At 55.2% G+C, this 55,195-nt stretch carries 72 protein-coding genes and 1 other annotated feature (1 of these 73 cut by a window edge); of the genes, 69 read left to right on the top strand and 3 right to left on the bottom strand.

What is annotated here, in order from left to right:
* The 3 genes from radA to pssA form a co-directional block, all read left to right on the top strand.
* Positions 1-1,058 carry the 3' portion of a DNA repair protein RadA gene (gene radA, locus ABEV74_RS07245; protein WP_062490443.1) on the top strand. Its footprint begins 307 nt before the window's first position, so the window shows 1,058 of its 1,365 coding nt (coding positions 308-1,365); the start codon falls outside the window, past its left edge; it ends in the stop codon at positions 1,056-1,058.
* 10 nt (positions 1,059-1,068) lie between these two features.
* Complete coding sequence (gene disA / locus ABEV74_RS07240) at positions 1,069-2,145, top strand: DNA integrity scanning diadenylate cyclase DisA (RefSeq protein ID WP_062496483.1); 1,077 nt, start codon at positions 1,069-1,071, stop codon at positions 2,143-2,145.
* Positions 2,146-2,262: 117 nt separating this feature from the next.
* Positions 2,263-3,009 carry a CDP-diacylglycerol--serine O-phosphatidyltransferase gene (gene pssA, locus ABEV74_RS07235; RefSeq protein ID WP_062490445.1) on the top strand — a complete coding sequence of 249 codons (747 nt, stop codon included), beginning with the start codon at positions 2,263-2,265 and terminating at the stop codon, positions 3,007-3,009.
* An 88-nt stretch (positions 3,010-3,097) separates the two neighbouring features.
* Here the strand turns inward: pssA and ABEV74_RS07230 are convergent, their stop codons facing one another.
* A complete protein-coding gene (locus ABEV74_RS07230; protein WP_062490447.1) occupies positions 3,098-3,493 on the bottom strand; it encodes a nucleoside triphosphate pyrophosphohydrolase family protein in 396 nt (131 codons plus the stop codon).
* A gap of 147 nt (positions 3,494-3,640) precedes the next feature.
* Between ABEV74_RS07230 and ABEV74_RS07225 the strand changes: the two genes are divergently transcribed.
* From ABEV74_RS07225 to ABEV74_RS06915, 63 genes are all read left to right on the top strand, one after another.
* Positions 3,641-4,738, top strand: a complete 1,098-nt coding sequence (locus ABEV74_RS07225) for a PIN/TRAM domain-containing protein (RefSeq protein WP_430144710.1) — start codon at positions 3,641-3,643, stop codon at positions 4,736-4,738.
* A gap of 51 nt (positions 4,739-4,789) precedes the next feature.
* Positions 4,790-5,494, top strand: a complete 705-nt coding sequence (gene ispD / locus ABEV74_RS07220) for a 2-C-methyl-D-erythritol 4-phosphate cytidylyltransferase (RefSeq protein WP_062490451.1) — start codon at positions 4,790-4,792, stop codon at positions 5,492-5,494.
* On the top strand, positions 5,491-5,973 hold the full coding sequence (gene ispF, locus ABEV74_RS07215; RefSeq protein WP_430144707.1) for a 2-C-methyl-D-erythritol 2,4-cyclodiphosphate synthase: 483 nt from the start codon (positions 5,491-5,493) through the stop codon (positions 5,971-5,973). The genes ispD and ispF overlap by 4 nt, the downstream gene beginning before the upstream one ends.
* A 44-nt stretch (positions 5,974-6,017) precedes the next feature.
* Entirely contained in the window at positions 6,018-7,484 is a 1,467-nt protein-coding gene (gltX, locus tag ABEV74_RS07210) for a glutamate--tRNA ligase (RefSeq protein ID WP_430144704.1), read from the top strand.
* A 543-nt stretch (positions 7,485-8,027) separates the two neighbouring features.
* Positions 8,028-8,684, top strand: coding sequence for a serine O-acetyltransferase (gene cysE, locus ABEV74_RS07205; RefSeq protein ID WP_430144701.1), 657 nt, complete (start codon positions 8,028-8,030; stop codon positions 8,682-8,684).
* Position 8,685: 1 nt separating this feature from the next.
* Positions 8,686-10,131 (top strand): cysteine--tRNA ligase, encoded by a 1,446-nt coding sequence (gene cysS / locus ABEV74_RS07200; RefSeq protein WP_430144698.1) that lies wholly within the window; start codon positions 8,686-8,688, stop codon positions 10,129-10,131.
* Entirely contained in the window at positions 10,128-10,658 is a 531-nt protein-coding gene (locus ABEV74_RS07195; protein ID WP_430144695.1) for a Mini-ribonuclease 3, read from the top strand. Before cysS ends, ABEV74_RS07195 begins: the two co-directional genes overlap by 4 nt.
* Positions 10,645-11,403, top strand: a complete 759-nt coding sequence (gene rlmB, locus ABEV74_RS07190; RefSeq protein WP_430144693.1) for a 23S rRNA (guanosine(2251)-2'-O)-methyltransferase RlmB — start codon at positions 10,645-10,647, stop codon at positions 11,401-11,403. Before ABEV74_RS07195 ends, rlmB begins: the two co-directional genes overlap by 14 nt.
* Positions 11,404-11,405: 2 nt before the next feature.
* On the top strand, positions 11,406-11,969 hold the full coding sequence (locus tag ABEV74_RS07185) for an NYN domain-containing protein (RefSeq protein ID WP_430144691.1): 564 nt from the start codon (positions 11,406-11,408) through the stop codon (positions 11,967-11,969).
* A 93-nt stretch (positions 11,970-12,062) separates the two neighbouring features.
* Positions 12,063-12,713, top strand: a complete 651-nt coding sequence (gene sigH / locus ABEV74_RS07180; protein WP_062490463.1) for an RNA polymerase sporulation sigma factor SigH — start codon at positions 12,063-12,065, stop codon at positions 12,711-12,713.
* 350 nt (positions 12,714-13,063) lie between these two features.
* Positions 13,064-13,213, top strand: coding sequence for a 50S ribosomal protein L33 (rpmG, locus tag ABEV74_RS07175; protein ID WP_062490465.1), 150 nt, complete (start codon positions 13,064-13,066; stop codon positions 13,211-13,213).
* Positions 13,214-13,227: 14 nt separating this feature from the next.
* The gene (gene secE, locus ABEV74_RS07170; protein WP_062490467.1) at positions 13,228-13,437 is read left to right on the top strand and encodes a preprotein translocase subunit SecE; all 210 of its coding nucleotides are present in this window, start codon (positions 13,228-13,230) and stop codon (positions 13,435-13,437) included.
* Positions 13,438-13,460: 23 nt separating this feature from the next.
* The gene (gene nusG / locus ABEV74_RS07165; RefSeq protein ID WP_062490469.1) at positions 13,461-13,994 is read left to right on the top strand and encodes a transcription termination/antitermination protein NusG; all 534 of its coding nucleotides are present in this window, start codon (positions 13,461-13,463) and stop codon (positions 13,992-13,994) included.
* 97 nt (positions 13,995-14,091) lie between these two features.
* Positions 14,092-14,517: a 50S ribosomal protein L11 gene (rplK, locus tag ABEV74_RS07160; protein ID WP_062490471.1), complete on the top strand. Its 426-nt coding sequence runs from the start codon at positions 14,092-14,094 to the stop codon at positions 14,515-14,517.
* A 130-nt stretch (positions 14,518-14,647) separates the two neighbouring features.
* Positions 14,648-15,340 (top strand): 50S ribosomal protein L1, encoded by a 693-nt coding sequence (gene rplA, locus ABEV74_RS07155; RefSeq protein ID WP_062490476.1) that lies wholly within the window; start codon positions 14,648-14,650, stop codon positions 15,338-15,340.
* A 15-nt stretch (positions 15,341-15,355) separates the two neighbouring features.
* Positions 15,356-15,526: a sequence feature (ribosomal protein L10 leader region), on the top strand.
* Between the two features lie 61 nt (positions 15,527-15,587).
* Complete coding sequence (rplJ, locus tag ABEV74_RS07150) at positions 15,588-16,085, top strand: 50S ribosomal protein L10 (protein WP_062490477.1); 498 nt, start codon at positions 15,588-15,590, stop codon at positions 16,083-16,085.
* Positions 16,086-16,155: 70 nt separating this feature from the next.
* Entirely contained in the window at positions 16,156-16,521 is a 366-nt protein-coding gene (gene rplL / locus ABEV74_RS07145; RefSeq protein WP_062490479.1) for a 50S ribosomal protein L7/L12, read from the top strand.
* Positions 16,522-16,704: 183 nt separating this feature from the next.
* A complete protein-coding gene (locus ABEV74_RS07140; protein ID WP_430144686.1) occupies positions 16,705-17,304 on the top strand; it encodes a class I SAM-dependent methyltransferase in 600 nt (199 codons plus the stop codon).
* Between the two features lie 514 nt (positions 17,305-17,818).
* Complete coding sequence (rpoB, locus tag ABEV74_RS07135) at positions 17,819-21,382, top strand: DNA-directed RNA polymerase subunit beta (protein WP_201024068.1); 3,564 nt, start codon at positions 17,819-17,821, stop codon at positions 21,380-21,382.
* Positions 21,383-21,457: 75 nt separating this feature from the next.
* Positions 21,458-25,084, top strand: a complete 3,627-nt coding sequence (gene rpoC, locus ABEV74_RS07130) for a DNA-directed RNA polymerase subunit beta' (RefSeq protein ID WP_430144685.1) — start codon at positions 21,458-21,460, stop codon at positions 25,082-25,084.
* A gap of 153 nt (positions 25,085-25,237) precedes the next feature.
* Complete coding sequence (locus ABEV74_RS07125; protein ID WP_430144684.1) at positions 25,238-25,468, top strand: ribosomal L7Ae/L30e/S12e/Gadd45 family protein; 231 nt, start codon at positions 25,238-25,240, stop codon at positions 25,466-25,468.
* 149 nt (positions 25,469-25,617) lie between these two features.
* A complete protein-coding gene (gene rpsL / locus ABEV74_RS07120) occupies positions 25,618-26,037 on the top strand; it encodes a 30S ribosomal protein S12 (RefSeq protein ID WP_062490489.1) in 420 nt (139 codons plus the stop codon).
* Between the two features lie 73 nt (positions 26,038-26,110).
* Positions 26,111-26,581, top strand: a complete 471-nt coding sequence (gene rpsG / locus ABEV74_RS07115) for a 30S ribosomal protein S7 (RefSeq protein WP_062490492.1) — start codon at positions 26,111-26,113, stop codon at positions 26,579-26,581.
* A 28-nt stretch (positions 26,582-26,609) separates the two neighbouring features.
* The gene (fusA, locus tag ABEV74_RS07110) at positions 26,610-28,685 is read left to right on the top strand and encodes an elongation factor G (RefSeq protein WP_430144680.1); all 2,076 of its coding nucleotides are present in this window, start codon (positions 26,610-26,612) and stop codon (positions 28,683-28,685) included.
* A gap of 109 nt (positions 28,686-28,794) precedes the next feature.
* Positions 28,795-29,985 (top strand): elongation factor Tu, encoded by a 1,191-nt coding sequence (gene tuf, locus ABEV74_RS07105; protein ID WP_062490496.1) that lies wholly within the window; start codon positions 28,795-28,797, stop codon positions 29,983-29,985.
* A 255-nt stretch (positions 29,986-30,240) separates the two neighbouring features.
* Positions 30,241-30,549, top strand: a complete 309-nt coding sequence (rpsJ, locus tag ABEV74_RS07100; RefSeq protein ID WP_005544556.1) for a 30S ribosomal protein S10 — start codon at positions 30,241-30,243, stop codon at positions 30,547-30,549.
* Positions 30,550-30,606: 57 nt separating this feature from the next.
* On the top strand, positions 30,607-31,230 hold the full coding sequence (rplC, locus tag ABEV74_RS07095; protein ID WP_062490498.1) for a 50S ribosomal protein L3: 624 nt from the start codon (positions 30,607-30,609) through the stop codon (positions 31,228-31,230).
* Between the two features lie 25 nt (positions 31,231-31,255).
* The gene (gene rplD, locus ABEV74_RS07090) at positions 31,256-31,879 is read left to right on the top strand and encodes a 50S ribosomal protein L4 (protein WP_062490500.1); all 624 of its coding nucleotides are present in this window, start codon (positions 31,256-31,258) and stop codon (positions 31,877-31,879) included.
* Positions 31,879-32,169, top strand: coding sequence for a 50S ribosomal protein L23 (gene rplW / locus ABEV74_RS07085; RefSeq protein ID WP_062490501.1), 291 nt, complete (start codon positions 31,879-31,881; stop codon positions 32,167-32,169). The genes rplD and rplW overlap by 1 nt, the downstream gene beginning before the upstream one ends.
* Before the next feature lie 31 nt (positions 32,170-32,200).
* Entirely contained in the window at positions 32,201-33,031 is an 831-nt protein-coding gene (gene rplB, locus ABEV74_RS07080; protein WP_430144677.1) for a 50S ribosomal protein L2, read from the top strand.
* 66 nt (positions 33,032-33,097) lie between these two features.
* The gene (gene rpsS / locus ABEV74_RS07075; RefSeq protein ID WP_062490505.1) at positions 33,098-33,379 is read left to right on the top strand and encodes a 30S ribosomal protein S19; all 282 of its coding nucleotides are present in this window, start codon (positions 33,098-33,100) and stop codon (positions 33,377-33,379) included.
* A gap of 45 nt (positions 33,380-33,424) precedes the next feature.
* Positions 33,425-33,760: a 50S ribosomal protein L22 gene (rplV, locus tag ABEV74_RS07070; RefSeq protein ID WP_062490507.1), complete on the top strand. Its 336-nt coding sequence runs from the start codon at positions 33,425-33,427 to the stop codon at positions 33,758-33,760.
* A 13-nt stretch (positions 33,761-33,773) separates the two neighbouring features.
* Positions 33,774-34,436 carry a 30S ribosomal protein S3 gene (rpsC, locus tag ABEV74_RS07065; protein ID WP_062490509.1) on the top strand — a complete coding sequence of 221 codons (663 nt, stop codon included), beginning with the start codon at positions 33,774-33,776 and terminating at the stop codon, positions 34,434-34,436.
* Positions 34,437-34,438: 2 nt separating this feature from the next.
* Entirely contained in the window at positions 34,439-34,873 is a 435-nt protein-coding gene (gene rplP, locus ABEV74_RS07060) for a 50S ribosomal protein L16 (protein WP_062490511.1), read from the top strand.
* Positions 34,863-35,063 carry a 50S ribosomal protein L29 gene (gene rpmC / locus ABEV74_RS07055; protein WP_062490513.1) on the top strand — a complete coding sequence of 67 codons (201 nt, stop codon included), beginning with the start codon at positions 34,863-34,865 and terminating at the stop codon, positions 35,061-35,063. The genes rplP and rpmC overlap by 11 nt, the downstream gene beginning before the upstream one ends.
* Before the next feature lie 56 nt (positions 35,064-35,119).
* Positions 35,120-35,383, top strand: a complete 264-nt coding sequence (gene rpsQ / locus ABEV74_RS07050) for a 30S ribosomal protein S17 (protein WP_062490515.1) — start codon at positions 35,120-35,122, stop codon at positions 35,381-35,383.
* Between the two features lie 43 nt (positions 35,384-35,426).
* On the top strand, positions 35,427-35,795 hold the full coding sequence (gene rplN / locus ABEV74_RS07045; RefSeq protein WP_062490517.1) for a 50S ribosomal protein L14: 369 nt from the start codon (positions 35,427-35,429) through the stop codon (positions 35,793-35,795).
* Between the two features lie 56 nt (positions 35,796-35,851).
* A complete protein-coding gene (gene rplX, locus ABEV74_RS07040; protein WP_082655037.1) occupies positions 35,852-36,205 on the top strand; it encodes a 50S ribosomal protein L24 in 354 nt (117 codons plus the stop codon).
* A 29-nt stretch (positions 36,206-36,234) separates the two neighbouring features.
* Complete coding sequence (gene rplE / locus ABEV74_RS07035) at positions 36,235-36,777, top strand: 50S ribosomal protein L5 (protein WP_430144671.1); 543 nt, start codon at positions 36,235-36,237, stop codon at positions 36,775-36,777.
* 26 nt (positions 36,778-36,803) lie between these two features.
* Entirely contained in the window at positions 36,804-36,989 is a 186-nt protein-coding gene (locus ABEV74_RS07030; RefSeq protein ID WP_062490520.1) for a type Z 30S ribosomal protein S14, read from the top strand.
* 30 nt (positions 36,990-37,019) lie between these two features.
* Positions 37,020-37,418 (top strand): 30S ribosomal protein S8, encoded by a 399-nt coding sequence (rpsH, locus tag ABEV74_RS07025; RefSeq protein WP_062490521.1) that lies wholly within the window; start codon positions 37,020-37,022, stop codon positions 37,416-37,418.
* Positions 37,419-37,450: 32 nt separating this feature from the next.
* Positions 37,451-37,993 (top strand): 50S ribosomal protein L6, encoded by a 543-nt coding sequence (gene rplF, locus ABEV74_RS07020; RefSeq protein WP_062490523.1) that lies wholly within the window; start codon positions 37,451-37,453, stop codon positions 37,991-37,993.
* Between the two features lie 48 nt (positions 37,994-38,041).
* Entirely contained in the window at positions 38,042-38,410 is a 369-nt protein-coding gene (gene rplR, locus ABEV74_RS07015) for a 50S ribosomal protein L18 (protein ID WP_062490525.1), read from the top strand.
* 30 nt (positions 38,411-38,440) lie between these two features.
* Complete coding sequence (gene rpsE, locus ABEV74_RS07010) at positions 38,441-38,938, top strand: 30S ribosomal protein S5 (RefSeq protein WP_062490527.1); 498 nt, start codon at positions 38,441-38,443, stop codon at positions 38,936-38,938.
* Between the two features lie 13 nt (positions 38,939-38,951).
* The gene (rpmD, locus tag ABEV74_RS07005) at positions 38,952-39,131 is read left to right on the top strand and encodes a 50S ribosomal protein L30 (RefSeq protein WP_062490528.1); all 180 of its coding nucleotides are present in this window, start codon (positions 38,952-38,954) and stop codon (positions 39,129-39,131) included.
* A 52-nt stretch (positions 39,132-39,183) separates the two neighbouring features.
* Positions 39,184-39,624: a 50S ribosomal protein L15 gene (rplO, locus tag ABEV74_RS07000; protein ID WP_062490530.1), complete on the top strand. Its 441-nt coding sequence runs from the start codon at positions 39,184-39,186 to the stop codon at positions 39,622-39,624.
* Positions 39,624-40,925 carry a preprotein translocase subunit SecY gene (gene secY / locus ABEV74_RS06995; RefSeq protein WP_062490532.1) on the top strand — a complete coding sequence of 434 codons (1,302 nt, stop codon included), beginning with the start codon at positions 39,624-39,626 and terminating at the stop codon, positions 40,923-40,925. The genes rplO and secY overlap by 1 nt, the downstream gene beginning before the upstream one ends.
* Before the next feature lie 183 nt (positions 40,926-41,108).
* Complete coding sequence (locus tag ABEV74_RS06990) at positions 41,109-41,759, top strand: adenylate kinase (protein ID WP_062490534.1); 651 nt, start codon at positions 41,109-41,111, stop codon at positions 41,757-41,759.
* A complete protein-coding gene (gene map, locus ABEV74_RS06985; protein WP_062490536.1) occupies positions 41,759-42,511 on the top strand; it encodes a type I methionyl aminopeptidase in 753 nt (250 codons plus the stop codon). The genes ABEV74_RS06990 and map overlap by 1 nt, the downstream gene beginning before the upstream one ends.
* A 14-nt stretch (positions 42,512-42,525) precedes the next feature.
* Entirely contained in the window at positions 42,526-42,807 is a 282-nt protein-coding gene (locus ABEV74_RS06980) for a KOW domain-containing RNA-binding protein (RefSeq protein ID WP_062490538.1), read from the top strand.
* Between the two features lie 2 nt (positions 42,808-42,809).
* On the top strand, positions 42,810-43,025 hold the full coding sequence (gene infA, locus ABEV74_RS06975) for a translation initiation factor IF-1 (protein ID WP_062490539.1): 216 nt from the start codon (positions 42,810-42,812) through the stop codon (positions 43,023-43,025).
* Positions 43,026-43,070: 45 nt separating this feature from the next.
* A complete protein-coding gene (rpmJ, locus tag ABEV74_RS06970; RefSeq protein WP_003333770.1) occupies positions 43,071-43,184 on the top strand; it encodes a 50S ribosomal protein L36 in 114 nt (37 codons plus the stop codon).
* Between the two features lie 17 nt (positions 43,185-43,201).
* Positions 43,202-43,570, top strand: coding sequence for a 30S ribosomal protein S13 (rpsM, locus tag ABEV74_RS06965; protein WP_062490542.1), 369 nt, complete (start codon positions 43,202-43,204; stop codon positions 43,568-43,570).
* Between the two features lie 19 nt (positions 43,571-43,589).
* Complete coding sequence (gene rpsK / locus ABEV74_RS06960; RefSeq protein WP_062490544.1) at positions 43,590-43,985, top strand: 30S ribosomal protein S11; 396 nt, start codon at positions 43,590-43,592, stop codon at positions 43,983-43,985.
* A gap of 117 nt (positions 43,986-44,102) precedes the next feature.
* Positions 44,103-45,047: a DNA-directed RNA polymerase subunit alpha gene (locus tag ABEV74_RS06955; RefSeq protein ID WP_062490547.1), complete on the top strand. Its 945-nt coding sequence runs from the start codon at positions 44,103-44,105 to the stop codon at positions 45,045-45,047.
* 105 nt (positions 45,048-45,152) lie between these two features.
* On the top strand, positions 45,153-45,518 hold the full coding sequence (gene rplQ / locus ABEV74_RS06950; protein WP_062490548.1) for a 50S ribosomal protein L17: 366 nt from the start codon (positions 45,153-45,155) through the stop codon (positions 45,516-45,518).
* 134 nt (positions 45,519-45,652) lie between these two features.
* Positions 45,653-46,408 carry a tRNA pseudouridine(38-40) synthase TruA gene (gene truA / locus ABEV74_RS06945; RefSeq protein ID WP_430144663.1) on the top strand — a complete coding sequence of 252 codons (756 nt, stop codon included), beginning with the start codon at positions 45,653-45,655 and terminating at the stop codon, positions 46,406-46,408.
* A gap of 239 nt (positions 46,409-46,647) precedes the next feature.
* On the top strand, positions 46,648-47,085 hold the full coding sequence (gene rplM / locus ABEV74_RS06940) for a 50S ribosomal protein L13 (protein WP_062490552.1): 438 nt from the start codon (positions 46,648-46,650) through the stop codon (positions 47,083-47,085).
* Positions 47,086-47,103: 18 nt separating this feature from the next.
* On the top strand, positions 47,104-47,496 hold the full coding sequence (gene rpsI, locus ABEV74_RS06935; RefSeq protein ID WP_062490553.1) for a 30S ribosomal protein S9: 393 nt from the start codon (positions 47,104-47,106) through the stop codon (positions 47,494-47,496).
* A 173-nt stretch (positions 47,497-47,669) separates the two neighbouring features.
* Positions 47,670-48,365, top strand: a complete 696-nt coding sequence (locus tag ABEV74_RS06930; protein ID WP_430144660.1) for a phosphoadenylyl-sulfate reductase — start codon at positions 47,670-47,672, stop codon at positions 48,363-48,365.
* A gap of 14 nt (positions 48,366-48,379) precedes the next feature.
* Positions 48,380-49,546 carry a sulfate adenylyltransferase gene (sat, locus tag ABEV74_RS06925; protein WP_062490557.1) on the top strand — a complete coding sequence of 389 codons (1,167 nt, stop codon included), beginning with the start codon at positions 48,380-48,382 and terminating at the stop codon, positions 49,544-49,546.
* Between the two features lie 157 nt (positions 49,547-49,703).
* Positions 49,704-50,477 carry an N-acetylmuramoyl-L-alanine amidase CwlD gene (gene cwlD, locus ABEV74_RS06920; protein WP_430144658.1) on the top strand — a complete coding sequence of 258 codons (774 nt, stop codon included), beginning with the start codon at positions 49,704-49,706 and terminating at the stop codon, positions 50,475-50,477.
* A gap of 112 nt (positions 50,478-50,589) precedes the next feature.
* Positions 50,590-51,675 (top strand): Mrp/NBP35 family ATP-binding protein, encoded by a 1,086-nt coding sequence (locus ABEV74_RS06915; protein WP_430144656.1) that lies wholly within the window; start codon positions 50,590-50,592, stop codon positions 51,673-51,675.
* A gap of 52 nt (positions 51,676-51,727) precedes the next feature.
* Here ABEV74_RS06915 and gerD read toward each other — a convergent pair whose 3' ends face one another.
* Complete coding sequence (gene gerD, locus ABEV74_RS06910; RefSeq protein WP_430144653.1) at positions 51,728-52,408, bottom strand: spore germination lipoprotein GerD; 681 nt, start codon at positions 52,406-52,408, stop codon at positions 51,728-51,730.
* Between the two features lie 161 nt (positions 52,409-52,569).
* Here gerD and ABEV74_RS06905 point away from each other — a divergent pair, with 161 nt between their 5' ends.
* Positions 52,570-53,196, top strand: coding sequence for a KinB-signaling pathway activation protein (locus tag ABEV74_RS06905; protein WP_430144651.1), 627 nt, complete (start codon positions 52,570-52,572; stop codon positions 53,194-53,196).
* 11 nt (positions 53,197-53,207) lie between these two features.
* Here the strand turns inward: ABEV74_RS06905 and pdaB are convergent, their stop codons facing one another.
* Complete coding sequence (pdaB, locus tag ABEV74_RS06900) at positions 53,208-54,002, bottom strand: polysaccharide deacetylase family sporulation protein PdaB (protein ID WP_430144648.1); 795 nt, start codon at positions 54,000-54,002, stop codon at positions 53,208-53,210.
* A 102-nt stretch (positions 54,003-54,104) separates the two neighbouring features.
* Between pdaB and ABEV74_RS06895 the strand changes: the two genes are divergently transcribed.
* Both ABEV74_RS06895 and ABEV74_RS06890 read left to right on the top strand, forming a co-directional pair.
* Complete coding sequence (locus ABEV74_RS06895) at positions 54,105-54,725, top strand: stage II sporulation protein M (RefSeq protein ID WP_430144645.1); 621 nt, start codon at positions 54,105-54,107, stop codon at positions 54,723-54,725.
* Positions 54,726-54,834: 109 nt separating this feature from the next.
* The gene (locus ABEV74_RS06890; RefSeq protein ID WP_213529118.1) at positions 54,835-55,056 is read left to right on the top strand and encodes a hypothetical protein; all 222 of its coding nucleotides are present in this window, start codon (positions 54,835-54,837) and stop codon (positions 55,054-55,056) included.
* The last annotated feature ends 139 nt before the right edge of the window (positions 55,057-55,195 follow it).

Genomic DNA, 55,195 nt, shown 5'->3' with positions numbered 1-55,195 from the left:
CGCTATTGTTGCAAACGTCGAACGCGCTTGCTTCCAAGAAGCTGACCGTGCTTTATATTTCCGGCGAGGAATCGGTCCGGCAAACGAAGCTGCGGGCCGACCGGCTTGGCGCCCTGTCGGCATCGCTGTTGGTGTTGTGCGAGACGAACGTCGAGCGGATTCACGAAGCGATCGATTCGGTCAAACCGGACTTTCTCGTCATCGATTCGATTCAGACGGTCTTCGATCCGAACGTGCCGTCGGCGCCGGGAAGCGTCGCCCAGGTGCGGGAGTGCACCGCCCATTTTATGCGGGTGGCCAAAGGCCAGGGCATCGCCACGGTGCTTGTCGGCCATGTGACGAAAGAAGGGGCGATCGCCGGTCCCCGGCTGTTGGAGCATATGGTCGATTGCGTGCTCTACTTTGAGGGCGAGCGGCACCATTCGTACCGTCTTTTGCGGGCGGTCAAAAACCGGTTCGGTTCGACGAACGAAATCGGCATATTCGAAATGGGCGAGACAGGACTTTCGGAAGTCAGCAATCCGTCCGAATTGTTTCTGTCCGAAAGGCCGCTCGGCGTAGCGGGCTCGACGGTCGTTGCCAGCATGGAGGGAACGCGTCCCGTGCTGGTCGAGCTGCAGGCGCTGGTGGCGCCGACCCATTTTCCTTCGCCCCGCCGCATGTCGACGGGCATTGACCATCATCGGATGGCGCTCATTATCGCCGTGCTCGAGAAGCGGAACGGCATGTTCCTGCAGACGCAGGATGCGTACCTGAACGTAGCGGGCGGCGTAAGGCTGGATGAGCCTGCGGTCGATCTGGCAGCGGCGGTCAGTCTGGCGTCGAGCTTCCGCGATGTCCCTACTCGCCCCTATGACGTCATATTCGGCGAGATCGGACTTACGGGTGAGGTGCGCGCCGTCTCGCGCAGCGAGCAGCGGGTAAGGGAGGCTCATAAGCTAGGCTTCAAACGGGTTATTATGCCCGAAAACAGTTTGAAAGGGTGGAATCCTCCGCCGGGCATCGAGATCATCGGTGTCGGAACGGTGGCGGAGGCGCTCAGCGCAGCGCTCGAATAGGGGGCAAATGATGAAAGAGCAGAATCAACAGGAAATTATGAATCAATTGCTGCAGCTTGTCGCGCCGGGCACCGCTTTTCGCGAAGGACTGGAAAACGTACTCCGGGCCAAAACCGGGGCATTGATCGTTGTCGGATATAGTCCTGAAGTGATGGAAGTGGTTGACGGCGGCTTTTCGATCAACTGCGATTTTACGCCCAGTTATCTATATGAGCTTGCCAAGATGGACGGAGCCATCATCTTGAGCGAGGATTTGCGCCGTATTCTGTACGCCAACACGCAGTTGATCCCGAACAGCTCGATTCCGTCGTCGGAGACGGGAATCCGTCACCGGACGGCGGAGCGGGTCGCCAAGCAGACCGGCAAGCTCGTCGTATCGATTTCGCAGCGGCGCAACGTCATTACGCTGTATCAGGGCAACTTGCGATATGCCTTGAAAGAAATTGGCGTCATTCTGACAAAAGCGAATCAGGCGATACAGACGCTTGAGAAATACAAGGCGGTGCTCAATCAGGCATTCACCAACTTGTCGGCTCTCGAATTTGAGGAGCTGGTCACACTTCAGGAAGTCGCGCATGTCATTCAGCGCGTGGAAATGGTGCTTCGCATCAAGATGGAAATCAAACGCTATATCAACGAGCTCGGCACCGAAGGCCGGCTTATCAGCATGCAGATGGATGAGCTTGTTGGCGGTGTGGAAGAGGATGCCTGGTTTTTGTTGAAAGACTACGCCAAAGACAACTCGGACGAACGGCTCAGGGAAATTAAAAACGGGCTCAAAAAGCTCGGTTCGGAAGAACTGCTCGACGCGCCGCATATTATCCGGCTTATCGGATACGCTAACCCCGGGGCGATGGCCGACGAAGCGGTATCGCCGCGCGGTTACCGTCTGCTGAACAAAATCCCTCGCCTGCCGCTCGTCGTGATGCATAATCTGGTGGAGCGTTTCGGTCATTTGTCCAACATCGTGACGGCAAGCAGCGAGGAGCTGGACGAGGTGGACGGCATCGGGGAAGCCCGGGCAAGAGCGATCAAGGAAGGGCTTAAACGGATTCAGGAACAAATGTTTATTGACAGACAGATTTAAGTCCAGTAGAATAGGAAGAATGCGGAGATGTCGAGGTCAGACCGCATAACTGCATGCCGTGGTCCGTCTGCGCGAATGCGCAATTCGGATACCTCGAGTAGAAAATGAGGTGAACGGATGATCACGAAGTCGATACCGAGTCTTTTTACGATAGGGAATCTTTTTCTGGGGATCATCGCGATAATACTTGTATTTAACGAAAAGCCGGATTATGCCGCCATGATGGTTATTATCGCCATGCTGCTCGACGGCGTCGATGGCCGCGTTGCCCGGGCGCTAAACGCCCAAAGCGATTTCGGCAAAGAACTGGACTCCTTGTCGGACGTCATTTCCTTCGGTGTCGCTCCGGCATTTATTATGTACGTGGTGGCGTTTCAGGATGTCAACGAAGCGGCGGCCTGGATTATAACCGCAATCTTCCCGATTTGCGGGGCGCTCAGGCTGGCCCGCTTTAATGTTATAGCCGGCGTCCCCGGTTATTTTGTCGGCTTGCCGATTCCCGCCGCAGGCGGCGTTCTCGCCACGCTGGCTCTATTCGCGAAAGACATTCCGGTAGCGGTGATGATGGGCAGCACGCTGCTGCTGTCCTATTTGATGGTCAGCCGGATCAAATATCCGAATTTCAAGAAAGTCGGCATTCCGCGCGGAGCGATCTGGGTCATTCCGATTGTCGTTGCCGTCGCCGTCGTACTCGGCATTTTGCTGCCGCAGCATCTGTCCAAAATTATTTTGATCCCGCTGCTGCTGTATGCCTTGTACGGGATAAAAAAAAACGTTGATCGCCGGTTGTCCGGCAAAAGCCGAAAACAGAAGCTTGGCAAGCGCATGAACGGCGAAACGCCGAAATCGGAGCATTCCGCCTGAGGTTCAATCAAAATAAAGATCGCGCATCGGCGCCTTTCGTCAAGGCGGGCGATGCGCGATTTTTTACGTTGACGCCGGTGTGCGGGCGTCAAGTCAAATTGAATAGGCCGAGCGTGGAACACTTGTCCCGTTCGGAGGCAACGACTTCTTCGAGCTGAATGTCGAGCAGATTGCACAAGGCGGACATATAAAACAGGTTTCGACCGAGCTCTGCCTTCAACACGTCGCGGCACGTTTCGCATAATTGACCGGACATATGATTCTCCAGCGTTTCCTTCGCTTTCTCCAGATCGATTTCTTCCGGAAACCGCTGCTTGCGCGCATTCAATTCGATGCAGCCGCATTCCGTTACCGCCTTGGCGACGGCCCGATTGACGGACGCGCCGGATTGACTCAATTTGGACATGATGTCAAGCAAGCTGCGATGCCGAAGGACCAATTCCGAGACTTGCTGTTGAAACATTTCTAGCGTCGGGGCGTTCATTCGGTTCCACCTCTTTCTCATTTGCTTTTATATCCAACATTATAATCCTCTGCCGGCCGCATTTCAAAAGCTGTTTGAAAATCGATGCCGCCATCCGCGATTAACCTATCCGGAATTGGAACATACTAGTAACGGAGGTGGATGGCATTGGTTAAAAAAATAATTCAGTTTCTTGGCATCCTGGCCGGCGGTATGGCTGGTGCGGAAGTATACGACAACTTGAATCCCGGACAAATCTGGACCGAGCAGGCGTTTGGCATCCTGCAGCGTTCCTTGGGGTATTACGGCCATGTCGCGGCCGGCGCCGTTCTGGGCCTGCTTCTGGCTGCGGCCATGGCAGGGCGGATTGTGCTGTGGCTGGAACGCAGCGCCGAACGGACGGCCGGTATGCCGGCCGAAGAGCTTGCGGCGGGGACGGCCGGCGCGGCGGCGGGATTGCTGCTGGCGGCTCTTCTGTATCCCGCGATGGCCAAATTCGACGGCGTGTGGACTCTTGCGCCGGCTGCGGCGGCGCTGATGTTCGGCTACGTCGGCATGAGGCTCGGCCTTAGCAAGCGCGCCGAACTTGCGGCAGGCTGGCAAGCGCTTGTCGAGTCGCGAAAACCCGTAGTGCCCCAGGAAGAGGTTGATGGCTTCGAAGAGCATAAAATATTGGACACAAGCGTCATTATCGACGGACGTATTGCGGACATTTGCAAGACCGGATTTATTGAAGGAACCCTTGTTATTCCCGAATTCGTGCTTGAGGAGCTTCAACATATCGCCGATTCGTCCGATTTGCTCAAGCGCAACCGCGGACGGCGCGGCCTTGATATTTTGAACAAAATCCAGAAAGAACTCGACGTCAAGGTGTTAATCTACGAGGGCGACTTCGAGGAGATCGGCGAAGTGGACAGCAAGCTGGTCAAGCTGGCCAAGGCGCTGCGGGGAAAAGTCGTCACGAACGACTTCAACCTGAACAAAGTGTGCGAGCTGCAGGGCGTGTCGGTGCTGAATATCAACGATCTGGCGAATGCCGTCAAGCCGGTCGTGCTGCCAGGGGAAGAAATTGTCGTGCAGGTTATCAAGGATGGCAAGGAGCACGGTCAAGGCGTCGCCTATCTGGATGACGGCACGATGATCGTCGTGGAAGGCGGACGCGATTATATCGGCACGACGATGGAGGTGCTGGTCACCAGCGTGCTGCAGACATCGGCAGGCCGAATGATATTCGCCAAACCGAAGCTGTTGGAAAAAGCGCTGTAACAGGTTATCATTAAACTGTTGCACACTACTGACAGCAAGGCAGGTTGAGCGATGGGAAACGAATGGGGCGCCGTCGTCGTGGCGGCCGGCAGGGGAACCCGGATGGGCACGGCGGAAAGCAAGCAATATTTATTGCTGCGGGACAAGCCGATTCTCGTCCATACGCTGGAGACGTTCCAGTCGATGGCGGAAATTGCCGAAATCGCGCTTGTCGTCGGCAAGGACGACATCGGGCGGTGCTCGGAATGGACGAGCCGATACGGTTTGACGAAGGTTCGCGCGATTGTCGAAGGCGGCCGCGAGCGGCAGCATTCGGTCATGCGGGGCCTGGCAGCCCTCGGAACGGATTGGGCGATGGTGCATGACGGGGTGCGCCCGTTCGTCCGCGCGTCGTCGATCCGCGCTTGCTGCGCGGCGGCGGAGCGTGTCGGGGCGGCGGTGCTGGCCGTGCCGGTCAAGGATACGATCAAGCAGGTTGGCCCGGACGGGCTGATTGCCTCGACGCCGGATCGACGAAGCTTGTGGGCGATACAGACGCCGCAAGCTTTTCGCCGTTCGTTGCTGCAGGAGGCGCTGGAGCGGGCCGCTGCGGAAGGCTTCCTCGGCACCGACGACGCGATGGCGGTGGAGCGGACGGGCGCGCCGGTCGCGGTTGTCGAAGGCGATTATACCAATATAAAAATTACGACGCCCGACGATCTGGCATGGGCGGAGTTTCTGCTGAACAGACGGGATGGAGAGGGGAACGGAGCATGATCAGAGTGGGACAAGGCTTCGACGTGCATCAATTGGCCGAAGGCCGCGATTGCATCATTGGCGGGGTGAAAATTCCGTACGAGAAAGGACTGCTCGGCCATTCGGACGCCGACGTGCTGCTGCACGCGGTTGCCGATGCCGTACTGGGCGCGCTGGGACTTGGCGACATCGGGCGGCATTTTCCCGATACCGATCCGGCGTACAAGGACGCCGACAGCCTGCAGCTGCTCAAGCGGGTGTGGGAGATGGCCAGGGAGCGGGGATATCGGCTCGGCAACGCCGACGCCACCATCATCGCGCAGCGACCGAAGATGGCGCCTTATATCCCGCAGATGGCGGAGACGATCGCGAAGGCGCTGGATGCGGACACGTCGCAGGTGAACGTGAAGGCGACGACGACCGAGCATCTCGGTTTTACGGGCAGAGGGGAAGGAATTGCGGCCCAATCTGTTGTCTGTCTGGTCAAGGATATGCTATGATTACGAAATAAATTTCGGGAGTGCGAGAGAAGGGGTTGTCAGGGATGACGCAGGAAATCCGGGTCCGGTATGCGCCGTCGCCGACGGGACATCTGCATATCGGCAACGCAAGAACGGCCTTGTTCAATTATTTGTTTGCCCGCAAGCAGGGCGGAAAATTGATCGTTCGCATCGAAGATACCGACGTCAAGCGCAATGTCGCCGGCGGCGAAGAGAATCAGCTGAAATATTTGAAATGGCTCGGCATCGATTGGGACGAAAGCGTCGATATCGGCGGCGGATACGGTCCTTATCGCCAGACGGAACGGCTCGATATTTATCGCCGGTATTGGCAGGAGCTGATCGACAAAGGGCTTGCTTATCCGTGCTACTGCACGGAAGAGGAGCTGGAGCGGGAACGCGAGGAGCAGATTGCGCGCGGCGAAACGCCGCGCTATTCCGGCAAGCACCGCAATTTGACGGAGGAGCAGCGCCGCGCTTACGAGGCCGAAGGGCGCCGTCCCAGCATCCGGTTCCGCGTGCCGGAAGGCAAGACCTACAAGTTCCACGATATGGTGAAGGGCGAGATTTCCTTCGAATCCGACGGCATCGGCGATTTCGTCATTGTGAAGAAGGACGGCATCCCCACCTATAATTTCGCCGTCGTCGTCGATGACCATGAAATGCGAATCAGCCATGTGCTGCGCGGGGAAGACCATATCTCCAACACGCCCCGCCAACTGATGATCTACGAGGCGTTCGGCTGGGAGCCCCCTCAGTTCGGCCATATGACGCTGATCGTGAACGAAGCGAGGAAGAAGCTTAGCAAGCGCGACGAATCGATCATCCAGTTCATCGAGCAATATGACGAGCTTGGCTATGTGCCGGAAGCATTGTTCAATTTCATCGCGCTGCTCGGCTGGTCTCCGGCCGGGGAACAGGAAATCTTCAGCCGCCAGGAACTGATCGAACAGTTCGACGCCGCGCGGCTGAGCAAAAGTCCGGCCGTATTCGACACGAGCAAGCTGCGCTGGATGAACAACGAATATTTGAAACGGCTCGAACCGGAGCGGCTTGTCGACATGTGTCTGCCTCATCTGCAGCGGGCAGGGCGGGTTCCTGCCGAGCTTGACGCAGCGGCGCGGGAGTGGGTCCGGAATCTGGTCGAGCTGTACCGGGATAAGCTGGATTTCGCTGCCGAAATTGTGCCTAAGACCGAGCTGTTCTTCCGCGAATCGACAGAAGACGAGCCGGAAGCGGCGGAAGTGCTGGCAGAGGAGCATGTTCCCGCCGTGCTGGAGGCGCTGCTGGAGCGAATGGAAGCGGGAGCCGGGGAGCCGTTCGATGCGGACGGCGTAAAGGCGATCGTGAAAGCCGTTCAGCAAGCGACCGGATTCAAGGGCAAGCAGCTGTTCATGCCGATTCGCGCGGCGTTGACCGGGCAAACGCACGGACCCGATCTGAACCAGACGATCGCGCTGCTTGGACGGGAGCGCGTCGTCGCCAGGCTGCGGGCGAGGCTGGGGCGCTGACCGATCGGCGCGGCCCGGGCGGCCGGCCGCAAGCGAGGCAATTTGCGGCACGACCGGAAGATATCGCTTGCAGAGCGGGTATTGTCACATAAACGTCGATGACGTATACTGAAGTATGAATTGTATATGGATACGTTTGAAAGGCATTGAACAGGAGAAGTACGCCGAAGACGGGTTCGCAGAGAGGACGATCAAGGGCCGTTCGGGCTATTAAGCTCCGAAGGTCCGGGGCTGGAAGTCGTCTGTTCCCGGTCGGCGGAAGATGCGCCTGGGAGCCTTGCTCCGAGCCGCGCCAATGCGCTTCGGGATCCGGCCGAACGGCCGATCGTTCCGGCGTTGAGCGCGGGGTAGGCGGCAACGCGTGCCCGCGTTATCGGGCGACAGAGATGGGGAATTTCTCCCCAAGCAGAGTGGAACCGCGAATTGAACGCCTCTGCAGCTTCGGGCTGCGGAGGCGTTCGCTTTTGGCATGCGGCTCCGATTTTACCGCGAAAGAAAGCTTCGCCGGGCAAATGGCGAAGTCGTAGAAGAAGGGGATCGGTTATGTTCGACAATATACGTTCGGACATCCAGGCCGTTTTCGACAACGACCCGGCTGCCCGCAGCAAATTTGAAGTCATATTTACGTATTCGGGTCTTCATGCCATATGGATGCATCGGATTGCGCATGCTTTATACAAACGGGGCTGGTTCACGATTGCCCGGATCATCTCCCAGTTCAGCCGGTTCATGACGGGCATCGAAATTCATCCCGGCGCCAAAATCGGCCGCCGGCTGTTTATCGACCACGGCATGGGCGTCGTGATCGGCGAGACATGCGAAATCGGCGACGATGTCGTCATTTACCAGGGCGTTACGCTGGGCGGAACGGGCAAAGAGAAAGGCAAACGGCACCCGACGATCGGCAACAACGTCGTCATCGCTTCGGGAGCCAAAGTGCTCGGATCGTTCCGGGTCGGCGACAACAGCAATATCGGCGCCAACTCGGTCGTGCTGCGGGAGGTGCCGCCGAACAGCACGGTCGTCGGCATCCCCGGACGCATCGTCAAGCGCAACGGCGAGCGGGTTGGCGACCGGCTCGACCATACGCGTCTGCCCGACCCCGTTATCGATCTGTGCCGCAATATGCAGAACGAGATCGACAGCCTGAAAGCCGAGTTGCAGCGGCTTCGGGAGGAGAGAGCGAAGGAGAAGGTCTAACATGAGTTTGAAAGTTTACAATACGCTAACCCGCGAGAAGGAAACGTTCGAACCGCTCGTACCGGGCAAGGTCAAGATGTATGTTTGCGGCCCGACCGTATACGATTATATTCATATCGGCAACGCGCGGCCGGCTATTCTGTTCGACGTTGTCCGCCGTTATCTGGAAGCGTCGGGCTACGAGGTCACTTATATCGTCAACTTTACCGATGTGGACGACAAGCTGATTCGCAAAGCCGAACAGCTCGGGTCGACGGTGCCGGAGGTGGCGGACCGGTTCATCGCGGCATTCGAAGAGGATATTGCCGCGCTCGGTGTCCGCCGGGCAACCCGAAACCCGCGGGTGACGAGACATATCGACGATATCGTGGCTTTTATTAAAGGGCTCGAGGACAAAGGCTTCGCATACGCGAGCGGCGGCGACGTCTATTTCCGCACCGGCAAGTTCGGGGAGTACGGCAAGCTGTCGCACCAGAATCTGGAGGAGCTGCAGTTCGGCATCCGCATCGAAGTCGACGAGCGCAAGGAAAATCCGGAAGATTTCGTGCTGTGGAAAGGGGCCAAACCTGGGGAAATATCGTGGGATAGCCCTTGGGGGCCGGGCCGCCCGGGTTGGCATATCGAATGCTCGGCCATGGCGCGCCATTATCTCGGCGACACGCTGGACATTCACGGCGGCGGCCATGACCTGCAGTTTCCGCATCACGAATGCGAGGTGGCGCAATCGGAGGCGCTGACCGGCAAGCCGCTGGCGCGCTACTGGATGCATAACGGGTACATCCACATTAACAATGAAAAAATGTCGAAATCGCTCGGTAACGGCATAACGGTCCGCGAACTGCTGAAGCGGACGAAGCCGGAAGCGGTGCGGTACTTCATGCTTGCCACCCATTACAGAAGCCCGCTCAATTTCAGCGACAGCACGATTCGTCAGGCGGAGAACAGCGTTTTGCGGATCGCCAACTGCAACAGCAATTTGCACCACCGGATGGCGGCGATCGGAGCGGAGCCGGTTACGGAGGTTCGCAAGCTGAACGAGCCGCCGCTTCCTTCCGGAGATGAAGCGCTGGACGAACGGCTGCGGGAAATTCTGGACCGGTTCCGGGCCAAGATGGACGACGATTTCAATACGCCGGATGCGATAACGGCCGTGTTCGATCTCGTGGCGGAGGCGAACCAGTACATGCAGCGCGACGTTGCCACGGCGTCCGGCCTTCGGGCGCTCGCCGATCTGCTGCTGCGCATGGACGACGTGCTCGGCCTGTTGCCTTCGCCGGAGGAGGCGAACGGGCTGCTTGACGAGGAAGTCGAGCGCTTGATCGCGGAGCGGGCCGAAGCGCGGAAAGCCAAAAATTGGGCGCGCGCAGACGAAATTCGCGATTTGCTCGCCGCGCAGGGCATCGTGCTGGAAGATACCCCGCAAGGGCTTCGATGGCGGCGCAAATGAGCGGGCCTTCGGAAGGCGGCCCGGGCTTTGCCAAGGCTGGCGGCGCGGAAGGCGCGGAACTTCGTGCCGCGACCGCGGCCGGGGAATCCCGGGCGGCGGACGAGCCGGACTGGCTGTATTTCGAGCCGGATAAGCCGGCGCATTTGTTGAATCCTGCCGTCCTCGCCTATATCGGGGATGCCGTGTTCGAGCTTATGATCCGGCAGCGGCTTGTCGCCATGACGAACCATAAGCCGCATCACCTGCACCGGGAAGCGACCGGATGGGTATCGGCCAAGGCGCAGCGCCGCATTCTGGAGCGGTGGGAGCCGCTCTTGACGGAAGAAGAGGCGGATATCGTCCGGCGCGGTCGCAATGCGAAGTCCGGCGCGCCGCCGAAAAATGCGGATGTGGCCGATTACCGCCAGGCGACGGCGCTCGAGTGTCTGGTCGGCTATTTATATTATGAACGGCGGGGAGAACGGCTGCGCGAGCTGTTCGATTATGTCATCCGCTTGGGAGGACCTGGTCACGATGGAACGAAATAAGCAACAAGACCCGAATGAGTGGATTGCCGGCAAGCACCCCGTGCTCGAAGCGCTGCGCGCCGGCAGAGAAATCAACAAAATCTGGGTGGCCGAAGGCTCGCAGAAAGGATTGTCGCACATTGTCGGCGAAGCGCGAAAGGCCGGCATCGTCGTTCAAGCCGTCGACCGGCGCAAGCTTGACCAGATGGTGCCGGGAGCGGCGCATCAAGGCGTAATCGCGCAAGCGGCGCCATACCGGTACGCCGAGGTCGAAGAACTGCTCGATCTGGCGCGCGCCCGGGGAGAGTCGCCCTTCTTGCTCATACTGGATGAAATCGAGGACCCGCATAACCTCGGATCGATTCTGCGGACGGCGGAATGCACGGGGGTGCACGGGGTTATCATTCCGAAGCGGCGGTCGGTCGGTCTGACGGCCACCGTCTCCAAAACGTCCGCGGGCGCGGCCGAATATGTTCCGGTCGCCCGGGTGACCAATTTGGCTCAGACGATGGAGCGCCTGAAAGAAGCCGGCATCTGGATTGCGGGTACGGATGTCGCCGCCGGGCAGGATGTGTACCGGGCCGATTTCAATGTGCCGCTCGCCGTCGTCATCGGCAACGAAAATAAAGGCATCGGCCGGCTGGTCAAACAGAAATGCGACTTTCTCGTACGGCTGCCGATGTTCGGACGGCTCAATTCCCTGAACGCATCGGTGGCGGCCGGTGTGCTGATGTACGAGGTTGTCCGCCAGCGGCGGGGCGGCTGAACGTGCAAAAGCGTGAGGATGTGCTTCTGGTCGACGGCTACAATATGATCGGCGCCTGGCCGGAGCTGGAGAAGCTGAAGGATACGGACATGGAAGGCGCCCGCGACCGGCTGCTCGATTTGCTGGCGGACTATCAGGGGTTCACGGGCATGCGCATTTACGTCGTCTTCGACGCCCATCAGGTTCCGGGGCTCGGGGCGAAATATCGGCAGCACAAGCTGACGGTGCTCTTTACCAAAGAAAAGGAGACGGCGGACGAGTGCATTGAGCGGCTGGTCATCGACCTGCAGCGCAGAGGGCGCAATATTTATGTGGCCACTTCCGATCTGGTGGAACAACATGTCGCTTTCGGCAAGGGAGCCTTGCGCGTATCGGCGCGCGAACTGCGGCTCGATATCGAGCATTGCCGCAACCGGATCGAGCAGACGCTGCGGGAGGAACGTCCCGAGATGCGCATGACGCTGGACGGGAAGCTGAGCCTGGATGTCCGCATGCAGTTGGAGCGTATGAGGCGCGGAACCGTATCGGACAGCGAAGGGGGTAGTGGCAAAAAGGGCCGCGGTTGACGGTGTCAGACGCGATCATGTATACTGTGTCTATATTTGCTAGTGCGGAGTCTGGCATAATACTGCACGCCATGCAGGCCGGAGGGATAGTTCGTGAGCATCGACCTCAAAGAATGGAGTACGAAGGATTACGACTGCAGAACGGACGAGGATGTCGTGGATGCGGTCCGCGATGGCGACAGCGAGGCGCTGGAGTATCTGATCAACAAATATAAAAATTTTGTCCGGGCCAAGGCTCGCTCCTATTTTCTGATCGGCGCCGACCGGGAAGATATCGTTCAGGAAGGCATGATTGGCTTGTACAAGTCGATCCGCGATTTCAAGGGTGACAAGCTGTCCTCCTTCAAAGCTTTTGCCGAACTGTGCATTACCCGCCAGATTATCACCGCGATCAAAACGGCCACCCGCCAGAAACACATTCCACTCAATTCCTACGTTTCGCTGGACAAGCCGATCTACGATGAAGATTCCGACCGCACCCTGCTGGACGTCATCTGCGGCACCCGGGTTTCAGATCCCGAAGAGCTGATTATCAATCAGGAAGAATTTGTCGGGCTGGAGGATAAAATGTCCGAGATTTTGAGCGACCTGGAACGGAAGGTGCTGATGCTGTACCTGGACGGCCGCTCTTATCAGGAGATCGCGGTTGATCTCGACCGGCACGTCAAGTCGATCGACAACGCATTGCAGCGGGTAAAGCGAAAGCTGGAACGGTATTTGGAAGTTCGCAACGTAGGGGGCTAAAGCCGGCGAAGCGTTCGGACGACATAGCCTTCGGCGAGAGAGCGCACGGGGACACCGTGCGTTTTTGCATGTTTGCCGATGGAAAATTCGGGACATACTGGTACGGGATTCCGAAATCGAAGCCTGAACGCGCCGTCCTTGCCGACCGCTTTCCGCCCCGGGCGCAGTACGAAGCCAATCTTTTCGTTGACACTCCCTGACCCATATGATAAATTGTTTTAGGTAGCCTTAAGTGCGAGGTTTTTTTTCTATTGGCTCCGTATTGCTCAGATGCAGATGTTATCGTTTAACATAACGCGACATCGTGTTCTTGATTTTACAGTAAGCAGCTCGGGAGGTGTACTTTCAACATGCGGGTTATTATTACGCTTGCTTGCACGAATTGCAAACAGAGAAACTACACGACGACCAAAAACAAGCGCAACCACCCCGACCGCATCGAGATGAAGAAGTTTTGCAAGTTTTGCAACGAGCATACTCCTCATCGCGAGACGAGATAATAGGAGGTGTCGACGTGGCATTTTTGGGCAAGCTGAAGCAGGGCTTCGGGACGACGTTCGGTTTCTTTGCCGACAGCTGGGCGGAGCTTAAGAAAGTCCGCTGGCCAAATCGTAAAGAGTTGACAAGCTATACGATTGTCGTCCTTGTGACGATCGTCCTTGTGACCATTTACTTTTGGCTTCTTGACATCGGGATCTCTGAATTGGTCGGACTGATTGTTTAAGAAGATTCCAAAGGTGGATTATGATGGAGAAAAGATGGTATGTCGTCCATACTTACTCGGGGTATGAGAACAAAGTAAAAGCCAACCTGGAACGCCGGGTAAGCTCGATGGGCATGGAAGATAAAATTTTCCGTGTTCTCGTGCCGATGGAAGAGGAACTTGTGAACAAAGACGGGAAGAAAAAAACCGTCATGCGCAAAGTTTATCCCGGCTACGTCCTTGTGGAGATGATCCAGACGGACGATTCCTGGTATGTTGTTCGCAATACGCCCGGCGTGACGGGATTTGTCGGTTCGACCGGCTCCGGCTCGAAGCCGATTCCGCTAATGCCCGACGAAGTGGAGCAAATTTTGCGCCATATGGGTATCGAGGAACCGAAGCCGAAGATTGAATTCGAGCTGAAAGAGACTGTTCGCGTAAAAGTAGGTCCTTTCGCCGATTTTGTCGGTACGGTGGAAGAAATCATCCCCGACAAAAGCAAGCTGAAGGTGCATGTCAACATGTTTGGCAGGGAAACCCCGCTTGAGCTGGACTACACTCAAGTGGAAAAGATATAAATTTTTAAATATCCGGTTTCCGGATTCGTCGGTTCCCTCCGGCGAAGGCGGGATGAATGGCCCGCTTCATGCAGAATGAGGCAAGGAGGTGTGCAACATGGCAAAGAAGGTCATCAAAGTGGTCAAACTGCAGGTTCCCGCAGGCAAAGCCAACCCGGCTCCGCCAATCGGTCCCGCACTCGGTCAGGCCGGCGTCAACATTATGGCGTTTTGTAAAGAGTTCAACGCCCGTACCGCCGATCAGTCCGGATTGATCATTCCGGTCGTCATTACCGTTTTCGAAGACCGCTCGTTCACGTTTGAAACGAAGACGCCTCCGGCAGCTGTTCTGCTTCGCGTCGCGGCGGGAATCGAAAAAGGTTCCGGCGAGCCGAACAAGAAGAAGGTCGCTACCGTGAAACGCGCTAAAATCCGCGAAATCGCGGAGCAGAAGATGCCCGATCTCAACGCGGCTTCGGTCGAAGCGGCAATGCGTATGGTGGAAGGCACCGCGCGCAGTATGGGCGTCGTGATCGAGGACTGATATCGCCGCGTCCGATCAGGATCCGGCGGCCCGCGCAAGCGGGATCGCATGCGGAGCGCCAGGCGCTTCGCGGCGTGGGAGGAACGTCCGGCAAGGACGTCCGCTATAACCACAGGAGGAGGAAATTCAAATGGCCAAACACGGCAAGAAGTATCTTGAAGCCGCCAAGCTGATTGACAGCGAAGCGACTTATGAGCCGCTCGAAGCAATCGAGCTCGTAAAGAAAGGCGCATCGGCCAAATTCGACGAGTCAGTCGAGGTTGCCGTCCGTCTGGGCGTAGACCCGCGGAAGCAAGACCAGGCGGTGCGCGGCGTTGTCGTTCTGCCGCACGGTACGGGCAAAACGAAGCGCGTGCTTGTATTCGCCAAAGGCGAAAAAGCGAAGGAAGCCGAAGCTGCCGGCGCCGATTATGTCGGCGATTCGGATATGATCAACAAAATCCAACAAGGCTGGTTCGAGTTCGACGTCTGCGTTGCAACGCCGGACATGATGGCCGAAGTTGGTAAGCTTGGACGGATTCTGGGCGGCAAAGGCCTTATGCCGAACCCGAAAGCCGGTACGGTTACGTTCGACGTGGCGAAAGCCGTACAGGAAATCAAGGCGGGTAAAATCGAATACCGTCTCGACCGAGCAGGTCAAATCCATGCCCCGATCGGTAAAGTGTCGTTCGACGCCGAGAAGCTGGCCGAGAATCTGCAAACGCTGATCGAAGCGCTGAACCGTGCAAAACCGGCTGCGGCCAAAGGGGTTTACCTGAAAAACATTTCCGTTTCTTCGACGATGGGCCCTGGCGTCCGCGTGAACACGGCGGCATTCCGCTGAGAATAAAACGGAACCGACATTCGAATATGCATACCGTAGACAGTAGGTGCCCAAGGGCTTAATTTCCTACCGAGGTGTTATGATAAATCGTTTTGGCGATAGCGGGTTTCCGAGTTACGGAAGCCGTATCGCGGAACGGACCGTCATGGCCTTCGCCGTCTGCGGAGGCCATTTATTATGGCCTTCGCCAAAAGACGGGTGCCGGGCGCAATGAATGTCTACCATGAACCAACGGGAGGTGTACAGTTTGGCAAACGCAAGAATCATTCAGGAGAAGCAGCAAGCGGTCGAGGAAATTTCCACGAAGCTGCGCGAGAGTTCTTGCACGGTAGTCGCAGATTACCGGGGCTTGAACGTCGCTCAAGTGACGGAGCTGCGCAAACAGCTGCGTGAAGCCGGCGTTGAATTTTCGGTGCTGAAAAATTCGCTTGTTCGCCGTGCGACGGAATCGGCGGAGTTGTCGGAACTGAACGAGGTGCTGACGGGACCGACGGCGATCGCTTTCAGCAAGGACGACGTTGTAGCGCCGGCGAAGATTTTGAACGAATTCGCGAAAAAGAACGAAGCGCTGAAGCTGAAAGGCGGCGTGCTCGAAGGGCAAGTCGTCGGAGTCGAGCAGCTCAAAGCGCTCGCGGACCTGCCTTCCCGCGAAGGTCTGTTGTCCATGCTGCTTAGTGTACTGCAAGCGCCGATCCGCAACTTCGCGCTCGCGGTCAAGGCTGTCGCGGAGAAGCAAGAGGCTTGATTTCTTTAATGGCGGGCATGTCCCGGCCAAACTTGCAACGATATAAAATCAAAATTATGGAGGTTTAACCATGAGTAAAGAGCAAATTCTGGAAGCCATTAAAGGCATGAACGTTCTCGAACTGAACGAGCTGGTTAAAGCGATCGAAGAAGAATTCGGCGTAACGGCTGCTGCACCGGTAGCGGTTGTTGCAGGCGGCGGCGCTGCTGCAGAAGCTGCGGAGCAAACGGAATTCGAAGTCGTTCTCGCAAACGCTGGCGCATCCAAAATCAACGTTATCAAAGTCGTTCGCGAAATTACGGGTCTCGGCCTGAAAGAAGCGAAAGACCTTGTCGACAGCGCGCCGAAGACGCTCAAAGAGAACGTCAGCAAAGAAGAAGCGGAAGCCATCAAGGCGAAACTGGAAGAAGCCGGCGCTTCCGTAGAATTGAAATAAGCTTGATCTGCTTAAGGCGAACCCCTTGCAGCACTCTCGCTGCAGGGGGTTCGCTCGCTAAGCCGTAGTCTTACTTCGCATCGGTTAAGCGGAAGCCTGCGAAACAGCCTTTTCTCCCAGAAGGATAAGCGGATGCTTCCAATAGTCGTCTTTGCTGCGCAAAGGTATCAGGAGGTTATCGACATGTCCGACCATTACTATTCGAGAACGCCCGGAGTCGCGCACGACCGCCATATTCGGCAAGCGACGCTGCGAGGGTTAGCGTTTCGGTTTGTAACGGACGCCGGCGTCTTCTCCAAATCGAATGTCGATTTCGGCAGCCGTCTGCTGATCGAAACGATGGACGTGCCGCTCGACGCCGAGGTGCTTGACGTCGGATGCGGGTACGGGCCGATCGGGCTTGCCGCGGCCAGGCTCGCCCCGAAGGGTCGGGTGACGATGATCGATATTAATGAGCGGGCTGTCGAATTGGCGAAGGAAAATGCGGCGCTGAACGGCATTTCCAATGTGGATATCCGTCAGAGCGATCTGTTCGAAGCGGTGCGCGGCCGATCGTTCGATGTCGTGCTGACGAATCCTCCGATCCGGGCAGGGAAATCGATCGTTCACCGCATTTTTGAGGAAGGCTGGACGCTGCTCGTTCCGGGCGGGGCGATGTGGGTCGTTATCCAGAAGAAGCAAGGCGCGCCATCCGCGCAAGCGAAGCTGACAGAGGTATTTGGCAATGCGGACCTGATCGCGAGAGACAAAGGGTACTGGATATTGAAAGCAGTCAAGAGATAGACGAATAGACGCAGACGGCGACGAAGCAGCATCCTGTTAAGGAAGTTCTTTGTTGACTTGACTTTTTCAATATGGTATCATTATTAAATGTCAGCATGAGAATGGGGTCAATATCTTTAGTGTACTAAAATGTCAAGAGTTTTTTGCCGCGAAGCTGGCCCGTATAATTGCGGTACGGTATGAGCCGGCATCGTTATCGAATAAAATAATTAGCGCGGCATGCATAAAAAATTGACATTTGACGTATAATGTTTACATTTTGGGCTAAATTACTAGATATGGAACCGTACGCGCCCGCGCCGCGAATCGGTTTGGTTGCTGGAAAGATGCTCTTTTTTCGAACCTATTTCGATAAGGGCTTTTCTTTATTTATGATTCTGAAAGAAAAGGGTTTCCTTTTCCCGTTTCTTAAAAATCCAGGGAAGTATAAGATCCGCTTCTGTACTTTGCTTGGATTTTATCGCGAAACGGAAGCTTCGTCGGCTGCATGCCGGGCGAGGCCGTTTACGCTTGCATGAGGGGTGAGGTTAAGTTGGCAGGACATCTTGTTCAGTATGGTCGACGCACGCGGAGAAGTTACGCCCGTATCAAAGAAGTGCTCGAAGTTCCGAACCTGATTGAAATCCAACAGAAATCGTACGAGAAGTTTCTCGAGCAGGACCTGCTGGAACTGTTTCAGGACATCTCTCCGATTCAGGATTTTACGGGTAACCTGTCGCTGGAATTTATCGATTACAGCCTGGGCGAACCGAAATATTCAGTAGATGAATCGAAGGAACGCGACGTCACGTATGCCGCACCGCTGCGCGTAAAAGTGCGGCTGATCAACAAGGAAACGGGCGAAGTGAAAGAGCAGGAAGTGTTTATGGGCGATTTCCCGCTGATGACGGACACCGGTACGTTCATCATTAACGGGGCCGAACGGGTTATTGTCAGTCAATTGGTACGCTCCCCCAGCGTCTATTTTAGCACGAAAATAGACAAGAACGGGAAAAAGACGTACACGGCGACCGTCATTCCGAATCGGGGCGCATGGCTGGAGCTGGAGACCGACACGAAGGACATTATTTATGTTCGCATCGACCGCACCCGGAAAATCCCGGTTACGGTGCTCCTTCGCGCGCTCGGCTTTGGCACGGATGCCGAAATTTTGGATTTGCTCGGTCATGACGAATATATACGCAACACGCTGGACAAGGACAATACGGACTCGACGGAGAAAGCGCTGATCGAAATTTACGAACGCCTTCGTCCCGGCGAGCCGCCGACGCTGGAAAACGCGAAAAGCCTGCTCATTGCGCGCTTTTTCGATCCGAAACGGTACGACCTCGCCAACGTCGGACGTTACAAAATCAACAAAAAGCTTCACATCAAAAACCGTCTGTTCAACCAACGTCTGGCGGAAACGCTTGTCGATCCGACGACCGGCGAAATTATCGCCGAAGCGGGCCAAATGATCGACCGTCGTCTTTTGGACGAGATCATGCCTCATCTGGAGAACAACGTCGGTTTTAAAACTTATCATGTCTCGAATGGCATTCTTGATGCGGATAGTATTCCGCTTCAAGCTATCAGTGTATTCTCGCCTTTGGACGAAAACCAGGTTATCAAGGTCATCTCCAACGGCAATATCGACAAGTCCGTCAAACATATTACGCCGGCGGACATTATCGCGTCGATCAACTACTTCATTAACCTGCTGCACGGTGTGGGCAGCACGGACGATATCGACCACCTCGGCAACCGCCGGCTTCGTTCCGTCGGGGAACTGCTGCAGAACCAGTTCCGCATCGGTCTTTCGCGGATGGAGCGCGTCGTGCGCGAACGGATGTCCATTCAGGACGCCAATGCGATTACGCCGCAGGCGCTGATCAACATCCGTCCGGTTATCGCGTCGATCAAAGAATTTTTCGGTTCTTCGCAGCTGTCCCAATTTATGGACCAGACGAACCCGCTTGCCGAGTTGACGCATAAGCGGCGCCTGTCCGCGCTCGGACCGGGCGGCTTGACGCGGGAACGCGCAGGCATGGAAGTGCGCGACGTTCACCATTCCCATTACGGCCGGATGTGTCCGATCGAGACGCCGGAAGGACCGAACATCGGTCTGATCAACTCGTTGTCCACGTACGCCCGGATTAACGAATACGGATTTATCGAAACGCCGTATCGCTGGGTCGATCCGAAGACAAATCGCGTAACGGACCAGATCGCGTATTTGACGGCGGACGAAGAAGACAACTACGTCATCGCCCAGGCGAACGCGGAATTGACGGAAGACAACAGATTCAAAGACGACATGGTCATCGTCCGTTACAACAAGCAGGCGGACAATATTTTGACGATGCCGAGCGACCGCGTCGATTATATGGACGTTTCGCCGAAGCAGGTCGTCTCGGTTGCGACCGCGCTTATTCCGTTCCTCGAGAACGACGACTCTAACCGCGCGCTCATGGGCTCGAACATGCAGCGGCAAGCCGTTCCGCTTCTCGTTCCGAAAGCGCCGCTCGTCGGTACGGGCATGGAGCACAAGGCTGCCAAAGACTCGGGCGTATGCGTCGTGTCGCAGCATGACGGCATCGTGGAACGCGTAACGGCCAACGAAATTTGGGTTCGCCGCGTCGAGAACGTAGACGGCAAAATGGTGACGGGCGATCTGGTGAAGCACAAGCTGTACAAGTTTATGCGTTCGAACCAGGGAACGTGCATCAATCAGCGGCCGATCGTCCGCAAGGGCGACCAGGTGAAAAAAGGCGACATTTTGGCGGACGGTCCGTCCACAGAGCAAGGCGAATTGGCGCTTGGTCGCAACGTCGTCGTCGCGTTTATGACATGGGAAGGCTACAACTACGAGGATGCCATCCTGCTCAGCGAGAAACTGGTGAAAGAGGATGTTTATACGTCCATTCACATTGAGGAATATGAATCCGAAGCCCGGGATACGAAGCTCGGTCCGGAAGAAATCACGCGCGATATCCCGAACGTCGGGGAAGAAGCGCTCAAAAATCTCGACGAGCGCGGCATTATCCGGGTCGGCGCCGAGATCAGCGCGAACGATATTCTCGTTGGCAAAGTGACGCCGAAAGGCGTGACGGAGCTGACGGCGGAAGAGCGTCTGCTGCATGCGATCTTTGGCGAGAAGGCCCGGGAAGTAAGGGACACGTCTCTGCGCGTGCCTCACGGCACCGACGGCATCGTCGTCGACGTCAAAGTATTCACCCGCGAGAACGGCGACGAGCTGCCGCCCGGCGTCAATCAGCTGGTGCGCGTCTACATCGCGCAGAAGCGGAAAATTTCCGAAGGCGACAAGATGGCGGGCCGCCACGGCAACAAAGGCGTCATCGCCAGAATTATGCCGGAGGAAGACATGCCTTTCCTTCCGGACGGCACACCTGTAGAGGTTGTTCTCAACCCGCTGGGCGTCCCTTCCCGGATGAATATCGGCCAGGTGCTGGAGGTTCACCTCGGCATGGCCTGCAAACGGCTCGGCATTTATGCCGCCACGCCCGTATTCGACGGCGCAACCGAGCATGACGTGTTCGACTCGATGGAAGAGGCCGGCATGCAGCGCAACGGCAAGACGCTGCTGTACGACGGACGAACGGGGGAACCGTTCGAACGCGAGGTTACGGTCGGCGTCATGTACATGATCAAGCTTGCGCACATGGTCGACGACAAGATTCACGCTCGTTCCACCGGTCCGTACTCGCTCGTTACGCAGCAGCCGCTCGGCGGCAAGGCGCAGTTCGGCGGCCAGCGTTTCGGCGAGATGGAAGTCTGGGCGCTTGAAGCGTACGGAGCGGCGTATACGCTGCAGGAGATTTTGACCGTCAAGTCCGATGATGTCGTCGGCCGGGTCAAAACGTACGAATCGATCGTCAAAGGCGAGAACGTGCCGGAACCGGGCGTTCCGGAGTCGTTCAAAGTTTTGATCAAGGAGCTTCAGAGCCTCGGCATGGATGTGAAAATATTGACCGAGAACGAAGAAGAGATCGAAATGAAAGAGATCGACGACGAAGAAGAGACAGGCGGCGACAAGCTGAACCTGAATCTGGAAGGCGCCGAGGTTGGCGTAGAATAACGACATGTGGCGGATGACGTCCCCTGGCGGACGTCATCCGGGGTTTCGGTAACCAAGACGAAGGAGGGTTGCTCCTTGTTGGACGTGAACAACTTCGAGTACATGAAGATCGGGCTGGCTTCGCCGGACAAAATCCGTTCGTGGTCGCGCGGAGAAGTCAAAAAGCCGGAAACGATCAACTACAGGACGCTCAAACCGGAAAAAGAAGGTTTGTTCTGCGAGAAGATTTTCGGACCGACGAAGGACTGGGAATGTCATTGCGGCAAATATAAACGGGTGCGTTATAAAGGCGTCGTTTGCGACCGCTGTGGCGTTGAAGTGACCCGGGCGAAAGTTCGGCGGGAACGGATGGGACATATCGAGTTGGCCGCTCCCGTTTCGCATATCTGGTATTTCAAAGGCATTCCGAGCCGAATGGGGCTTGCGCTCGACATGTCGCCCCGTTCGCTGGAAGAGATCATCTATTTTGCATCGTATGTCGTAACCGATCCGGGCGATACGCCGCTCGAGAAGAAACAGCTGCTTTCCGAGAAGGAGTACCGGAGCTACCGGGAAAAATACGGTTACGGTTTTCAGGCGGGCATGGGCGCTGAAGCCGTCAAGAAGCTTCTGCAAGATATCGACATCGACAAAGAAGTGGAGACGCTGAAGGAAGAGCTGCGGACCGCTCAGGGCCAACGCCGCAACCGTGCGATCAAGCGGCTGGAAGTGATCGAAGCGTTCCGCAATTCGGGCAATCGTCCGGAATGGATGATTCTCGACGTGCTGCCCGTCATTCCGCCGGAGCTCCGGCCGATGGTGCAGCTTGACGGCGGACGTTTCGCCACTTCCGACCTGAACGATCTGTACCGCCGCGTCATTAACCGGAACAACCGTCTGAAGCGACTTCTGGATCTCGGCGCGCCGGACATTATCGTGCAGAACGAAAAACGGATGCTGCAGGAAGCGGTCGACGCGCTGATCGACAACGGCCGCCGCGGACGTCCCGTTACCGGTCCAGGCAACCGGCCGCTGAAATCGCTCAGCCATATGCTGAAAGGGAAGCAAGGCCGCTTCCGTCAGAACCTGCTGGGCAAACGGGTTGACTATTCCGGCCGTTCCGTTATCGTTGTCGGGCCGAGCCTGAAAATGTATCAGTGCGGGCTTCCGAAAGAGATGGCGCTCGAGCTGTTCAAGCCGTTCGTCATGAAGGAGCTTGTAAACAAAGGACTTGCCCATAACATCAAGAGCGCCAAGCGGAAGGTCGAGCGCGTAAGCCCGGAAGTCTGGGACGTGCTCGAAGAAGTGATCAAGGAGCATCCGGTGCTGCTCAACCGCGCTCCCACGCTGCACCGTCTCGGCATTCAGGCGTTCGAGCCGATTCTGGTGGAAGGCCGGGCTATCCGTCTGCATCCGCTCGTATGTACCGCGTACAACGCGGACTTTGACGGCGACCAGATGGCCGTTCACGTTCCGTTGTCGGCCGAGGCGCAAGCCGAGGCGCGGCTCTTGATGCTCGCTTCGGGCAACATTCTGAACCCGAAGGACGGCAAGCCGGTCGTTACGCCTTCCCAGGACATGGTGCTCGGCAGCTACTATTTGACGATGGACAACGTGGAGGCCAAAGGCAGCGGATCGGTGTTCGCAAGCGTGAACGAAGCGGTTTCCGCTTATCAGCGGGGAGTCGTATCGTTGCATGCGCGCGTCTTCATTCCGGCCAAGGCGCTGAAGAAAAAATCGTTTACCGAAGAGCAGCAGCGGGCGCTGCTGTCCACGACGGTCGGTAAAATTATTTTTAACGAAATTTTCCCGGATACGTTCCCTTACATCAACGAACCTTCGAAGGCGAACTTGCTGCAAGGAACGCCGGACAAATATTTTGTGTTCGAGAAGGGCGCGGATTTGCGGGAGTTTATGCACAACGTGCCGCAAATGGGCGCTATCGGCAAAGAATATTTGGGTCAGATCATCGCCCATTGCTTCCGCGCCTATGAGACGACGCAGACCGCGATTATTCTCGACCGGATCAAGCAGCTCGGCTTCTCGTATTCCACGCGCGCGGGGATTACGATTGCCGTGGCCGACGTTGTCGTGCCGGAAGAAAAGCAGGATATCCTCCGCGAATCCGAGGAGAAGGTCCGCATCGTCATGAATCAGTATCGCCGCGGTCTTATTACGAACGAAGAGCGGTACGACAAAATTATCGAAATCTGGAGCCGGGCGAAGGACCAGATTACCGATATTTTGATGAAATCGATGGACCGCTACAATTCGATCATGCTTATGGTCGACTCCAAAGCGCGGGGTAACAAATCGCAGATTACCCAGCTGGGCGGGATGCGCGGTCTCATGGCGAACCCGTCGGGCCGGATTATCGAGCTTCCGATCAAGTCGAACTTCCGCGAAGGGCTGACGGTGCTGGAGTACTATATTTCCACGCACGGTGCTCGGAAAGGTCTCGCGGACACGGCGCTGCGTACGGCCGACTCGGGTTATTTGACCCGCCGTCTGGTCGACGTCGCGCAGGACGTCATCGTTCGGGAAGAGGATTGCGGTACGGACAAAGGCTTCACGGTCGGCAAAATCCAAGACGGCAAAGAAGTTATCGAGGATCTGTATGACCGCATCGAAGGGCGGTATTCGTTCGAGACGGTTCGCCATCCGGAAACGGGCGAAATTATCGTGGGCCGCAACGAGCTCATCGATGCGAGCAAGGCGGACGCCATCGTCAAGGCCGGCATCGAAAAGCTCCAGATCCGTTCCGTGCTCAGCTGCCGCGCCCGCCACGGCGTATGCAAAATTTGCTACGGCCGCAATCTGGCGACCGGGAAATTTGTCGAAATCGGCGAAGCGGTGGGCATTATCGCGGCCCAATCCATCGGCGAGCCGGGAACCCAGCTTACGATGCGGACATTCCATACCGGGGGCGTCGCCGGAGACGATATTACGCAAGGTTTGCCGCGGATTCAGGAGCTGTTCGAGGCCCGCAATCCGAAAGGCCAGGCGATTATCTCCGAGCTGGACGGCACGATCAAGAGCATTCGCGAAGCGAAGGACCGCCGCGAAATCGAAGTCGAGGGCGAGGCGGAGTCCAAAGTTTATTCCGTCACGTACGGTTCGCGCATCCGGGTAACGGAAGGTCAGGTCGTCGAAGCCGGCGACGAGCTGACGGACGGCTCGATCGACCCGAAAGATATGCTGCGCATTAAAGGGATACGCGGCGTGCAGAACTACATTCTGCAGGAAGTGCAGCGCGTATACCGGAACCAGGGTGTTGAGATCAATGACAAGCATATCGAAGTCATGATCAAGCAAATGCTGCGGAAAATCCGGATTGTGGAAGCCGGCGACACGCCGCTCTTGCCGGGTTCGTTCGTCGATATTCACGAATACGAGGCAGCAAACCGCGAAGCGATTCTGGCCGGACGCGAGCCTGCGGTCGCCAAGCCGATTCTGCTCGGGATTACGAAGGCGTCGCTTGAGACCGATTCGTTCCTTTCGGCCGCTTCGTTCCAGGAAACGACGCGCGTTCTGACCGATGCGGCAATCAAAGGCAAAGTCGACCAGCTGCTCGGCCTGAAGGAGAATGTCATTATCGGCAAGCTTATCCCTGCCGGTACGGGCATGAGCCGTTATCGCAACATTCGCTTTGCCGGGCTGGATGAGGAAGAGGCTCAGCCGGAAGAACATCTCGAAAACGAAACGGTTTCGATAGAGTCTTGACGAGTTGCCAGGGCGATCGCCGCGTGCAACGCGCGGCGATCTTTTATTCTGAAGCTCGTGCACATCTTTCTTGACAATGCCGGAATCAAGATGATAATATATCGGAGTGTGCCTGTATGTTCTTCTGCTTTTTTAGAGGAGAAAGGTGATTTCATGCCTATCCGAATCGGCACGAAGCAAACGACGAAAGCGGTGGAGCAACGGCTCGCCACGCTCGTCTATGTTGCGCAAGACGCAGATCCCCGTATTGTGAAGAAGGTCGTTGCGCTGTGTGAAACGGCGGGGATACCGGTCCAGTGGGTCGACACGATGAAGAATCTCGGGGCAACATGCGGGATCGACGTCGGAGCCGCTATGGCCGCGGTTATCCCTGATGAGAAATAAGAAACGGACGTTTTTGCCGGAAGTGACTTTGTATAAAGGCCGGACGGCAAAAACGTTTGTGCGTTTCATTATGAACCGCCTGGATCTGTGGACTTGAAAGACGGGAATGTTTTCAGGAAACAGCAGCCTTATGGGAAGGGGGTGGCAACATGCCAACAATTAACCAACTGGTTCGCAAAGGCCGCCAGGCTAAAGTCGTGAAATCGAAATCGCCTGCCCTGCAAAGAGGGTTCAACGCTCTGAAACGCGAGGAGACGAACCAAAGCTCCCCGCAAAAACGCGGTGTGTGCACTCGCGTAGGGACGATGACGCCGAAAAAACCGAACTCCGCATTGCGGAAATACGCGCGGGTGCGCTTGACCAACCGCGTTGAGGTAACGGCTTATATCGGCGGTATCGGTCACAACCTGCAAGAGCACAGTGTCGTGCTCGTTCGCGGAGGCCGGGTCAAAGACCTGCCGGGTGTTCGTTACCATATCGTTCGCGGCGCTCTCGACACCGCGGGCGTCAACAACCGGAAGCAAGGCCGTTCCAAATACGGCACGAAGCGTCCGAAAGACAAGAAATAATATCGTAATCGGATAGAGCCGGGCAAGCGTTCATGCCGGCCTGGCGACGATATGGGGAAAGGGGGATTATCGCATGCCACGCAAAGGTCCAGTTGCCAAACGCGACGTGCTGCCGGATCCGGTGTACAACAGCAAGCTCGTGACGCGTCTGATCAACCGTATTATGATCGACGGCAAGCGCGGCGTTGCCCAAAAAATTCTGTACGATGCGTTCAACATCGTTCGGGAGCGTACGGGCAAGGATCCGATGGAAGTATTCGAAGCGGCTATCAAAAACATTATGCCGGTTCTCGAAGTCAAAGCCCGCCGTGTAGGCGGCGCGAACTATCAAGTGCCGGTTGAAGTGAAGCCGGAACGCCGGACATCGCTCGGTCTCCGCTGGCTGGTGAATTACTCGCGCAGCCGCGGCGAGAAGACGATGCAAGAGCGTCTGGCCGCTGAAATCATCGATGCATCGAACAACACGGGCGCATCGGTGAAGAAGCGCGAAGATACGCACAAAATGGCGGAAGCAAACAAAGCGTTTGCGCATTACCGCTGGTAGGATTCGCATAACGAAAGGAGACAATTGAATGGCAAGAGAGTTCTCCTTGAAAAATACGCGCAATATCGGGATCATGGCGCATATTGATGCGGGCAAAACGACGACTACGGAGCGGATTCTGTTCTATACGGGCCGTACCCATAAAATCGGCGAAGTGCATGAAGGCTCCGCTACGATGGACTGGATGGAACAGGAGCAGGAGCGCGGCATTACGATTACGTCCGCCGCGACGACCGCCCAGTGGAAAGGTCACCGCATCAACATTATCGACACCCCGGGACACGTTGACTTCACCGTTGAAGTCGAACGTTCCCTACGCGTATTGGACGGGGCTGTTGGGGTCTTCAGCGCAAAAGAAGGCGTAGAGCCGCAATCCGAAACCGTTTGGCGCCAAGCCGACAAATATCGGGTTCCTCGTATCGCCTACGTGAACAAAATGGACATCATCGGCGCGGACTTCCTGAATGTCGTTCAGGATATGCGCGATCGTCTGCAAGCGAACGCCGTAGCGATCCAGCTGCCGATCGGCGCCGAGAACGACTTTGTCGGCGTTATCGACCTGATCGAGCGCGTCGCTTACATTTACAAGGACGATCTGGGCAAAGAGCCGGAGAAAACCGACATTCCGGACGAACTGAAAGACAAGGCCGAAGAGCTTCGTGCGGAGCTTGTCGAGAAAGTTGCCGAGCTGGACGAAGATTTGACAATGAAGTATCTTGAGGGTGAGGAAATCACCGTTCAAGAACTGAAAGCCGCGCTGCGCAAAGGCGTGTGCGAAGTGAAAATCTTCCCGGTAGTCTGCGGTTCCTCTTATCGGAACAAAGGCGTTCAAGTGATGCTTGACGCTGTTGTCGATTATTTGCCTTCGCCGGTCGATGTGCCGGATATCAAAGGTGTTTTGCCGGACGGGACGGAAACGACCCGCAAATCCGACGACAACGAGCCGTTCGCGGCGCTGGCGTTCAAAATTATGTCCGACCCGTTCGTCGGCAAGCTGACGTTCTTCCGTGTCTATTCGGGCATTCTGAACTCCGGTTCGTACGTGCTCAACGCCACGAAAGGCAAGCGCGAGAGAATCGGCCGGATTCTGCAGATGCACGCGAACAGCCGTCAGGAAATTTCGGAAGTTTACGCAGGCGACATCGCTGCGGCCGTCGGTCTGAAAGACACGGGCACGGGCGACACGTTGTGCGACGAGAAACATCCGGTTATACTGGAATCGATGAATTTCCCTGAGCCGGTTATCGAAATCGCGATCGAGCCGAAGACGAAAGCCGACCAGGACAAAATGGGCGTAGCATTGTCCAAGCTGGCCGAAGAAGACCCGACGTTCCGCGCTTATACGGACGAAGAAACGGGCCAAACGATCATCTCCGGTATGGGTGAGCTTCACCTCGAGATTATCGTCGACCGCATGCTTCGCGAGTTCAAAGTCGAGACCAACGTCGGCAAACCGCAGGTTGCGTATCGCGAAACGTTCCGCACGCCTGCGAAGGTCGAGGGCAAATTCGTTCGTCAATCCGGCGGCCGCGGTCAATACGGCCACGTCTGGATCGAGTTCGAACCGCTCGAGCCCGGCAGCGGATTCCAGTTTGAAAACAAAATCGTCGGCGGTGTCGTACCGAAAGAGTACATTCCGGCTGTACAAGCGGGTATTGAAGAAGCCATGAAAAATGGCGTTCTTGCCGGTTACCCGGTCGTAGACATCAAAGCTACGATTTTCGACGGATCGTACCATGACGTCGACTCGTCCGAGATGGCGTTCAAAATTGCCGGTTCGATGGCGCTGAAAGCGGCGAAAGACAAATGTAACCCGGTTCTTCTCGAGCCGATCATGAAAGTCGAGGTTACTGTTCCTGAGGAATACATGGGCGACGTTATGGGAATGCTGAACTCCCGGCGCGGCCGCATCGAAGGGATGGATTCGCGCTCCGGCGCGCAAATCATCCGCGCGAAAGTGCCGCTCTCCGAGATGTTCGGATATTCCACTACGCTTCGTTCCGGTACCCAGGGCCGCGGCGTCTTCTCGATGGAACTCTCTCACTACGAAGAAGTTCCGAAATCGATCGCCGAACAGATTATCGCGAAACACAAAGGTGAATAACAGAACCACAATATGTATGACCCGGTGCCTCGATGCGCCGAGCAGGCGCAAGGGCAACCGGGATTATCACATAAAAATCACTACCTTATATTAAGGAGGCAAATGTTCAATGGCTAAGGCTAAATTTGAACGTACTAAACCGCACGTTAACATCGGTACCATCGGACACGTCGACCATGGTAAAACGACGCTGACTGCAGCAATCACCACCGTTCTGGCTAAAAAATACGGCGGTTCTGCCGTAGCTTTCGATCAAATCGACAAAGCTCCGGAAGAGCGCGAACGCGGCATTACGATCTCGACGGCTCACGTTGAGTACGAAACGCCGAACCGCCACTATGCGCACGTTGACTGCCCGGGCCACGCCGACTACGTTAAAAACATGATCACCGGTGCTGCCCAAATGGACGGCGCGATTCTCGTCGTTTCCGCCGCTGACGGCCCGATGCCGCAAACGCGCGAGCACATCCTGCTCTCCCGTCAGGTAGGCGTTCCTTACATCGTCGTCTTCCTGAACAAATGCGACATGGTCGAAGACGAAGAACTGCTCGAACTTGTTGAAATGGAAGTTCGCGACCTGCTGAACGAATACGAGTTCCCGGGCGACGACACGCCGATCATCCGCGGTTCCGCTCGCGAAGCGCTGCAAAATCCGGAAGGCGAATGGGCTCAAAAAATCATCGAACTGTTCGAGCAAATCGACAGCTACATCCCGACGCCTGAGCGCGATACGGAAAAACCGTTCCTGATGCCGGTCGAAGACGTGTTCACGATCACGGGCCGCGGTACGGTTGCTACGGGCCGCGTAGAGCGTGGTACGGTTAAAGTCGGCGACGAAGTTGAAATCGTCGGTCTGAACGAAGAAACGAAGAAAACCGTCGTAACGGGCGTTGAGATGTTCCGCAAACTGCTCGACTCCGCTCAAGCAGGCGACAACATCGGTGCGCTGCTCCGCGGTGTGGATCGTAAAGAAATCGAGCGTGGACAAGTTCTGTCCAAGCCGGGTTCGGTTAAACCGCACACCCAATTCACCGCTCAAGTTTACGTCCTGACCAAAGAAGAAGGCGGCCGTCACAAACCGTTCTTCACGGGCTACCGTCCGCAGTTCTACTTCCGTACGACCGACGTTACGGGCATCATCAACCTGCCGGAAGGCACGGAAATGGTTATGCCTGGCGACAACATCACCGTTACGGTTGAACTGATCGCTCCGATCGCGATCGAAGAAGGTACCCGCTTCGCGATTCGCGAAGGCGGCCGTACGGTAGGCGCTGGCGCGGTTGCTACGATCCAAAAATAAGACCGGGCGGCGATAGCCGCAACGATCCGAAAGCCTCCACTCCGGTGGGGGCTTTTGTATTATGCAAAAATATTGCCTAACATTCTTGTTGCATTCGTAGGTCTGTTTCGATATAATATTGACTGTTGGTCTGTGACGTTGCGATGATGCGGGAGGTTGCCGACACACCCGGCCCCTTTGCCATGGGAGGGCAGTCGGGGTATTCTCGCGGAGTATGTCCGATTACAAAATTGGGCGATAGAAGGAGGGACTTATATGGCAAAGCAAAAGATTCGTATCCGGTTGAAGGCGTACGATCACAGAATTCTTGACCAGTCCGCGGAGAAAATCGTAGAGACCGCAAAGCGTTCCGGCGCAGGCGTATCCGGTCCGATTCCGCTTCCGACGGAAAAGCAAATCATCACCATTCTCCGTGCGGTGCACAAGTATAAGGATTCGCGCGAGCAATTCGAAATGCGGACGCACAAACGTCTGATCGACATTGTCAACCCGACTCCGCAAACGGTGGATGCGCTGATGCGGCTGGACCTGCCGTCCGGTGTAGATATCGAAATCAAATTGTAATTCCGGCATGATATCCGCTGAGGATCAAGTCGAGAGGAAAGGAAAAGAGGTGTCAACATGAAAGGTATCTTAGGGAAAAAGCTTGGGATGACGCAAGTGTTTTCGCCGGAAGGCAACGTGATCCCGGTAACGGTGATCGAAGCCGGCCCTTGTGTCGTTCTTCAGAAGAAAGACCTTGAGAACGACGGCTACGAAGCGGTTCAGCTCGGTTTTTCGGATAAAAAAGAAAAGAACGCAACCAAGCCGGAAATCGGCCATGCGAAAAAAGCGGGTTCCGCACCTAAGCGCTACGTTCGCGAAATTCGCGGAGTCAATCTCTCCGAATACGAGGTTGGCCAAGAAGTGAAAGCCGACATTTTCTCGGCTGGGGAATTTGTTGACGTAACGGGGATTTCCAAAGGCAAAGGCTTTGCCGGCGTAATCAAACGTTGGGGACAAAGCCGCGGTCCGATGGCGCACGGCTCCCGTTACCATCGCGGACCGGGTTCGATGGGCTCCATTCAGGCGAACCGCGTGCCGAAAGGTAAGCATTTGCCGGGCCATATGGGTCATGAAACGGTTACCATTCAGAAGCTCGAAATCATCCGCGTAGATGCCGAACGGAATGTCATTCTCGTTAAAGGTTCCGTTCCGGGACCGAAGAACGGTTTTGTCAAAGTCAAACAATCGGTGAAATCCTAATTGTCCGAAGAAAGGAGGACTCAACATGCCTAAAGTGGCAGTATTCAATGTGAGCGGCTCCCAAGTGGGAGAGGTTGAATTGTCCGATGCGGTTTTCGGAATCCAGCCGAACGTTCATGTATTGCATAGCGCAGTTGTTCTGCAGCAAGCGGCTGAGCGTCAAGGTACGCACAAGACGAAAGGGCGCTCCGAAGTGAGAGGCGGCGGCCGCAAGCCTTGGAAACAGAAAGGAACCGGTCGTGCCCGTCAAGGTTCGATCCGCGCTCCGCAATGGGTAGGCGGCGGTACGGTATTCGGACCGACTCCGCGCAGCTACGGTTTCAAGCTTCCGAAGAAGGTTCGCCGGCTGGCGATCAAATCGGCGCTTTCTTCCAAAGTGATCGACAACGAAATTATCGTGCTCGATCAATTGACGATGGCTCAGCCGAAAACGAAAGAGTTCAGCGCGATTCTGAACAATTTGAAAGCCGACCGCAAAGCGCTGGTCGTGACGGCCGAATACAACGACAACGTGGCACTGTCCGCCCGCAACATACCGGGAGTTAAGTTCGTGGCGGCCGACGGCATCAACGTTCTCGACGTATTGGCTCACGACAAGCTGATCATTACGAAAGAGGCGGTCGAGAAAGTCCAGGAGGTGCTTGCGTAATGAAAAATCCTCGTGATATTATCAAGCGCCCGGTCATCACGGAACGGTCCACCGAGTTCATGGCTGCAAAACGCTATGTATTCGAAGTCGATATCCGTGCCAACAAAACGCAAATTAAAGACGCAGTCGAGCAAATCTTCAAAGTGAAGGTTGCGAGCGTCAATACGATGCGCGTACCGGCGAAGCTGAAACGCTACGGCCGTTACAGCGGATATACGCCCGAATGGAAAAAGGCGATCGTGCAACTGACGCCTGAAAGCAAGGAACTCGAATTTTTTGAATCGGTATAACCTGACGTTCTGAAGATAGGAGGGAATCGAAGTGCCAGTTAAGAAGTACAAACCGACATCTCCGGCACGTCGTGCGATGTCCGTTTCGACGTTTGAAGAAATTACGACAAGCACCCCGGAGAAATCGTTGCTGGCTCCTTTGCACAAGAAGGCCGGCCGCAACAACCAAGGCAAAATTACGGTTCGCCATCACGGCGGCGGACATAAACGCAAATACCGCATCATCGACTTTAAACGGAACAAGGACGGAATTCCCGGCAAAGTCGCTTCGATCGAATACGATCCGAACCGGACATCGAACATCGCGCTCATCCATTACGCGGATGGCGAGAAGCGCTACATTATCGCGCCGAAAGGTCTGAACGTAGGCGATCAAGTCATGTCCGGGGAAAACGCGGACATTAAAGTCGGCAACGCGCTGCCGCTCGAATTCATTCCGGTCGGCACCATTATCCACAATATCGAGATGAAGCCCGGCAAAGGCGGACAACTTGTGCGCGCCGCCGGTACGGAAGCTCAGCTTCTCGGTAAAGAGGATAACTATGCCGTTGTTCGTCTGTCTTCCGGCGAAGTGCGTCGCATTCTGAAAAAATGCCGCGCTACGATCGGTACGGTAGGTAACGGCGACCATGAGCTGGTGAAAATCGGTAAGGCGGGCCGGTCCCGTTGGCTCGGCAAACGTCCGGTAGTGCGCGGTGTCGTCATGAACCCGAACGACCACCCGCACGGCGGTGGCGAAGGTCGTGCGCCGATCGGTCGCAAATCGCCGATGTCTCCTTGGGGCAAGCCGACGCTTGGCTACAAAACCCGCAAAAAGAAAAAAGCATCGAGCAAGTATATTATTCGTCGTCGCACGAAGTAATAATCGCTTGAAACGATTGGCGTGACGATTGTCGCGTTACTACGTTCGGTGAAGGGAGGAACACCAATGGGTCGCAGTTTGAAGAAAGGGCCGTTTGTCGACGGCTACCTGCTGAAAAAAGTTGAGGATCTGAACGCAGCCAACAAAAAAGTGGTTATCAAAACGTGGTCCCGGCGCTCGACCATTTTCCCGCAGTTTGTCGGACATACTTTCGCTGTTTATGACGGCCGCAAGCATGTGCCGGTCTACATTACGGAAGATATGGTCGGCCACAAGCTGGGCGAATTCGCGCCGACGCGGACTTACAAAGGCCACACCGACGACGACAAGAAAACGGGCAGAAGATAATTTTGCCCTTGCTGAATTTCTCTGACTGAGAGGAGGTTCTAGAGCATGCAAGAAGCTAAAGCTAGTGCGAATTTCGTCCGCATCGCGCCTCGCAAAGCGCAGCTGGTCGTCGATTTGATTCGCGGCAAGAAAGTGGGCGAAGCGATTGCGATTTTGCGCCATACGCCGAAGGCGGCTTCCCCGATCGTCGAGAAGCTTCTGAACTCTGCGATCGCCAATGCCGAGCATAACTACCAGCTGGACGTGAACAAGCTGGTCATTACGCAAGCCTATGTGAACCAAGGTCCGACGATGAAACGTTTCCGTCCCCGTGCGATGGGCCGTGCCAGCCGGATCAACAAGCGGACCAGCCATATTACATTGGTGGTATCTGAAAAATAAGGAGGGATAACGTGTGGGTCAAAAGGTAAACCCGGTCGGACTTCGTATCGGCATCATCCGGGACTGGGAGTCCAAATGGTACGCCGGCAAAGATTTCGGAGATCTTCTGCTGGAAGACGTGAAAATTCGTGAATTTCTGAAAGGCAAACTGAAAGACGCGGCGGTTTCCCGCATCGAGATTGAGCGTGCGGCGAATCGCGTCAACGTGACGATTCATACCGCCAAGCCCGGCATGGTTATCGGCAAGGGCGGCTCCGAAGTGGAAAACCTGCGGAACGAGCTGACCAAGCTGACGAAGGGTAAAAAAGTGCACATCAACATTTCGGAAATCAAGCAAGCCGATTTGGACGCCATTCTCGTGGCGGAAAGCATCGCGCAGCAGCTTGAACGCCGCATCTCGTTCCGCCGCGCCATGAAGCAGGCGATTCAACGGACGATGCGCGCAGGAGCGAAAGGAATTAAAACCAGCGTCAGCGGACGTCTCGGCGGCGCTGAAATCGCCCGTACGGAAGGATATAGCGAAGGCACCGTGCCGCTGCACACGCTGCGTGCCGACATTGACTACGGTACGGCGGAAGCGCACACCACTTACGGCCGTATCGGCGTCAAAGTGTGGATCTATCGCGGAGAAGTCCTTCCGGCGAAGAAGAAAGCGGCTCAGGAAGGAGGCAACTAATCATGTTGGTACCTAAACGTGTGAAATACCGCAAAGAGCATCGCGGCAAGATGAAAGGCCGCGCCAAAGGCGGCGTCGAAGTGAACTTCGGCGAATACGGTCTGCAGGCGCTCGAACCGGCCTGGATTACGAACCGCCAGATCGAAGCGGCACGGATCGCCATGACCCGTTACATCCGCCGGGGCGGTAAAGTATGGATCAAAATTTTCCCGTCCAAGCCGATTACCCAAAAGCCTCTTGAAGTACGGATGGGTTCCGGTAAAGGTAACGTGGAGAAATGGGTCGCCGTCGTCAAGCCGGGCAAAGTGCTGTTCGAGCTTGCCGGCGTATCGGAAGAAATCGCTCGTGAAGCGATGCGTCTCGCGTCCCACAAACTCCCGATCAAGACGAAGTTCGTGAAACGCGAAGAAGTGGGTGGTGAAGCAAATGAAAGCTAATGATTTTCGCAACCTGACCACTGCCGAGATCGAACAGAAAATTGCCGGGTTCAAGGAAGAGCTCTTCAACCTTCGTTTCCAGCTGGCCACCGGCCAATTGGATAAGCCGACCCGTATACGCGACGTACGGAAAGAAATTGCTCGTGCCAAAACCGTATTGCGTGAAAGGGAACTTGGAATAACCAGTTAACGTGACGGTTACGCAAACGAGAAACGAAATCCCCGGTTCCAGGAAGGAGGAAGAACATGAGCGAGCGCAATAACCGCAAAGTTCAAATCGGCAGAGTCGTCAGCGACAAAATGGACAAGACGATTGTCGTGGCGGTCGAAACGTACAAAAAGCACAGCTTGTACCACAAGCGGATCAAATATACGAAAAAATTCAAGGCGCATGACGAGAACAACCAGGCCAAAATTGGCGATGTCGTCAAAATTATGGAAACTCGTCCGCTTTCCAAAGATAAACGTTATCGGCTCGTAGAAATCGTGGAAGAAGCGATTGTTCTTTAACAACCATGCCCTCGGGCATTTTTTCTGAAAGGAGGACGTTCACATGATTCAACCGTTTACGCGTCTGACAGTTGCCGACAACTCCGGCGCCAAGGAATTGATGTGCATTCGTGTTCTGGGCGGAATGGGACGCCGTGTCGGTCATATCGGCGACCTGATCGTATGCTCCGTCAAACAAGCAACACCCGGTGGCGTTGTCAAAAAGGGTGACGTTGTCAAAGCGGTTATCGTTCGCACGAAGCGTCCGGTTCGCCGGAAAGACGGTTCCTACATTTCGTTCGACGAGAATGCCGCCGTCGTTGTCAAAGAAGACAAGAGCCCTCGCGGCACCCGTATTTTCGGACCGGTAGCCCGTGAGCTCCGCGATAAAGATTTCATGAAAATCATTTCGCTCGCACCGGAAGTTATTTAATGCGGCTCGAGCGCGAACCAGCTTGCAGACGCGCAAGCATGCAGGAGGTGTAATCCATGCCAAGGCTGAAGAAAGTACTCGAATCTCACAATAATAAGCTGCACGTCAAGAAGGACGACACGGTTATCGTGATCAGCGGGAAAGACAAAGGCAAAAAAGGCCGCGTCATCGCCGCGTATCCGCGTGAAAACCGCGTGCTGGTCGAAGGTGTAAATCTGGTGAAGAAGCATACCCGTCCTTCCCAGCAAAATCCGCAAGGCGGAATTGTCGAGCAGGAAGCGCCGATTCATGTATCGAACGTCATGCACGTCGATCCGAAGAGCGGCAAAGTAACGCGTATCGGTTATAAAGTGCTCGATAATGGCAAGAAAGTCCGGGTAGCGAAACGCTCCGGCGAGGTTATCGATTAATCGTCCGACGGAAAGGAGGTTCGACAACTATGGGAAATCGAATGAAAGATCGTTATTTGAATGAAATTACTCCTGCTCTGATGCAGAAGTTCAATTATACGACGGTCATGCAAGTGCCGAAAGTCGAGAAAGTCGTCATCAACATGGGGGTTGGCGAAGCGGTGGCCAATTCCAAAGTGCTGGATTCGGCTGTGGAAGACCTTCGCCTGATCGCCGGCCAGAAGCCGGTCGTCACCCGCGCGAAAAAATCGATCGCAGGCTTCAAGCTTCGCGAAAACATGCCGATCGGCGTGAAAGTAACGCTTCGCGGCGACCGTATGTATTACTTCCTCGACAAGCTGTTTAACATTGCATTGCCTCGCGTTCGCGACTTCCGCGGCGTATCGACGAAGGCGTTCGACGGTCGCGGCAACTATACGCTCGGCTTGAAAGAACAGCTGATCTTCCCGGAGATCGATTACGATAAAATTGACAAAGTTCGCGGTATGGACATCGTCATCGTCACCACGGCGAAAACGGACGAGGAATCTCGTGAGCTGCTGACCCAACTGGGAATGCCGTTTGCGAAGTAATCCACTAGTAGGAGGTGTTATACCCAGTGGCAAAAACTTCGATGAAAGTGAAGCAGCAACGCAAGCCGAAGTTCAAGGTACGCGCATATACGCGGTGCGAACGCTGCGGACGTCCGCATTCCGTTTTGCAAAAGTTTAAAATTTGCCGGATTTGTTTCCGTGAATTGGCATACAAAGGCCAGATCCCTGGCGTTAAAAAAGCAAGCTGGTAATCAGCGTAGTTCGGGAAGGAGGTTCACACAATGGTTATGTCTGATCCGATTGCAGATATGCTGACCCGCATTCGGAACGCGAATGTCGTGCGTCACGAAGTCGTGGAAATGCCCGCCTCTAAAGTGAAGAAGCAAATCGCCGAAATTTTGAAGCGCGAGGGCTTCATTCGCGACGCGGAGTTCATCGACGACAATAAACAAGGGATCATCCGTATTTTCCTGAAATACGGCTCGAACAACGAACGCGTCATTACCGGCCTGAAACGCATCAGCAAGCCCGGTCTGCGCGTTTATGCGAAGGTCAATGAAATTCCGCGCGTGCTCGGCGGTCTCGGGATCGCGATTATTTCCACGTCGCAAGGGATTATGACCGACAAAGAAGCCCGTCAGGTGAAATCCGGCGGCGAAGTGCTTTGCTACGTATGGTAACAAACAAGTTATGACGATTGGAGGTGTCAGGTGTGTCCCGTATTGGTCGTAAACCGATCCAAATCCCCAGTGGTGTAAGCATTACCCTGGACAACGGTGTTATTACAGTGAAAGGACCGAAAGGTACGCTTTCCCGTGAGCTTCATAAAGATATGAAGGTTAACGTTGCGGAAAATGAAGTGACGGTCGAGCGTCCTTCCGACAATAAATTGCATCGCTCCTTGCATGGCACGACTCGCAGCATTATCGCGAACATGGTGAACGGCGTAACGGAAGGCTATGCGAAATCTCTCGAGCTCGTAGGCGTCGGTTACCGCGCTCAGAAGTCCGGAGACAAAGTGGTGCTGAACGTGGGATACTCCCACCCGGTAGAGATTGTTCCGGAAAAAGGCATTGAGTTCGAGCTTCCTTCCAACACGAAAATTGTCGTCAAAGGCATCGACAAGGAACTTGTCGGCGCTACAGCGGCGAAAATCCGCGCCGTACGCGAGCCCGAACCTTACAAAGGCAAAGGGATCAAGTACGAAAACGAACGGATTATCCGTAAGGAAGGCAAGGCCGGCAAGAAGAAATAAGATCGGTTAAATGCGGCATAAAGCGATTGGAAAGGAGGACATCCGTCAATGATTACGAAAGGCGACAAAAATAAAGCCCGTCTGAAACGGCATCTGCGGGTCCGCAAAAAAATTAGCGGAACGGCCGAACGTCCCCGTCTGTCCGTTTTTCGTTCCGGCAAGCATATGTACGCACAGGTAATTGACGATGTGAAGGGTGTAACGCTGGTTTCCGCTTCTACACTCGACAAAGAGCTGAAATCGTCCATCAGCAACGGCGGCAACGTCGAAGCGGCCCGTAAAGTAGGCGACCTGATTGCGAAGCGTGCGAAAGAAAAAGGTGTGGAGAAAGTAGTCTTCGACCGCGGCGGCTATTTGTACCACGGCAGAATTCAGGCGCTTGCCGATGCGGCGCGCGAAGCGGGCCTGGATTTCTGATCGATTTCATCTATAAGGAGGGTAAACGACTTGCGTGTAGATCCGAATACGTTAGAACTGACTGAAAAAGTGGTCCACATCAACCGCGTGGCGAAAGTTGTAAAAGGCGGACGCCGCTTCAGCTTTAGCGCGCTTGTTGTGGTCGGCGACGGCAAAGGCTATGTCGGCGCAGGGATCGGCAAAGCGTCGGAAGTGCCGGACGCGATCCGCAAAGGCATCGAAGACGCCAAGAAAAATTTGATCCACGTTCCGCTCGTCGGCACGACGATTCCGCACCAGGTAATTGGACACTTTGGCGCGGGCCGCGTATTGCTGAAGCCTGCTTCGGAAGGTACCGGTGTCATTGCAGGCGGTCCCGTACGCGCGGTTCTCGAACTGGCCGGCGTAGGCGACATTCTGACCAAATCGCTCGGTTCTTCCAATTCGTTGAATATGGTTAATGCGACGCTTGAAGGGCTTTCCCGCCTGAAGCGTGCGGAAGATGTAGCCAAGCTCCGCGGCAAAACCGTAGAAGAGCTTCTGGGTTAAGGAGGGGTAGACGATGGCCAAATTGCAAATTACGCTCGTGCGCAGCCTGATCGGCCGCAACGAGAAACAGCGCGCAACCGTCGCTTCGCTTGGCCTCCGTAAACTGAACCAGACCGTCGTGCTGAACGACACTCCCGCAATTCGCGGCATGGTCAAAGTGGTCGGGCATATGGTTAAAGTTGAAGAAGTATAAACAACGATGAAAGTTACGTTACGGCGAAACTTTGAAGGAGGTGCAACGAACGATGAAATTGCATGAGCTGAGTCCTGCACCGGGTTCCCGGAAGGAAAGAAAACGCGTTGGCCGGGGAATCGGCAGCGGCAACGGCAAAACGTCGGGCCGCGGTCATAAAGGTCAAAATGCACGCTCCGGCGGCGGCGTTCGCCCGGGATTCGAGGGTGGACAAAATCCGCTGTACCGTCGTTTGCCGAAGCGCGGGTTCAACAACCCGTTCCGCAAAGAGTACGCGATTGTGAATATCGAACAGCTGAACGGCTTTGAAGCAGGTACGGAAGTGACGCCTGAAGTTCTGCTGGAGCAAGGGATCGTTAAAAACCCGCTTAGCGGCATCAAGATTCTGGGCAACGGCGAATTGAAAGTTCAACTTACGGTCAAAGCAAGCAAGTTCTCTCAATCTGCGGTAGAGAAAATTGAGGCTGCCGGCGGTAAAACCGAGGTGATCTAATGTTCAAAACCTTGTCCAACATATGGAAAGTGGAAGACCTTCGCAAGAGGATCCTTTTTACACTTTTCATCTTGCTGATTTACCGCATCGGCTCCTTTATCCCGGTACCGAACATCAACAAGGAAGTATTTAAACAAGTCGATCAGCAGGGCGCGGACATCTTCGGCCTGCTGAACACGTTCTCCGGCGGAGCGCTGTTTCAGTTTTCGATTTTCGCCATCGGGATTATGCCGTATATTACGGCGTCCATCATTGTGCAGCTGCTTACGATGGACGTCATCCCGAAATTCGCGGAATGGGCGAAAGAAGGTGAGATCGGCAAGCGCAAGCTGGCGCAAGTTACCCGTTACGGCACGATCGTGCTCGGCTTGATTCAGGGTTTTGCGACCGCCATCGGTTTTAACCGCTCCTACCAGTATGAGATGGTTATCGATCCGTCGTTCGCAACGTATCTGATGATTGCCATTATCCTGACAGCGGGGACCGCCTTCCTGATGTGGCTCGGGGAGCAGATAACCGAGAAAGGGATCGGCAACGGAATCTCGATTCTGATCTTTGCGGGTATTGTCGCCGGGATTCCGGGGCAAATTCGGACGATTTATGCCGATCAGTTCGTTGACGCGGAAGGTCAGTTGTTTTTGCACATTCTGAAGGTGATCGTCATCGCGCTGGTCATTTTGGCCATTATCGTCGGCGTCATCTTCGTACAGCAGGGCATCCGTAAAATTCCGGTCCAATACGCCAAGCGCGTCGTCGGACGGAAAATGTACGGCGGCCAATCGACTCATATTCCGTTGAAAGTGAACAGCGCGGGCGTCATTCCGGTTATCTTCGCGTCGTCGCTGCTGATGTTCCCGGTCACGATCGCGAACTTCTGGTCGCATCAGGCCTGGGCAACGTGGATTATCAACAACCTGTATTATGACCAGCCGCTTGGCATGGTAATATACGTGCTGTTGATTATCGCCTTCACTTTCTTCTATACTTTTGTACAGATCAACCCCGTTCAGATGGCGGACCAGATGAAGAAGAACGGCGGCTATATTCCGGGCATCCGGCCGGGCAAGCCGACATCGACTTATCTGACCCGCGTCATGACGAGAATTACGCTCGCGGGCGCGATTTTCCTGGCCGCGATCTCGATTCTTCCGGTATTTTTCAGCTCGCTGGCGGGTCTGCCGCAGTCGGTTGCCCTTGGCGGCACATCGCTGCTGATCGTCGTCGGCGTCGCGCTGGATACGATGAAGCAAATCGAGACCCAGCTGATCAAGCGCCATTACAAAGGGTTTATCAATAAATAAGAACAGGTTCCAACCGGGCTTCGGAACATCGCTCCCGATGTGCCGGACCCGACCGAGCCTCGTTCGAATCTAAGAAAGTATAAATGCCGATTGTACTTTAATCTTAGATTTCATCCGCGAAACGTAACTTGCCTGTCCGAGACGGCAAGAACGTTTACGCTTGTTAAAGCGAGGAACACGCAAATGAACATTCTTTTCATGGGGCCTCCGGGAGCCGGTAAGGGCACGCAGGCTGAGCGAATCGTGGACGAATTCTCCATACCGCATATCTCGACGGGCGATGCGTTTCGCCTTGCGATGAAGCAGGGGACTCCGCTCGGACAGAAAGCGAAGGAATTCGTCGATCAGGGACTGCTCGTTCCTGACGAGATTACGAACGGGATCGTTCGGGAACGGCTCGGGCAGGACGACTGCGCCGCCGGATTCCTGCTGGACGGATTTCCTCGCACGCTGCAGCAAGCCGAAGCGCTTGACGGCATGCTGGCGGAGATGGGACGTAAAATCGATCACGTTATCAACCTGAAGGTTGACCGCAGCTTGCTGCTGGCCCGACTGACGGGGCGCCGGATATGCAAATCGTGCGGATCGACCTATCACGTGATGTTCAATCCGCCGGAGCGGGAAGGCATTTGCGACAAGTGCGGCGGAGAACTGTACCAGCGTTCGGACGATACGGAAGAGAAAGTCGGCACGCGGCTTGACGAATATATTTCGAAGACCGCACCGCTTCTCGATTATTACAGCAAACGGGGGCTTCTTCGCGAAGTCGACGGGGAACAGGAAATCGACGCGGTGACTGCCGCCATATCATCCTGCCTGCGAGGTTCACTGTAATGATTATTTGCAAGTCCGAAGCTGAACTGCGATACATGAGGGAAGCCGGGCGCATCGTGGCGGAGACGCATCGCCTGATGGCGCAGGCAATCCGGCCGGGCATTACGACCCTGGAGCTGGATCATATCGCCGAAACGTACATTCGCAGTCAGGGAGCCGTACCATCCTTTAAAGGCTACAATCAATTTCCTGGCAGCATATGCACTTCTGTCAACAATGAGTTGGTACACGGTATTCCCGGTTCGCGCAAGCTGAATGAAGGCGACATTATCAGTATCGACATCGGCGCGCAGTACGAAGGCTACCATGGCGATTCGGCATGGACCTACGGTGTCGGCCAAATTTCCGCCGAAGCGCAGCGGCTGCTCGATGTAACCGAACAATCGCTGTATGCGGGACTTGCGCTGGTGAAGCCCGATGTTCGGCTGTTTACCATATCGCATGCCATTCAGAAAGTGGTGGAAGAAGCCGGGATGTCGGTCGTCCGGGAATATGTCGGTCACGGAATTGGGGCCGAGCTGCATGAGGAACCCCAAATTCCGAACTACGGCATACCGGATCGGGGACCGCGGCTTAAACCCGGCATGGTGCTTGCCATCGAACCGATGGTGAACCTTGGAGAGCGGTATGTTCGCACGCTGGAAGACAACTGGACGGTTGTGACGGTAGACGGTTCGTTGTGCGCGCATTTCGAGCACACGGTTGCCGTAACGGAAGACGGCTGCGAAATACTGACCCGGATCAGGGAATAGGCGAGTGATCGAAAGTGGAGACAGTTCCGCAAATCGGCCAGATCGTCAAAGTGCTCCGCGGCAAGGGAGAAGGCGAGTATGCCGTTGTGATCGGCATCATCGACGCCAGAACTGTTCTGATTGCCGACGGCGGCAAGCGCCGCTTTGACCGGCCGAAGAAGAAGAACGTTCTGCATCTCGAGCTACAACCGTTCATCAGCCCGGAGGTTGCGGGCAGCATGTCCGAAACCGGCAGGGTAACCAATGCCAAACTGCGTTATGCGATTCAGAAGTATATGCAAGCGAAAGGAGAATGACAGTGGCCAAGGAAGACGTCATTGAGGTCGAAGGTACGGTCATTGAGCCGCTGCCCAATGCCATGTTCAGGGTGGAACTGGAGAATGGGCATCAAATTCTCGCCCACGTATCCGGCAAACTCCGTATGCATTTTATCCGGATATTGACCGGTGACCGCGTGGTCATCCAGTTATCGCCTTACGATCTGACAAAAGGGCGTATCACCTATCGGAAGTAGGCCGACATTAGGCCGAGCGGAAGAAGGATTTGGGAGGTAATCACAATGAAGGTCAGACCTTCGGTTAAGCCGATTTGCGAAAAATGCAAAGTGATCCGTCGCAAAGGCAACGTGATGGTCATTTGTGAAAATCCGAAGCATAAACAAAAACAAGGATAAAGGAGGGACATCCACCTATGGCACGTATTGCAGGCGTTGACTTGCCCCGCGACAAACGGGTCGAAGTCGCACTCCAATATATTTTTGGCATCGGCAAAACGACGGCTCAGAAAATTTTGAGCGCAACCGGCGTAAACCCCGATACCCGCGTTCGCGACCTGACGGAAGACGAAGTGAGCAAACTCCGCGACACGATCGACAAAACGGTTAAAGTGGAAGGCGATCTTCGCCGCGAAATTTCGCTCAATATCAAACGTCTGATCGAAATCGGCTGCTATCGCGGCATCCGCCACCGTCGCGGCCTGCCTGTGCGCGGTCAACGGACGAAAACGAATGCCCGCACGCGCAAAGGCCCTCGCCGGACTGTAGCGAACAAGAAAAAATAATAAGGGGTGATTATCGAAAATGGCAAAACCGAAAAAAGTGGTACGCACCAAGCGTCGTGACCGCAAAAATATTGAAAACGGCGTAGCGCATATCCGCTCGACGTTCAACAATACGATCGTGACCATCACGGACCCTCACGGGAATGCGATTTCCTGGGCAAGCTCCGGCAATCTCGGTTTCAAAGGCTCCCGCAAAAGCACGCCTTTTGCTGCTCAGATGGCAGCGGAAGCGGCTGCCAAAGCGGCGATGGAGCACGGGATGAAAACCGTCGAAGTTATGGTCAAAGGTCCGGGTTCGGGCCGCGAAGCCGCTATCCGTTCGCTCCAGGCTGCCGGTCTTGAAGTGAACCTCATCAAGGACGTTACGCCGGTTCCGCACAACGGCTGCCGTCCGCCGAAACGTCGTCGTGTGTAGTTCGCCCCATTGTGGTATCAAATAACTGCAACTTGTGAATAATGGTTGTGAAGGTTTGGCATACTACAAGGTTTTCGACCTTATGTACGGAGCGACGTTTTGAAGGAGGGTTATTTAGTGATAGAGATCGAAAAGCCGAAAATCGAAACCGTAGAGATCAGTGAAGAAGGCACCTACGGACGTTTCGTGGTCGAACCGCTGGAACGCGGGTATGGCACGACGCTCGGTAATTCGCTTCGCCGGATATTGCTGTCGTCACTGCCAGGGGCTGCGGTAACCTCGGTTCAAATCGACGGCGTGCTTCACGAATTCTCCACGGTTCCAGGGGTCATCGAGGATGTGACCGAGATTATCCTGAACCTCAAGAGCCTTTCGTTGAAAATCCACTCCGACGAAGAGAAGGTGCTGGAAATCGATGCGGAAGGCGAAGGGGTCGTAACGGCGGGCGACATTCGCGCGGATAGCGACGTCGAGATTTTGAGCCCTGATCTTCATATCGCGACCTTGGCCTCCGGTGCACGGCTCCATATGCGGATTTTCGCCAATCGGGGACGCGGCTACGTGCAAGCGGACCGCAACAAGAAGGAAGACCAGCCGATCGGCGTCATTCCCGTAGATTCGATTTACACGCCCATTACCCGTGTCAATTACAGCGTCGAAAATACTCGCGTCGGCCAGGTGACCAACTACGACAAGCTGACCCTTGAAGTGTGGACCGATGGCAGTATACGGCCGGAAGAGGCGGTAAGCCTCGGCGCTAAAATTTTGACCGAGCATTTGGACCTGTTCGTCGGATTGACCGATGAAGCCAAAGACGCGGAAATCATGGTCGAGAAGGAAGAGGACAAGAAAGAGAAAGTGCTCGAGATGACGATCGAGGAGCTTGATCTTTCCGTCCGTTCGTATAACTGCTTGAAACGTGCAGGCATCAATACCGTGCAAGAGCTGATTACGAAGACCGAAGAGGATATGATGAAGGTGCGGAACCTCGGTCGGAAATCGCTCGAAGAAGTCCAGGAGAAGCTGGAAGAGCTCGGACTGAGCCTGCGCATGGAAGAGTAGCAAAGTCTTTAGGCAAGTGCTTACGAAGCGGCTTTGCTTCGCAAAGTTTCAAGCATATGCTTACGAAGCGGCTTTGCTTCGCAAAGTTTTAGGAGGTGAAACAACATGGCATATCAAAAGCTGGGCCGTGACTCGAGCGCACGGAAAGCACTGTTCCGTGATCTCGTAACCGACCTGTTCCTCTATGAGCGCATCCAGACGACGGAAGCCAAAGCGAAAGAGGTTCGCTCCATCGCAGAAAAACTGATCACGCTGGCGAAGCGCGGTGACTTGCACGCCCGTCGTCAAGTTGCGGCATTCGTGCGTCGCGAGACGATCGATGGAGAGCAGGACGCCATTCAGAAGCTCTTCTCCGAATTGGCCACCCGTTACTCGGAACGTGCGGGCGGATACACGCGGATTCTGAAACTGGGACCTCGCCGTGGCGATTCGGCACCCATGGTATATTTGGAACTGGTGGATCGTGCGTAAGGAGTATGAGAAAGGGTGGACCTTCGAGGCCACCTTTTTTTCATTTGGAGGGAAGACGTGAGGCCGCGGCTTTCCGCATTCCCTTCCCTCCGGCTTCCGGCGAACGGGGCTTGCGCCCAGGAGGTGAATTCGGAATGAACATTGCGATGACTGTCAGCTATGACGGTACGAGCTATTACGGATTTCAAACTCAGCCGTACGGCAATACGGTACAGGATATTTTGGAGGCCGGCATACGTTCCTTGACCGGCGAAGAAGAGCTGCGCATTACCGGATCGGGACGAACCGACGCGGGCGTTCACGCGCACGGCCAAGTGTTCAACTTTCATACGGCCTCGCGCATACCGGTCGAGCGCTGGGCATTGGCGCTGAACAGCCGGTTGCCGGACGATATCGTCGTTCGCGACGCCGCCCGCGTCCCCGACGATTTCCATGCCCGCCGTTCGGCCAAACGCAAAACGTACCGGTACACGATCGATTGCGGCAAGTTTCCGGATGTGTTCGCACGCCATTACCGTTTTCATCATCCGACCCCGCTGGACCGCGCGGCTATGCGCGAAGCGCTCCGGCATTTCGTCGGCGAGCATGATTTCACTTCATTCGCCTCCAAACATTCGACCCAACCGAGCCATGTGCGGACGATTTACGAAGCGAAGCTTGTCGAGGAAGGATCCGTTATTCATCTTTTTATAACGGGAAACGGTTTTCTGTACAATATGGTTCGCATCATCGCAGGAACGGTTATCCTGGTCGGAGAAGGAAAAATGCGGCCCGATGCGATCCCGGATATTCTGGCTGCTAAAGACCGGAACATGGCGGGACCTACGGCTATGGCGCACGGGTTGACATTGTGGCGGGTTCAGTACGAAGAGTATGCGCCGGAATTGTAAGGGCAATCGCGAAGCGGGCGAAATCGGCTTAAAAAAGTGGGGAAAACCCGCATAAAGACAGGGGAAATCGCTTGCGCTTCTTTGCGCTTTATAGTAGAATATAACTTGTGCTTTCTTAGTGGCTTTCCCACGGCCCCGACTAAGCAAGCCTGCTGATTTGATGAAAATGGAACGGAAACGTCGAACGTTTCTTTTATAAAAAACGACTACAGTGCAAATGAATTGAAGGAGGATCATCCATGCGTACCACTTATATGGCCAAGCCAGGCGAAGTTGAGCGCAAATGGTACATCATCGATGCCGCCGGCAAGACGCTCGGCCGTTTGGCTAGCGAAGCGGCCTCGCTCATTCGCGGCAAACATAAGCCGCAATTTACCCCGCATGTTGACACGGGCGATTTTGTCATTATTGTCAATGCCGATAAGATCGTATTGACCGGCAAGAAGCTGCAAAACAAAATGTACTATCGTCACTCCCTCTATCCGGGCGGATTGAAAGTGACTCCGGCTCAAGACATGCTGAAGAAGAAACCGGAACGGATGGTTGAGCTTGCCGTTCACGGCATGTTGCCGAAAAACCGTTTGGGCGAAAAAATGAAGCTCAAGCTGAAAGTCTACGCCGGTCCGGAACATCCGCATCAAGCACAAAACCCGGAAGTTTACGAACTTCGCGGTTAATAAAGGGAGGACAGTTTCATGGCTCAAGTTCAATACTATGGAACCGGTCGCCGCAAACACTCCGTAGCACGCGTACGCCTTGTGCCGGGTGAAGGGCGAATTACTGTAAATAAACGCGACTTGAATGACTATTTCGGTCTGGAGACGCTGAAGCTTATCGTGAAGCAGCCGTTGACGCTGACGGATACGCTCAACAAGTACGATGTTATCGTTCTTGCGCATGGCGGCGGCATCTCCGGGCAAGCGGGAGCCATCCGTCACGGCATTGCCCGCGCATTGCTGAAAGCAGATCCGGAATTCCGTCCCGCGCTGAAACGCGCAGGCTTCCTGACGCGCGATCCGCGCATGAAAGAACGGAAAAAATACGGTCTCAAAGCGGCACGCCGCGCTCCCCAATTCTCGAAACGTTAAGACGGACGCAGAGTACCTTTTCCGATTTTATTCGGAGAAGGTACTTTTCTTTTTGGGCTGCATAAACCGGTATAAGTTAACAAATAACCACTTTAGGATTGAACATTTCTGCCATACGTTTTATAATCAAATGTAATGCTGATCATTTTACTTGGAATTAACGGAGGTACGTGATGAATTTATTTGAAAAGGAAGCGCTCGTGAAGCGGAAAGCGGAGGAGCTGGAATCGGCGACAGTTGAAGAGATTATTCGATATGCAGCGGAAACGTTTCCGAAAATTACGTTCGCATGCAGCTTTGGCGCAGAGGACGTCGTATTGGTCGACATCATTCATAAAGTGGCGCCGCAAATCGACGTTTTTTATTTGGACACCGATTTTCACTTCGCCGAAACGTACGAGACGCGCGACCGCATCGTCGAGCGATATCCGAATATCCGTTTTATACAGGTGAAGCCTAAGCTGACGCCGGAGGAGCAAGCCCGCGAACACGGAGAAGAGCTGTGGAAGCGCGATCCGAACAGCTGCTGCAACATCCGCAAAGTCGAGCCGCTTACCCGCATTCTGGCGCAATACGAAGCCTGGGTGACCGGCATCCGCCGCGATCAGGCGCCAACCCGGGCCAACGCGAAAAAGATCGAGTACGATACGAAATTCGGCCTGATCAAATTTAATCCGCTGGCAAGCTGGACATGGGAAGACGTGTGGAATTATATCCGCGAACATGACGTCATTTACAATCCGCTTCACGACCGCAATTATCCGAGCATCGGCTGCGAGCATTGCACAAGGCCAGTCATGCCGGGCGAAGATCCGCGGGCGGGACGCTGGGCCGGAACGGATAAAACCGAATGCGGATTGCATAAATAAGGAGGATCAATCGAATGAGCAGCATTTTGCCGCATGGCGGTGTACTGATCAACCGGGTGGCCGAAGGAGCGGAGCGGGAAGAGCTTCTCAAGCAATCCCGTTCCTTGAACGCCATTACGATCGACGCGTGGACAATATCGGACCTCGATCTGATCGGGGTCGGCGCATTCTCGCCGCTGACCGGTTTTATGAACGAAGCGGATTACCGTTCCGTCGTCGATACGATGCGTCTTGCCGACGGCACGGTATGGAGCATTCCGATTACGCTGGCCGTTGACGAAGCGCAAGCTTCCGGGCTTAAGCTCGGAGAGAAGGCGGCGCTCGTCGGAGAAGACGGCACGGTGTACGGCGTGATTGCAATCGAAAGTATTTACAAGGCCGATCAGAGCGTGGAAGCGGTTCGGGTGTTCAAAACCGACGATCCGGCGCATCCCGGCGTTCAGAAGCTGTATTCGCGTCCGTCTACTTATGTCGGCGGTCCGGTGACGGTGTTGAACCGGCCGAAGCCCGAACGGTTCGAAGAGTTTTACTTCGATCCGGCGGAGACGCGCCGGATTTTCGCCGAGAAAGGCTGGAAGACGGTCGTCGGCTTCCAGACGCGCAATCCGGTGCACCGCGCGCATGAATATATCCAGAAGAGCGCCATGGAAATCGTCGATGCGCTGTTTCTCAACCCGCTTGTCGGGGAGACCAAGTCCGACGACGTTCCGGCGGATGTCCGGATGAGGAGCTATCTTGCCCTGCTCGAAAATTATTATCCCCGGGATCGCGTGTTTCTCGGCGTGTTCCCCGCCGCCATGCGCTATGCGGGGCCGCGCGAAGCGATCTTCCATGCGATTGTCCGCAAAAACTACGGATGCACCCATTTCATCGTCGGCCGCGACCATGCCGGCGTCGGCGATTATTACGGCACGTATGAGGCGCAGGATTTGCTGCGTTCGATTCCGGCCGAAGACCTCGGCATTACGCCGCTCTATTTCGAGCATAGCTTTTTCTGCACGAAATGCGGCAACATGGCGACAAGCAAGACATGCCCGCACGGCAAAGAGGACCATCTCCACCTGTCGGGCACGAAGGTCCGCGCCATGCTGCGCGACGGCATCTGTCCGCCGCCGGAGTTTTCCCGTCCGGAAGTGGCGCGCATCCTGATCGAAGGAATGGCGGAGCAGCCGGTGTCCTGAACGGACAAACCGGGCGAAGGAAATGACGCAAGTTCCGCACATGGAGGTTCGCCGCACACATATTTGACCACCTCGTCCCATATAGTGTACAAGAGCGGCATGCCGGTCCGATCCCGCATGCCGCTTCCAATATCACGCGGGACGAGGTGGTCTTTTCGTGCGCAGATTCAATCGGCGGGTTGTCGTTTGGTTGAACTACAAAGGGGCGCTGCGCATCGTTGCCGGCGTGTCGATGGTCTTGATAACGGCGCTGCTGCTGACGCAGGAAATGCCGGTTTCCCGGACATGGACCTACTGGACGCTGCCGCTTTCGGGCAAAACGATTGCGATCGATGCGGGGCACGGTGGGGTCGACGGAGGAGCCGTCAGCAAGCAGGGCGTAATCGAGAAAGATTTGAATCTGGCGATTGCGCTCTATCTGCGCGATTATTTGCAGCAAGCCGGCGCGATCGTCGTCATGACCCGCGAAACGGACAACGATCTGGCGGATACGGCAACCCGGCCCATCGCGAAACGAAAAACGGAGGATCTGCTGAAGCGCGTACAGTTCGTAAAGGAGCATGACGCGAATATGCTCGTCAGCATTCATATGAACAGTATGCCGTCGGCCCGTTGGAAAGGGGCGCAAACCTTTTATTACCCGAACCATCCGGATAACCGTTTGTTGGCCACTCTTATCCAGGAAGAAATAAAACGGAATCTGGAAAATACGAACCGGGTGGCGTCCAAGGTCAATACGGTATATTTGCTCAGGGCGCTGGACGATATCCCGGCCGCGCTCGTGGAGGTAGGCTTCCTGTCCAATCCGGGAGAAGCCGAGCGGCTCGCCGATGCCGAATACCAGCGGCAGGTAGCGGCATCGATTTATCAGGGCATTCTCCGGTACAGCGCGGGAGAGAAGCTCGAGCCGGATCCGCCTGCGCAGCCGTAGCCGACTTTCGGTCCGAGCAGCGAAAATTATGGTATAATGTCCGGTATGGAAGAACATTATACGGGACGCCCTGTACATGGTGCCGAAAAATAAAAGGTGGGAATAGCCGATTATGTTAACCCGAGAGCAAGTGCTGGAAGCTGTCCGGCCATGGACGGAAGGGAAGCGGGATGCGCTGCAGATTCGCGATGTCGTCGTGAAAGGCCGTCAAGTGTCGATGACGGTGCTGCACCCTGCCGGCGCGGAGCAAGCGCCGCTGGAGGCGGCGCTGCGCGAAGCGCTCACGCGCGAAGGGGCCGAAACCGTTCATATCCGGTTTCGGCCCCTGGAAGCGGCTGCGCCGAAAGCGAGCGGGCCGCAAAGCGCCGCGGGCGCAGCCGCCGGAGCCGGCCCCGTCAAAGGCCATGGGGCCGGCCTGAATTCGCCGTTGCTCGATCCCGCCAACGGCGTGCGGTTCATTGCCGTCGCCAGCGGCAAAGGCGGCGTCGGCAAGTCTACGGTGACCGTTAATCTGGCGGTCGCCCTGGCGAGGAGAGGGAAGCGCGTCGGACTGATCGACGCCGACATTTACGGCTTCAGCGTGCCCGACATGATGGGCATCGAGGAGCGGCCCGAAGTGGTGAATGACCGCGTCATTCCGATCGAAAAATTCGGCGTCAAAGTCATATCGATGGGCTTCTTTGTCGAAGACAACAGTCCTGTCGTCTGGCGCGGTCCGATGCTCGGCAAAATGCTGCGCAATTTCTTCTCGGAAATCGAATGGGGCGAGCTTGATTATGTGCTGCTCGATCTTCCTCCGGGCACGGGCGACATTGCGCTGGACGTGCACCAGATGATTCCGCAAAGCGAGGAAATTATCGTCACCACGCCGCATGCGACAGCGGCGTTCGTCGCGGCGCGGGCGGGCGCTATGGCGCTTCATGTCGGCCACCGCATCATCGGCGTCGTGGAGAATATGGCGTATTCCGTTTGCAGCCATTGCGGAGAGCGGGAATACCCGTTCGGACGCGGAGGCGGCGGGCGGCTGGCGGAGACGCTGCATACCGAATTGCTTGCGCAAATTCCGCTGGGGTCGCCGGATAATCATCCGTCCGAACCCGATTTCTCCCCATCGGTTTTCAAAGCCGATACGCCGGTCGGGGCGATGTACCTGGAGATGGCCGATCGTATTTTGGCCAGTGCCGACAGCAAAAATTAAACGACAGCAACCCGGCCGCGCCTATGGCGTTGCCGGGTTGCTGCCGTCAGGGCTAGCCGGAGTTGTTTTCCCCACCGCTACTGTCTTCGTTTCCGCCGTCTTCGCTCTCGCCGCCTTCTCCGCCACCCTGCTGCTTATCGATTTTTTCCATCGGCTTCGGCTTCAATTCCTCCTGAACGGCTTTCTTCAACAGCTCAAGCATTTCCAAGCGAAAGATCGGATTTTGCAACGATTCCTGCATTATCGTCATGACTTGCGCCCGATACTGCGAGCTTTGCAGAACATCCAGAATCATTCGTTCCATTTCGGGAGCTTTCATGACCTGAACGAGTGCCTGCCGGTATGTCGGATCCTTCAACAGATCTTTATGAATTTGTTTATTGTCCTTATTGACCGCTTTGGCAAATTCGCCCGCGAATCGGGGATCGGTCATCAATTTTTGAATAACGGTATTGTAATCCTGCGATACGAGCACTTCCTTAACCGCCAAACGCACTTGCTCCTGGTCCTGAACCGAGAGGATCCTGGACGTACTTCCGCCGCCGCCAGACGGCAAAGCCGACTCCTGCAGCGCCTTTTGCGCATCTTCGGTTTTGAGAATATCGATTACCATCGATTTCATGTCCTTGTAGCTTATCGATTCCCCTCCGCCAGACGACGGTTCGGAGCCGCATCCGCCGAGTGCGAGCGACATGACAGCCGTCAGAACCAATAATGTCCATCGGTTGCGCATGATACGCTGTTCTCCCTTCCGGCCGGTCGGCATTTGCCTCGCGGCCAAGCTTATTCGTGCTTATAGTATGCGTTGCGGTTCACGCGATTATCATCGGTACGCATAGCATTTTGCTGTGAACGTGGTAAAATAAAGGGTGATGTGAAGGAGGGCGTTCAGACGTGAATTTGAAACGATGTTTTTTTCTGTTTTGGAGCTGTATGCTGATTGGCGCTGCCGTATCGATTACAGTTGGTTTGATGATGCAATGGACGGATCAGTCCTTCGGTTTCATGGGACTTGAAGCGACCGGTTTTAACGCGCTGATGATGGGGCTTGCCGGTCTGCTGATCGGCGCTTTCAGCCAAATGGGCTTTTTCGCCTATTTGTCCTTGAATTATGTCGCCCTTGGCGTACTGCGGCGCCAATATTTATGGAACGCGCTGCAAGCCTATACTACGGTTTTCGCTTTGTTCGTTCTCGGTTATATATTGTATATGGACCGTGGCAACCTGAACGGATGGATGTTTTGGGCGCTTCCGCTTGCTCTGGCCGCGGCATCATGGCTTGTCGCCTTCGTCAAAGTGAAAAAGACGAACGCAACTGCATTCGTCCCGACGATGTTTCTGATGGTGGTCGTCACTTCGCTCGAAGCCTGGCCGGCTATTCGCGGTGACAGCAACGCCGCAGCGATCTTATTTATGATGGCGCCGTTGTTCGTGTGCAATGCGTACCAAATTTTAATGCTGCATCGTCTTGTCGCGAGCAAAACAGCCGAATCCGCAGCAAAAGCGGAATCGACTGTGTAGGCGCCGCAGGTTCAGAACACGGGAACCTGATTCGCTGATGTCGGTCTGTCCTGAACGGGCTTGCCGTTTGCTTCGGTTTGCGCCAGCAGTTCCGATACGGTGACGAACTCGTAGCCTTCGGCCCGCAGTTTCTCGATGATGACCGGCAGCGCTTCGTGCGTTTGGCGTACCGTATCGCTTGCGTGCATTAAAATAATGTCGCCGTTATGAGCGCGGCTGACGACCCGATTTATAATTTTGTCCGTCCCGATATTCATCCAGTCCATCGAATCGGTATCCCATTGAATGACTTTGTAATTCAATTCTTCTGCGATACGCAGCACCCGTTTGTCAAAATCGCCGTTCGGCAGCCGGATTAAATTGGGCGCCTTGCCGGTTACGTTCGTGAGGATCGAATGAGCGGTCTGAATCTGGTTCCGGATTTCATCATCCTCCAATTTGCTGTAATTGTCGTACTTGTGGCCGTGGCTTCCGATTTCAAATCCGGCGTCGACGATTTTTTTGACAATATCGGGATGGGACTGGCTCCATGGCGCCGAGAGGAAAAAGGTCGCTTTTTTGACGTTGTTTTCGAGCAGAATGTCAATAATCGGCTCGGCCCGTTTCTCCCCCCAGCTAATGTCGAACGTAAGCGCCAGCATTTTTTTGTCGGTCGGCACACTGTAGATGGCGGCGGGTTGGGGCGGGGCGAATACGGTAATGTTGTCCCGTTCGGCGTAGACGACGCCGGCAGAGAAAACGAGCCCCATCACAATCAAAAAATACCGTTTGATTTTGCGGCCGTTCATGACATAAAAATAATTCATCCGACGGGCACTCCTTTCCGAATGAAAGCTTGTTCTAGTACAATCTATGCTCGTACTTGAAACTTATTCATGCCTGTCTATTTCTTACCGAGGGAGGACGCCATGTTTCGATGGTCAGAAGTGATGGATCATTTCCGGAAGATGAGAAGATATATCGCTTTCGGATTTGTTTTGTTCTTTGCCGGCGTCGTCGTCGGGGGAACGAATCCTTCGTTCGAGCAATTTATCGAAGGGCAGATTGAAGGATTGCGGCAGATTGCGACTACGGTCGAGAGAACGCCCAACCCCGCTTTATCGATGTTTGTCATTATTTTTCTCAACAATGCGATCAAATCGATTATGGTTATGTACCTTGGCGTTTTTTTCGGTTTGTTCCCGCTCATGTTTCTTATCGTCAACGGGATGGTGATCGGCTATTTCATCAATCATATGGCGACTACGCAAGGATGGGGATTTGCGGCGGAAACGATCGCCAAAGGAATATTGCCGCATGGCATTATTGAAATTCCTGCAATTATTATCGCATCGGCTTACGGATTGAAGTTCGGAACGCTCGCGCTCCGCTTGCTCGGCGCCGCCATTACCCGCAACGGACCGGCTGTGCTTCGGGAGACGGAAGTTTTTGTGAAAAGGACGGTTCCGTTAATGGTCTGGCTGGTCGTATCGCTGCTCGCCGCGGCGATTATTGAAACGACATTGTCGAGGTGGCTGCTGACCTTGTAATAAACTTTCCAATATTTGAGCATAACAGTAAAGCGGCGTCCAGCGCGCGTGATTCAAAGGCGCCGCTTTCGTGTCCAAGCGTTACAGCACAAGGAGGAAGACGATGGTTATGCTCGGAATATTGCTGAACGATAAAGAGTGCAAGGAACTGGATTACGTACTGCGAAAAGAACTTGACGAAATGCTGCTCGATCTGAACGACAGCCGATTGGATCGCGATATTAAGCAGTCCATCACGAAACGATACAAAATCATTTTCCGAATGTATGCGCGATTTGCTTCCCCCAAAGAACTTTCACGCTACGCGCTGAGCAATAAAACGTATCGCTAGTATTGACAAAATCATCGTCTATATGATATATTATCACTCGCCCCGAGAGTAGACGGGGAATACGGTCGCGCCTTGAGCGTAAATTTTAAAAATTACCTCTTGCAACGACCGGCAAGACTGTGATATATTATAAAAGTCG

The sequence above is a fragment of the Paenibacillus cisolokensis genome (assembly GCF_050481165.1).
Taxonomy (GTDB): Bacteria; Bacillota; Bacilli; order Paenibacillales; family Paenibacillaceae; genus Paenibacillus_AH; species Paenibacillus_AH cisolokensis.
This window is presented reverse-complemented; position numbering and strand designations above follow the sequence as displayed.

Coding starts and splice junctions, on each gene's coding strand:
- disA (WP_062496483.1), top strand. CDS start 1,069: ATGAAAGAGCAGAATCAACAGGAAATTATGAATCAATTGCTGCAGCTT.
- pssA (WP_062490445.1), top strand. CDS start 2,263: ATGATCACGAAGTCGATACCGAGTCTTTTTACGATAGGGAATCTTTTT.
- ABEV74_RS07230 (WP_062490447.1), bottom strand. CDS start 3,493: ATGAACGCCCCGACGCTAGAAATGTTTCAACAGCAAGTCTCGGAATTG.
- ispD (WP_062490451.1), top strand. CDS start 4,790: ATGGGAAACGAATGGGGCGCCGTCGTCGTGGCGGCCGGCAGGGGAACC.
- ispF (WP_430144707.1), top strand. CDS start 5,491: ATGATCAGAGTGGGACAAGGCTTCGACGTGCATCAATTGGCCGAAGGC.
- gltX (WP_430144704.1), top strand. CDS start 6,018: ATGACGCAGGAAATCCGGGTCCGGTATGCGCCGTCGCCGACGGGACAT.
- cysE (WP_430144701.1), top strand. CDS start 8,028: ATGTTCGACAATATACGTTCGGACATCCAGGCCGTTTTCGACAACGAC.
- cysS (WP_430144698.1), top strand. CDS start 8,686: ATGAGTTTGAAAGTTTACAATACGCTAACCCGCGAGAAGGAAACGTTC.
- ABEV74_RS07195 (WP_430144695.1), top strand. CDS start 10,128: ATGAGCGGGCCTTCGGAAGGCGGCCCGGGCTTTGCCAAGGCTGGCGGC.
- rlmB (WP_430144693.1), top strand. CDS start 10,645: ATGGAACGAAATAAGCAACAAGACCCGAATGAGTGGATTGCCGGCAAG.
- rpmG (WP_062490465.1), top strand. CDS start 13,064: ATGCGGGTTATTATTACGCTTGCTTGCACGAATTGCAAACAGAGAAAC.
- nusG (WP_062490469.1), top strand. CDS start 13,461: ATGGAGAAAAGATGGTATGTCGTCCATACTTACTCGGGGTATGAGAAC.
- rplK (WP_062490471.1), top strand. CDS start 14,092: ATGGCAAAGAAGGTCATCAAAGTGGTCAAACTGCAGGTTCCCGCAGGC.
- rplA (WP_062490476.1), top strand. CDS start 14,648: ATGGCCAAACACGGCAAGAAGTATCTTGAAGCCGCCAAGCTGATTGAC.
- rplL (WP_062490479.1), top strand. CDS start 16,156: ATGAGTAAAGAGCAAATTCTGGAAGCCATTAAAGGCATGAACGTTCTC.
- ABEV74_RS07140 (WP_430144686.1), top strand. CDS start 16,705: ATGTCCGACCATTACTATTCGAGAACGCCCGGAGTCGCGCACGACCGC.
- rpoB (WP_201024068.1), top strand. CDS start 17,819: ATGAGGGGTGAGGTTAAGTTGGCAGGACATCTTGTTCAGTATGGTCGA.
- ABEV74_RS07125 (WP_430144684.1), top strand. CDS start 25,238: ATGCCTATCCGAATCGGCACGAAGCAAACGACGAAAGCGGTGGAGCAA.
- rpsL (WP_062490489.1), top strand. CDS start 25,618: ATGCCAACAATTAACCAACTGGTTCGCAAAGGCCGCCAGGCTAAAGTC.
- rpsG (WP_062490492.1), top strand. CDS start 26,111: ATGCCACGCAAAGGTCCAGTTGCCAAACGCGACGTGCTGCCGGATCCG.
- fusA (WP_430144680.1), top strand. CDS start 26,610: ATGGCAAGAGAGTTCTCCTTGAAAAATACGCGCAATATCGGGATCATG.
- tuf (WP_062490496.1), top strand. CDS start 28,795: ATGGCTAAGGCTAAATTTGAACGTACTAAACCGCACGTTAACATCGGT.
- rpsJ (WP_005544556.1), top strand. CDS start 30,241: ATGGCAAAGCAAAAGATTCGTATCCGGTTGAAGGCGTACGATCACAGA.
- rplC (WP_062490498.1), top strand. CDS start 30,607: ATGAAAGGTATCTTAGGGAAAAAGCTTGGGATGACGCAAGTGTTTTCG.
- rplD (WP_062490500.1), top strand. CDS start 31,256: ATGCCTAAAGTGGCAGTATTCAATGTGAGCGGCTCCCAAGTGGGAGAG.
- rplW (WP_062490501.1), top strand. CDS start 31,879: ATGAAAAATCCTCGTGATATTATCAAGCGCCCGGTCATCACGGAACGG.
- rpsS (WP_062490505.1), top strand. CDS start 33,098: ATGGGTCGCAGTTTGAAGAAAGGGCCGTTTGTCGACGGCTACCTGCTG.
- rplV (WP_062490507.1), top strand. CDS start 33,425: ATGCAAGAAGCTAAAGCTAGTGCGAATTTCGTCCGCATCGCGCCTCGC.
- rplP (WP_062490511.1), top strand. CDS start 34,439: ATGTTGGTACCTAAACGTGTGAAATACCGCAAAGAGCATCGCGGCAAG.
- rpmC (WP_062490513.1), top strand. CDS start 34,863: ATGAAAGCTAATGATTTTCGCAACCTGACCACTGCCGAGATCGAACAG.
- rpsQ (WP_062490515.1), top strand. CDS start 35,120: ATGAGCGAGCGCAATAACCGCAAAGTTCAAATCGGCAGAGTCGTCAGC.
- rplN (WP_062490517.1), top strand. CDS start 35,427: ATGATTCAACCGTTTACGCGTCTGACAGTTGCCGACAACTCCGGCGCC.
- rplX (WP_082655037.1), top strand. CDS start 35,852: ATGCCAAGGCTGAAGAAAGTACTCGAATCTCACAATAATAAGCTGCAC.
- rplE (WP_430144671.1), top strand. CDS start 36,235: ATGGGAAATCGAATGAAAGATCGTTATTTGAATGAAATTACTCCTGCT.
- rpsH (WP_062490521.1), top strand. CDS start 37,020: ATGGTTATGTCTGATCCGATTGCAGATATGCTGACCCGCATTCGGAAC.
- rplR (WP_062490525.1), top strand. CDS start 38,042: ATGATTACGAAAGGCGACAAAAATAAAGCCCGTCTGAAACGGCATCTG.
- rpmD (WP_062490528.1), top strand. CDS start 38,952: ATGGCCAAATTGCAAATTACGCTCGTGCGCAGCCTGATCGGCCGCAAC.
- rplO (WP_062490530.1), top strand. CDS start 39,184: ATGAAATTGCATGAGCTGAGTCCTGCACCGGGTTCCCGGAAGGAAAGA.
- secY (WP_062490532.1), top strand. CDS start 39,624: ATGTTCAAAACCTTGTCCAACATATGGAAAGTGGAAGACCTTCGCAAG.
- ABEV74_RS06990 (WP_062490534.1), top strand. CDS start 41,109: ATGAACATTCTTTTCATGGGGCCTCCGGGAGCCGGTAAGGGCACGCAG.
- map (WP_062490536.1), top strand. CDS start 41,759: ATGATTATTTGCAAGTCCGAAGCTGAACTGCGATACATGAGGGAAGCC.
- rpmJ (WP_003333770.1), top strand. CDS start 43,071: ATGAAGGTCAGACCTTCGGTTAAGCCGATTTGCGAAAAATGCAAAGTG.
- rpsM (WP_062490542.1), top strand. CDS start 43,202: ATGGCACGTATTGCAGGCGTTGACTTGCCCCGCGACAAACGGGTCGAA.
- rpsK (WP_062490544.1), top strand. CDS start 43,590: ATGGCAAAACCGAAAAAAGTGGTACGCACCAAGCGTCGTGACCGCAAA.
- rplQ (WP_062490548.1), top strand. CDS start 45,153: ATGGCATATCAAAAGCTGGGCCGTGACTCGAGCGCACGGAAAGCACTG.
- truA (WP_430144663.1), top strand. CDS start 45,653: ATGAACATTGCGATGACTGTCAGCTATGACGGTACGAGCTATTACGGA.
- rplM (WP_062490552.1), top strand. CDS start 46,648: ATGCGTACCACTTATATGGCCAAGCCAGGCGAAGTTGAGCGCAAATGG.
- rpsI (WP_062490553.1), top strand. CDS start 47,104: ATGGCTCAAGTTCAATACTATGGAACCGGTCGCCGCAAACACTCCGTA.
- ABEV74_RS06930 (WP_430144660.1), top strand. CDS start 47,670: ATGAATTTATTTGAAAAGGAAGCGCTCGTGAAGCGGAAAGCGGAGGAG.
- sat (WP_062490557.1), top strand. CDS start 48,380: ATGAGCAGCATTTTGCCGCATGGCGGTGTACTGATCAACCGGGTGGCC.
- ABEV74_RS06915 (WP_430144656.1), top strand. CDS start 50,590: ATGTTAACCCGAGAGCAAGTGCTGGAAGCTGTCCGGCCATGGACGGAA.
- gerD (WP_430144653.1), bottom strand. CDS start 52,408: ATGCGCAACCGATGGACATTATTGGTTCTGACGGCTGTCATGTCGCTC.
- pdaB (WP_430144648.1), bottom strand. CDS start 54,002: ATGAATTATTTTTATGTCATGAACGGCCGCAAAATCAAACGGTATTTT.
- ABEV74_RS06895 (WP_430144645.1), top strand. CDS start 54,105: ATGTTTCGATGGTCAGAAGTGATGGATCATTTCCGGAAGATGAGAAGA.
- ABEV74_RS06890 (WP_213529118.1), top strand. CDS start 54,835: ATGCTCGGAATATTGCTGAACGATAAAGAGTGCAAGGAACTGGATTAC.